This is a genomic window from Pseudomonas sp. FEMGT703P (assembly GCF_002786345.1).
GTDB classification, from domain to species: Bacteria; Pseudomonadota; Gammaproteobacteria; order Pseudomonadales; family Pseudomonadaceae; genus Aquipseudomonas; species Aquipseudomonas peli.
In genome coordinates this window covers 335,700-393,370 of record NZ_PGCM01000010.1, presented here as the reverse complement: position 1 = coordinate 393,370, position 57,671 = coordinate 335,700, and the positions used below count along the sequence as shown (strand labels likewise).

The 57,671-nt window shown below is 59.5% G+C and carries 49 protein-coding genes and 4 pseudogenes (2 of these 53 cut by a window edge); 26 read left to right on the top strand and 27 right to left on the bottom strand.

Going from position 1 to position 57,671, the window contains the following annotated elements; genetic code table 11:
* Positions 1-32: the 5' end (the start) of a DUF2157 domain-containing protein gene (locus CUR33_RS15395; RefSeq protein ID WP_289240215.1), read on the bottom strand. Its footprint begins 1,042 nt before the window's first position; only the first 32 of its 1,074 coding nucleotides appear in the window; the start codon lies at positions 30-32; the stop codon falls past the left edge of the window.
* Positions 33-155: 123 nt separating this feature from the next.
* Entirely contained in the window at positions 156-1,709 is a 1,554-nt protein-coding gene (locus CUR33_RS15390; RefSeq protein ID WP_090253525.1) for a sigma-54-dependent transcriptional regulator, read from the bottom strand.
* A gap of 257 nt (positions 1,710-1,966) precedes the next feature.
* Between CUR33_RS15390 and phhA the strand changes: the two genes are divergently transcribed.
* The 6 genes from phhA to ggpS all read left to right on the top strand — a co-directional run bounded on the left by phhA (position 1,967) and on the right by ggpS (position 9,713).
* The gene (gene phhA, locus CUR33_RS15385; RefSeq protein WP_289240214.1) at positions 1,967-2,752 is read left to right on the top strand and encodes a phenylalanine 4-monooxygenase; all 786 of its coding nucleotides are present in this window, start codon (positions 1,967-1,969) and stop codon (positions 2,750-2,752) included.
* Between the two features lie 60 nt (positions 2,753-2,812).
* Positions 2,813-3,166 (top strand): 4a-hydroxytetrahydrobiopterin dehydratase, encoded by a 354-nt coding sequence (locus CUR33_RS15380; RefSeq protein ID WP_090253520.1) that lies wholly within the window; start codon positions 2,813-2,815, stop codon positions 3,164-3,166.
* Positions 3,163-4,359: an amino acid aminotransferase gene (locus tag CUR33_RS15375; RefSeq protein ID WP_289240213.1), complete on the top strand. Its 1,197-nt coding sequence runs from the start codon at positions 3,163-3,165 to the stop codon at positions 4,357-4,359. The genes CUR33_RS15380 and CUR33_RS15375 overlap by 4 nt, the downstream gene beginning before the upstream one ends.
* Positions 4,360-4,456: 97 nt before the next feature.
* Complete coding sequence (locus tag CUR33_RS15370; RefSeq protein WP_289240212.1) at positions 4,457-5,845, top strand: DUF2254 domain-containing protein; 1,389 nt, start codon at positions 4,457-4,459, stop codon at positions 5,843-5,845.
* A 217-nt stretch (positions 5,846-6,062) separates the two neighbouring features.
* Positions 6,063-7,349, top strand: a complete 1,287-nt coding sequence (locus CUR33_RS15365; protein WP_160087100.1) for an MFS transporter — start codon at positions 6,063-6,065, stop codon at positions 7,347-7,349.
* Positions 7,350-7,445: 96 nt separating this feature from the next.
* Entirely contained in the window at positions 7,446-9,713 is a 2,268-nt protein-coding gene (gene ggpS / locus CUR33_RS15360) for a glucosylglycerol-phosphate synthase (protein WP_170048868.1), read from the top strand.
* A 52-nt stretch (positions 9,714-9,765) separates the two neighbouring features.
* Here ggpS and CUR33_RS15355 read toward each other — a convergent pair whose 3' ends face one another.
* From CUR33_RS15355 to arfB, 3 genes are all read right to left on the bottom strand, one after another.
* Positions 9,766-10,185 (bottom strand): VOC family protein, encoded by a 420-nt coding sequence (locus CUR33_RS15355; protein ID WP_289240211.1) that lies wholly within the window; start codon positions 10,183-10,185, stop codon positions 9,766-9,768.
* Between the two features lie 165 nt (positions 10,186-10,350).
* Positions 10,351-11,265 carry a LysR family transcriptional regulator gene (locus CUR33_RS15350; RefSeq protein WP_289240210.1) on the bottom strand — a complete coding sequence of 305 codons (915 nt, stop codon included), beginning with the start codon at positions 11,263-11,265 and terminating at the stop codon, positions 10,351-10,353.
* Positions 11,266-11,368: 103 nt separating this feature from the next.
* Positions 11,369-11,782 (bottom strand): alternative ribosome rescue aminoacyl-tRNA hydrolase ArfB, encoded by a 414-nt coding sequence (arfB, locus tag CUR33_RS15345; protein ID WP_289240209.1) that lies wholly within the window; start codon positions 11,780-11,782, stop codon positions 11,369-11,371.
* A 487-nt stretch (positions 11,783-12,269) separates the two neighbouring features.
* Between arfB and CUR33_RS15340 the strand changes: the two genes are divergently transcribed.
* The 11 genes and pseudogenes from CUR33_RS15340 to CUR33_RS20775 all read left to right on the top strand — a co-directional run bounded on the left by CUR33_RS15340 (position 12,270) and on the right by CUR33_RS20775 (position 25,617).
* Positions 12,270-13,304 carry an extracellular solute-binding protein gene (locus CUR33_RS15340; protein WP_289240208.1) on the top strand — a complete coding sequence of 345 codons (1,035 nt, stop codon included), beginning with the start codon at positions 12,270-12,272 and terminating at the stop codon, positions 13,302-13,304.
* A complete protein-coding gene (locus tag CUR33_RS15335; RefSeq protein WP_289240207.1) occupies positions 13,301-14,977 on the top strand; it encodes a diguanylate cyclase domain-containing protein in 1,677 nt (558 codons plus the stop codon). Before CUR33_RS15340 ends, CUR33_RS15335 begins: the two co-directional genes overlap by 4 nt.
* 280 nt (positions 14,978-15,257) lie before the next feature.
* Complete coding sequence (ccoG, locus tag CUR33_RS15330; protein ID WP_289240206.1) at positions 15,258-16,673, top strand: cytochrome c oxidase accessory protein CcoG; 1,416 nt, start codon at positions 15,258-15,260, stop codon at positions 16,671-16,673.
* A gap of 64 nt (positions 16,674-16,737) precedes the next feature.
* Positions 16,738-18,147: a GntR family transcriptional regulator MpaR gene (gene mapR, locus CUR33_RS15325; protein ID WP_289240376.1), complete on the top strand. Its 1,410-nt coding sequence runs from the start codon at positions 16,738-16,740 to the stop codon at positions 18,145-18,147.
* A 366-nt stretch (positions 18,148-18,513) separates the two neighbouring features.
* Positions 18,514-19,029: pseudogene (locus tag CUR33_RS20790) on the top strand (MCP four helix bundle domain-containing protein); the annotation flags it as partial.
* Positions 19,030-19,269: 240 nt separating this feature from the next.
* Positions 19,270-20,151, top strand: a complete 882-nt coding sequence (locus tag CUR33_RS20785; RefSeq protein WP_448703177.1) for a methyl-accepting chemotaxis protein — start codon at positions 19,270-19,272, stop codon at positions 20,149-20,151.
* A gap of 167 nt (positions 20,152-20,318) precedes the next feature.
* Positions 20,319-20,834 carry a hypothetical protein gene (locus CUR33_RS15315; protein WP_160087118.1) on the top strand — a complete coding sequence of 172 codons (516 nt, stop codon included), beginning with the start codon at positions 20,319-20,321 and terminating at the stop codon, positions 20,832-20,834.
* Between the two features lie 5 nt (positions 20,835-20,839).
* Positions 20,840-22,759: a putative bifunctional diguanylate cyclase/phosphodiesterase gene (locus tag CUR33_RS15310; RefSeq protein ID WP_289240204.1), complete on the top strand. Its 1,920-nt coding sequence runs from the start codon at positions 20,840-20,842 to the stop codon at positions 22,757-22,759.
* Positions 22,760-22,839: 80 nt separating this feature from the next.
* A complete protein-coding gene (locus CUR33_RS15305) occupies positions 22,840-23,919 on the top strand; it encodes a metal-dependent hydrolase (RefSeq protein ID WP_289240203.1) in 1,080 nt (359 codons plus the stop codon).
* 90 nt (positions 23,920-24,009) lie between these two features.
* Positions 24,010-24,762: pseudogene (locus CUR33_RS20780) on the top strand (HAMP domain-containing protein); the annotation flags it as partial.
* Positions 24,754-25,617, top strand: coding sequence for a methyl-accepting chemotaxis protein (locus tag CUR33_RS20775; protein WP_420875469.1), 864 nt, complete (start codon positions 24,754-24,756; stop codon positions 25,615-25,617). The pseudogene CUR33_RS20780 and the gene CUR33_RS20775, both read left to right, overlap by 9 nt.
* Positions 25,618-25,695: 78 nt before the next feature.
* Here the strand turns inward: CUR33_RS20775 and CUR33_RS20770 are convergent, their stop codons facing one another.
* The 12 genes and pseudogenes from CUR33_RS20770 to CUR33_RS15245 form a co-directional block, all read right to left on the bottom strand.
* Positions 25,696-26,409, bottom strand: coding sequence for a methyl-accepting chemotaxis protein (locus CUR33_RS20770; protein ID WP_448703176.1), 714 nt, complete (start codon positions 26,407-26,409; stop codon positions 25,696-25,698).
* A gap of 144 nt (positions 26,410-26,553) precedes the next feature.
* Positions 26,554-27,597, bottom strand: a pseudogene (locus CUR33_RS20765) (methyl-accepting chemotaxis protein); the annotation flags it as partial.
* A gap of 427 nt (positions 27,598-28,024) precedes the next feature.
* Positions 28,025-29,483, bottom strand: a pseudogene (locus CUR33_RS15290) (sodium-dependent transporter).
* A gap of 123 nt (positions 29,484-29,606) precedes the next feature.
* Positions 29,607-30,266: a maleylacetoacetate isomerase gene (gene maiA / locus CUR33_RS15285; protein WP_289240201.1), complete on the bottom strand. Its 660-nt coding sequence runs from the start codon at positions 30,264-30,266 to the stop codon at positions 29,607-29,609.
* Positions 30,256-31,239, bottom strand: coding sequence for a fumarylacetoacetate hydrolase family protein (locus tag CUR33_RS15280; protein WP_289240200.1), 984 nt, complete (start codon positions 31,237-31,239; stop codon positions 30,256-30,258). The genes maiA and CUR33_RS15280 overlap by 11 nt, the downstream gene beginning before the upstream one ends.
* The gene (locus tag CUR33_RS15275; protein WP_289240199.1) at positions 31,239-32,378 is read right to left on the bottom strand and encodes a homogentisate 1,2-dioxygenase; all 1,140 of its coding nucleotides are present in this window, start codon (positions 32,376-32,378) and stop codon (positions 31,239-31,241) included. Before CUR33_RS15275 ends, CUR33_RS15280 begins: the two co-directional genes overlap by 1 nt.
* A 54-nt stretch (positions 32,379-32,432) precedes the next feature.
* A complete protein-coding gene (hppD, locus tag CUR33_RS15270) occupies positions 32,433-33,515 on the bottom strand; it encodes a 4-hydroxyphenylpyruvate dioxygenase (protein WP_289240198.1) in 1,083 nt (360 codons plus the stop codon).
* Between the two features lie 343 nt (positions 33,516-33,858).
* The gene (locus CUR33_RS15265; RefSeq protein ID WP_289240197.1) at positions 33,859-35,637 is read right to left on the bottom strand and encodes an ABC transporter ATP-binding protein; all 1,779 of its coding nucleotides are present in this window, start codon (positions 35,635-35,637) and stop codon (positions 33,859-33,861) included.
* Entirely contained in the window at positions 35,630-36,262 is a 633-nt protein-coding gene (locus tag CUR33_RS15260; RefSeq protein WP_289240196.1) for a DsbA family protein, read from the bottom strand. The genes CUR33_RS15265 and CUR33_RS15260 overlap by 8 nt, the downstream gene beginning before the upstream one ends.
* A gap of 2 nt (positions 36,263-36,264) precedes the next feature.
* Positions 36,265-37,203 (bottom strand): oxygen-dependent tRNA uridine(34) hydroxylase TrhO, encoded by a 939-nt coding sequence (trhO, locus tag CUR33_RS15255; RefSeq protein WP_289240195.1) that lies wholly within the window; start codon positions 37,201-37,203, stop codon positions 36,265-36,267.
* 242 nt (positions 37,204-37,445) lie between these two features.
* Complete coding sequence (locus CUR33_RS15250) at positions 37,446-37,739, bottom strand: BolA family protein (protein WP_090253472.1); 294 nt, start codon at positions 37,737-37,739, stop codon at positions 37,446-37,448.
* A gap of 12 nt (positions 37,740-37,751) precedes the next feature.
* Positions 37,752-38,252, bottom strand: a complete 501-nt coding sequence (locus CUR33_RS15245; protein ID WP_090253470.1) for a DUF2059 domain-containing protein — start codon at positions 38,250-38,252, stop codon at positions 37,752-37,754.
* A gap of 265 nt (positions 38,253-38,517) precedes the next feature.
* Between CUR33_RS15245 and CUR33_RS15240 the strand changes: the two genes are divergently transcribed.
* The 3 genes from CUR33_RS15240 (at position 38,518) to CUR33_RS15230 (ending at position 41,655) form a co-directional block, all read left to right on the top strand.
* Positions 38,518-39,528, top strand: a complete 1,011-nt coding sequence (locus tag CUR33_RS15240) for a DUF2804 domain-containing protein (RefSeq protein ID WP_289240194.1) — start codon at positions 38,518-38,520, stop codon at positions 39,526-39,528.
* Between the two features lie 119 nt (positions 39,529-39,647).
* Positions 39,648-41,042, top strand: coding sequence for a class II fumarate hydratase (locus CUR33_RS15235; protein WP_289240193.1), 1,395 nt, complete (start codon positions 39,648-39,650; stop codon positions 41,040-41,042).
* Positions 41,035-41,655, top strand: coding sequence for an NAD(P)H-dependent oxidoreductase (locus CUR33_RS15230; RefSeq protein ID WP_170048847.1), 621 nt, complete (start codon positions 41,035-41,037; stop codon positions 41,653-41,655). Before CUR33_RS15235 ends, CUR33_RS15230 begins: the two co-directional genes overlap by 8 nt.
* Positions 41,656-41,667: 12 nt before the next feature.
* Here the strand turns inward: CUR33_RS15230 and CUR33_RS15225 are convergent, their stop codons facing one another.
* On the bottom strand, positions 41,668-42,627 hold the full coding sequence (locus CUR33_RS15225) for a DMT family transporter (RefSeq protein WP_289240192.1): 960 nt from the start codon (positions 42,625-42,627) through the stop codon (positions 41,668-41,670).
* A 127-nt stretch (positions 42,628-42,754) separates the two neighbouring features.
* Between CUR33_RS15225 and CUR33_RS15220 the strand changes: the two genes are divergently transcribed.
* Positions 42,755-42,907, top strand: a complete 153-nt coding sequence (locus CUR33_RS15220) for a hypothetical protein (protein ID WP_289240191.1) — start codon at positions 42,755-42,757, stop codon at positions 42,905-42,907.
* Positions 42,908-42,916: 9 nt separating this feature from the next.
* Positions 42,917-43,126 carry a DUF6316 family protein gene (locus CUR33_RS15215; protein WP_090253457.1) on the top strand — a complete coding sequence of 70 codons (210 nt, stop codon included), beginning with the start codon at positions 42,917-42,919 and terminating at the stop codon, positions 43,124-43,126.
* 62 nt (positions 43,127-43,188) lie between these two features.
* On the opposite strand, the gene CUR33_RS15210 is transcribed toward CUR33_RS15215, so the two are convergent.
* From CUR33_RS15210 to CUR33_RS15200, 3 genes are all read right to left on the bottom strand, one after another.
* A complete protein-coding gene (locus CUR33_RS15210) occupies positions 43,189-44,373 on the bottom strand; it encodes a thiolase family protein (protein WP_289240190.1) in 1,185 nt (394 codons plus the stop codon).
* 113 nt (positions 44,374-44,486) lie between these two features.
* Positions 44,487-45,974: a polyphosphate:AMP phosphotransferase gene (pap, locus tag CUR33_RS15205; protein ID WP_090253452.1), complete on the bottom strand. Its 1,488-nt coding sequence runs from the start codon at positions 45,972-45,974 to the stop codon at positions 44,487-44,489.
* A 75-nt stretch (positions 45,975-46,049) separates the two neighbouring features.
* The gene (locus CUR33_RS15200; protein ID WP_090253450.1) at positions 46,050-46,358 is read right to left on the bottom strand and encodes a hypothetical protein; all 309 of its coding nucleotides are present in this window, start codon (positions 46,356-46,358) and stop codon (positions 46,050-46,052) included.
* Between the two features lie 544 nt (positions 46,359-46,902).
* On the opposite strand from CUR33_RS15200, the gene CUR33_RS15195 reads away from it, so the two are divergent.
* Positions 46,903-47,847 (top strand): triacylglycerol lipase, encoded by a 945-nt coding sequence (locus CUR33_RS15195; protein ID WP_090253448.1) that lies wholly within the window; start codon positions 46,903-46,905, stop codon positions 47,845-47,847.
* Between the two features lie 81 nt (positions 47,848-47,928).
* Positions 47,929-48,951: a lipase secretion chaperone gene (locus CUR33_RS15190; RefSeq protein ID WP_289240189.1), complete on the top strand. Its 1,023-nt coding sequence runs from the start codon at positions 47,929-47,931 to the stop codon at positions 48,949-48,951.
* A 51-nt stretch (positions 48,952-49,002) separates the two neighbouring features.
* Here CUR33_RS15190 and CUR33_RS15185 read toward each other — a convergent pair whose 3' ends face one another.
* Positions 49,003-49,437 carry a DoxX family protein gene (locus tag CUR33_RS15185; protein ID WP_090253443.1) on the bottom strand — a complete coding sequence of 145 codons (435 nt, stop codon included), beginning with the start codon at positions 49,435-49,437 and terminating at the stop codon, positions 49,003-49,005.
* Positions 49,438-49,563: 126 nt separating this feature from the next.
* A complete protein-coding gene (locus CUR33_RS15180) occupies positions 49,564-50,949 on the bottom strand; it encodes an MltF family protein (protein ID WP_289240188.1) in 1,386 nt (461 codons plus the stop codon).
* Between the two features lie 235 nt (positions 50,950-51,184).
* On the opposite strand from CUR33_RS15180, the gene CUR33_RS15175 reads away from it, so the two are divergent.
* Together CUR33_RS15175 and CUR33_RS15170 are read left to right on the top strand one after the other, a co-directional pair.
* Positions 51,185-52,003 (top strand): TatD family hydrolase, encoded by an 819-nt coding sequence (locus CUR33_RS15175; protein WP_289240187.1) that lies wholly within the window; start codon positions 51,185-51,187, stop codon positions 52,001-52,003.
* A 115-nt stretch (positions 52,004-52,118) separates the two neighbouring features.
* Positions 52,119-53,585, top strand: a complete 1,467-nt coding sequence (locus CUR33_RS15170) for a methyl-accepting chemotaxis protein (RefSeq protein WP_289240186.1) — start codon at positions 52,119-52,121, stop codon at positions 53,583-53,585.
* A gap of 54 nt (positions 53,586-53,639) precedes the next feature.
* Here the strand turns inward: CUR33_RS15170 and CUR33_RS15165 are convergent, their stop codons facing one another.
* The 4 genes from CUR33_RS15165 to CUR33_RS15150 all read right to left on the bottom strand — a co-directional run.
* Positions 53,640-54,437, bottom strand: a complete 798-nt coding sequence (locus CUR33_RS15165; RefSeq protein ID WP_090253431.1) for an acyl-CoA thioesterase — start codon at positions 54,435-54,437, stop codon at positions 53,640-53,642.
* A gap of 107 nt (positions 54,438-54,544) precedes the next feature.
* The gene (locus CUR33_RS15160) at positions 54,545-55,318 is read right to left on the bottom strand and encodes a CHAD domain-containing protein (protein WP_289240185.1); all 774 of its coding nucleotides are present in this window, start codon (positions 55,316-55,318) and stop codon (positions 54,545-54,547) included.
* A gap of 74 nt (positions 55,319-55,392) precedes the next feature.
* On the bottom strand, positions 55,393-57,387 hold the full coding sequence (locus CUR33_RS15155) for a transglutaminase TgpA family protein (RefSeq protein ID WP_289240184.1): 1,995 nt from the start codon (positions 57,385-57,387) through the stop codon (positions 55,393-55,395).
* Positions 57,384-57,671: the final stretch of a DUF58 domain-containing protein gene (locus CUR33_RS15150; RefSeq protein ID WP_289240183.1), read on the bottom strand. It continues 669 nt past the right edge of the window; 288 of the gene's 957 nt are visible here — the last part of the coding sequence; the start codon falls outside the window, past its right edge; the stop codon is at positions 57,384-57,386. Before CUR33_RS15150 ends, CUR33_RS15155 begins: the two co-directional genes overlap by 4 nt.

Here is a 57,671-nt window from a genome sequence, read left to right as displayed (position 1 = left end):
TGCTGGGCATCACTGCGGTTTATATTCGGCATGGCAATCCTTGCGGCGGGTCCATCAGGTCATAGTCTGATCAGCACACTCTAGCGCTAAATTTTAGGCGATGGGCTGACCCGCAGAAGGTTCGTAACTGCGAACAGCTCTTGCAGCTAAAGGCCCTACTCCTTACCCAACCCGTGCTGACGCAGCTTGTTGGCAATCGTGGTGTGTGACACGCCAAGACGCTTACCTAACTGACGGCTGCTGGGATGGTCATGGAACAGACGCTCCAGCACGGCTTTCTCAAAGCGCCCGAGAATCTCGTCCAGCCCACCTTCCACCGAGAACTCGCCCAGCGGCTGCGGCGCGCCGTAGTCCGGCAGGCGGATATGCTCGCCCTTGACCACCCCGCCGTCACACAGTGAAACGGCTTGAAACAGCACGTTCTCCAGTTGGCGCACGTTGCCCGGCCAGTGGTAATGGCTGAGTTTGTCCAGCACTTGCGGTGCGAGTTTGGGCAGCGGGCAACCGATCTGCCGACTGGCCTGATCGAGAAAGTGCTCCACCAGCGGCGGCAGGCCATCCAGGCATTCGCGCAGCGGCGGAATATGCAGGCTGAGCACGTTGAGGCGATGGTAAAGATCTTTGCGAAACTCAGCTTTCGCGCATAACTCGGACAGATCGACCTGGGTGGCGCAAATCACCCGCACATCTAGGTACACCTCTTCATCACTGCCCACCCGGCGGAAGCAGCCATCCTGCAGAAAGCGCAGCAGCTTGGCCTGTAGGCGCGGGCTCATCTCGCCGACACCATCGAGAAACAGCGTGCCGCCAGCGGTCAGCTCGAGCAGGCCGAGTTTGCCTTCAGGCCGCGCGCCTTCGAAAGCTCCGGGGCCGTAGCCGAACAGCTCGGTTTCGGCCATGGATTCCGGCAGACCGGCGCAGTTCAGCGCCATAAACGGCGACTGCCCACGCGGGCTGGCCAGGTGGCAGGCGCGAGCCAGTAGCTCTTTGCCGGTGCCGGTTTCGCCCTCGATCAGCAACGGCGCATCTAGCGGTGCCATCCGCCGCGCTTCGCGCACTACAGCGGCCATTACCTTGGAGCTCTGAAAGATCGAATCGAAGCCACGCAGTTCCTGCTTGCGCACGTTGTAGATGCGCTCGCCCACTCGATCCGCGCGGTGCAGGGTCAACACCGCGCCGGCCATGGCATCACTCTCCTCATGCTCGGTTTGCAGCGGTGCGATATCGGCGAGAAACACATCGCCCTTCACTTTCACCCGCAGCCCATTGATCCGCGACTTATTGGCGCGCACCAGTTCGGGCAGGTCGAAATCCTCGGCGTAGCGTGACAACGGAATACCCGGCACTTCATCCACCCGCACGCCCAAGAGCTGCGCGGCGCTGCGATTGGCAGCGACAATTGAGCCGCCCATATCAATCGACAACACCGGGAAATCCAGCGCACCGAGCAAGGCATTCAACTCCAGATGCCGGCGCTCGCTGGGCATTAGACCCACACGCTTAACGCCGAACACCCCGGAAATCGCCTCGAATTTTGGCCGCAGCGATTGGAACTGCAGGTTGATCAGGTTCGGGCAATGCAAGTAGATGGCGTTGCCCTGCTCACCACCGACTTCGCCACGGGCGACGTTGATGCCGTATTCGACCAGCAGGTTGAGGATGTCGCGCAGGATGCCAATTCGGTTCTGGCAGTGGACTTTGATACGCATGGCAGGGCTCTTATGGGTCTTGTTATGACCGTAAACGACGAACAATCGACGTTGCCGGCGGATTATCCGTCAAGAATATGTGACAGATTAGCGCAGCAGCAAGACGATAGTTCGCCGCACCGCCGCTCACGTAACCAATTCTTTACGCAATAACTGCCCTTTTCTCCCTTATCAGACCCAACCCAGGGCTGCATAACCGCACGAGCTGGCGTATTCCTGAGTCCAATACAACAACAAAGCCCCAGCAGGAGGCAGTGATGAAGAGCACGCAATACCTGGCGCGTGAACCGGATGACAGCGGCTTTATCCATTACCCGGAGGCCGAGCATCAGGTGTGGAACACCCTTATCACCCGCCAGATCAAGGTGATCGAAGGCCGCGCCTGCCAGGAATACCTGGACGGAATCGAGCAGCTCGGCCTGCCCTATGAGCGCATTCCGCAGCTCGGCGAGATTAACCAGGTGCTGCAAGCCAGCACCGGCTGGCGCGTGGCGCGGGTGCCGGCGCTGATTCCCTTTCAGACCTTCTTCGAGCTGCTGGCCAGCAAGCAATTCCCGGTAGCGACTTTTATCCGCACGCCGGAAGAGCTGGACTACCTGCAGGAGCCGGACATCTTCCACGAGATTTTTGGCCACTGCCCGCTGCTGACCAACCCCTGGTTCGCCGAATTCACCCACACCTACGGCAAGCTCGGCCTAGCCGCCAGCAAGGAAGAGCGCGTGTACCTGGCGCGGCTGTACTGGCTGACCATCGAGTTCGGCCTGGTTGATACCAGCCAGGGCCAGCGCATCTACGGCGGCGGCATTCTTTCTTCGCCAAAAGAAACCCTCTACTGCCTGTCCGATGCACCGCAGCACCTGGCCTTCGACCCAATCGAGGCAATGCGCACGCCCTATCGCATCGACATCCTGCAACCGTTGTACTTTGTTCTTCCGGAACTTAAGCGTCTGTTCGAACTGGCCCATGAAGACGTCATGGCCATGGTGCAGCAAGCCATGCGCCTTGGCTTACATGCACCGAAGTTTCCGCCGAAAGCGGCATAACCTTTGTAGGATGGCCCCACACCCATCCTACGGCTCACTTTTGACCCTCGGAGAATCCCCATGTCCCTTGCCCAAGCCCAATGCGAAGCCTGCCGCGCCGATGCGCCAAAAGTCAGCGATGACGAGTTGGCCGAACTGATCCGCGAGATTCCGGACTGGAACATCGAAGTTCGTGACGATCATATGGAGCTGGAACGGGTCTACCTGTTCAAGAATTTCCGCCACGCCCTGGCCTTTACCAACGCCGTCGGTGCCATCGCCGAGGAAGTCGGCCATCACCCGGCCCTGCTCACCGAATGGGGCAAGGTCACCGTGACCTGGTGGAGCCATGAAATGCGCGGCCTGCACCGGAACGACTTCATCATGGCCGCACGCACCGATGTGCTGGCTGCAGGTGCCGAGGGCCGCAAGTGAGCCATTTCCACAGCATTGTGCGAGTGCCGGGCGATCCGATTCTCGGCCTTATGGACGCCTACCGCGCTGACCGTAACCCGGCCAAGCTCGACCTCGGCGTGGGCGTGTACAAGGACGCCCAGGGCCTGACGCCGATTCCCCGCGCGGTAAAGCTCGCGGAACAGCGGCTGGTGGAAAGCGAAACAACTAAGAGCTACATCGGCGGCCATGGCGAACCACTGTTTGGCAGCCTGCTTAGCCAGCTGGTACTGGGCGCAGACAGCCCGCTGCTGGCTGAACGCGCTGGCGCCACCCAAACGCCTGGCGGCACCGGTGCGCTGCGCCTGTGCGCGGACTTTATCGCCCACTGCCTACCGGGCCGTGGCATCTGGCTGAGTGACCCGACCTGGCCAATCCACGAGAGCATCTTTGCTGCCGCCGGCCTACGCGTTGGGCATTACCCCTATGTCGGCGCGGACAACCAGCTGAATGTCGAGGCGATGATCGCCGCCCTCGCCCACGTGCCCAAAGGCGATGTGGTGCTGCTGCACGCCTGCTGCCACAACCCCACCGGCTTCGACCTCACCCCGCGTGACTGGAAGCGCGTGCTGGAGGTGTTAAAAGCCCGCGAGCTGCTGCCGCTGATCGACTTCGCCTACCAGGGTTTTGGCGATGGCCTGGAACAGGACGCCTTTGCCGTGCGCCTGTTTGCCGCCGAGTTGCCCGAACTGCTGATCACCAGTTCCTGCTCGAAGAATTTCGGCCTGTACCGCGAACGCACCGGCGCACTGATCGTCTGCGCCGAGACTGCAACCAAGCTGCAGGATGTACGCAGCCAGCTGGCGTTTATCGCCCGCAACCTGTGGTCTACGCCGCCGGCCCACGGCGCGGCGGTGGTTGCCAGCATCCTGGCTGACACTGAACTGCACAGCCTCTGGGTCAGTGAACTGGACGCCATGCGCCAACGTGTTGCCAGCCTGCGCGCCGGTCTGGTTGAAGCCCTGCAACCGTATGGCCTGAATGAGCGCTTTGCGCATATCGCGGCGCAGCGCGGGATGTTCTCCTACACGGGCCTGAGCCCAACCCAGGTGCAACGCCTGCGTGATGAGTTCAGCGTGTATATGGTCGGCTCAGGCCGGGCCAATATGGCCGGGCTCGATGCTGAGCGACTGGATCAGTTGGCCAGCGCCATTTCGCGCGTCTGCAGCGACTGACGCGCGCCTGAGCCCCGCACAGCCGCCGGGGCTCGGGTAGCAGCATGTGCCGACAAGCTTGCTATAGTCGCCGCACGCCCATCGCACCGAGACGCCCGTGCCTCGCTTGTTGAATTTCGCCTTCCGACTGTACCAGCGCATCTTGCACAGCCTGGCCCTCTATCCAACGCTGATCGCATTGGGTTTCTTCGTTTTGTGCCTGCTCAGCATGAGCATCGAATACCAGCCCTGGATGATGTCGCTCAAAGGCGAGTTTGATGTCGGCCTGGTGCGCAATGCCGACAATGCCCGTTTGATTCTCGGCACGCTGGTCGGCGGCATCCTCTCGCTGATGGTGTTCAGCTTCTCCATGGTTATGGTGGTGCTCAACAATGCCGCCGCCGCGCTGTCACCGCGCGTAGTGCCTGGCCTGATCAGCGATAAAAGCCATCAGAAGACCCTCGGTTTCTACCTCGGCACCATCCTTTTCTCGCTGCTGCTGATCACCACGATTGAACTGGACAACTCAACCCAGGTACCCAGCCTCGGTGTACTGATGGCACTGGCGATGGGCATCGCCTGCCTGGGCCTGTTTGTGCACTTTATCCACTCGATTTCCCGCTCGATTCAGGTGGAGTACATCCTCAACAACCTGTACCACACCACCCTGGCTAAACTCGCCGCGCGCGAGGCCAAGCTGGCCGCTATCGACAACCTGCCCAATTGGCCAGAGGAGCAAAACTGGCAGGAGGTCTGCGCGCAACGCAGCGGTTATTTCAAAGAACTGAACGTCAACACGATCAACACCATTCTGTGCGAGCACGACCTGCGCATGACCGTGATGATCCACCGCGGCTTCTTCGTGATGAGTGGCCGGCCGCTGTTCAAGCTTGACCGCCAGGTCGATTCGGCAATCACTGACGCGCTACTCGACTGCTTCGATTTCTTTCTCGAGGAATACGCGCACTCCCACTACCTGTTTGGCTGCACGCAGATGTCGGAAATCGCCGTTAAGGCGCTCAGCCCCGGCATCAACGACCCCGGCACGGCGATTACCGCCATCGACCTGCTCAGCGTGCTATTCAGCAAGCGCCTGGCGTTGCCGGACCTGGATGTCACCCTGGCGGACGATGGCCCGCCACGCCTGCTGCATTACGAACTCTCGCTGGATGAGTTGCTGCAACGGGTATTCGGCCCCATTCGCCACTACGGCTGCGCCGATGTGAGTGTGCTGATCGGGTTGCTGCAGGCCTTCAAGAACCTGCTCTACCAGCCGCTGCGCGCAACGCAGAAAACCGATCTGCTGCGGCATGTGCGCAGCGTGCAGGAAACCGCCGATCAGCACCTGTGCAACAGCCGCGATCGCCAAGCGATCAACCAGCTGCTCGAACGCATCAATCAGACCAGTTCAGCCCTGGAGCCGATTGCCCTGCTTGGCATACCGGGCAGCAAGGGTGCGGAAGACAACACCCAGCAACCCTCGACCAGCTCGCGGGAAGCCTTGTAAACGTGCCGAAAAAGTAAAGTGATGACTGCGGTCTGTATGGGTGCAGCACAGTGCTTCAGCGCCCTCGGCGCACGCAGAGGCAATGCCTGGAAAAATCAAAATACCGTTCATCTATAAAATTAACCGTTTAAAAACAACAGCTTAATTCGTTACCTGGCTAAGCACTGGCACCCTTCATGCTTGCACTCAGCGGCATAGTTCCCTAGGGTAGGTCGCCATGTGGTCCCTGATTGCCCCTATCAGCTCGTTGCTCGGTGGGGTTGCATTACTCCTCCTCGGCAATGGTCTGCTCAACACCCTACTGACCCTGCGTGGTGTCGCCGAAGGCTACTCCACCTCGATGCTCGGCCTGATTATGTCCGGGTATTTTGTCGGTTTTCTCCTTGGCACCTGGCTGGCGATTCCGCTGGTCCGCCGCGTTGGGCATATCCGTGCGTTTGCCTTTTGCGCCGCCCTCGCCGCCATCACCGCCCTGCTGCATGTGCTGATCGTCGACCCGTGGGTCTGGCTGGGCCTGCGCGTGCTTTACGGCCTGGCGCTGGTCAGCCTGTATATGGTGATTGAGAGCTGGCTTAACGCGCAGGTGCCCAACGACAAACGTGGCCAGGTGTTTGCCGTGTACATGGCGGTCAACCTCGGCGCGCTGGCCGCCGCGCAGCAGCTGCTCAACCTGGCCTCGCCCAGCGACTTCGTGCTGTTCGCGCTTGCCGCCATGCTGATCAGCGCGGCCTTGATGCCCATCACCCTGACTCGGCAGATCCAACCCAGCGTGCCGGACACCCTGCACACCAACCTGCGGCAGATCGCCGGTATCGCCCCATTGGCGCTGGCCGCTGCGGGCTTATCCGGCCTGGCCCTCGGCGCCTTCTGGGGCATGGCGCCGGTGTACGCCAGCCTGAACGGCTTCGATGCCACCGGTGTGGGTTTGCTGATGAGCAGCACGATACTTGGCGGCGCCTTGCTGCAATGGCCGATTGGCATCTACTCGGATAAACACGACCGCCGCCTGGTGCTGTTCTGGGTGGTCGCGCTGGCCGTAGTGGTTGCCGTACTGATGAGCCTGTTACCGGCCGGTCGCCTGCTGCTCGGGCTGATGTTTATCTGGGGCGGCTTGGCCTTTGCCATCTACCCGATTGCCGTGGCGCAGCTGATCGACCAATTGCACAGCGATGAAATCCTCGCCGGCTCCAGCAGCCTACTGATGGTCAACGGCATCGGTTCGGTGTGCGGCCCGCTGCTCGCCGGCCTGCTGATGCAGCACCTCGGCGCCCAGGCGCTGCCGCTGTATTTCGCCGCCACGCTCGGCCTGCTGGCGGCTTACACGCTGTACCGCCTGCGTCATGTCAGCGACCTGGTCAGCGCACCGGCCGGGCACTTTATGCCCATGCTGCGCACCAGCCACACGGTGCTTGAGCTGATGCCCGATGCACCGCCCACAGACGACCCAGACCCAACTGACTCACATGAGGACCCGCCCAACCCGGCGCCGCAGACGCCTGGGTAAACCAAGAGACGAACGCCCCGTGGCGCAATCGTCCATAGCTCGTCGGCTTTTGTCGGCGCGTCACTGCACCCACTTAACTGGACAGGAAGACAGCGCATGTTACTTGCCACCGATCTCGATGGAACCTTTCTCGGCGGCGATCCCAAGGATCGCTTAAGCCTTTACCAAACCATCGCCGCCCACCCGGAAATCCGCCTGGCCTACGTCACCGGCCGCAGCCTGGAATCGGTGCTGCCACTGCTGGCAGACCCGACCCTGCCGCAACCGGATTTCATCATCTCCGACGTTGGCGCCAGCCTCGTGCACGGCGACACCTTGCAGCCAATCCAGCCGCTGCAAAGCGCGGTGGACGCCCTCTGGCCCGGCGACAGCCAGGTTGCCAGCGCCATCGAACGCTTTGCTCTGGAGCGCCAGGACGTACCGCAGGTGCGCCGCTGCTCCTACTTCTGCGGCCCGGAGCAAGCAGCCAACCCGGAACTGCTTGAAGTTGCAGAAAGTCTGGGCTGCGACTTGCTCTACTCAGCCGAGCGATACCTGGATTTTCTGCCCAAGGGCGTCAACAAGGGCAGCAGCCTGCAGGCGCTGATCGACTGGTTGGAACTGGACAACGACCAGGTGCTAACGGCTGGCGACACCCTGAATGATCTGAGCATGCTCAGCGGCCAGTTCAAGGGCGTCTGCGTCGGCGCATCCGAGCCGGGCTTGTTGCAGGCCACGCGGCAGTATTCGCGGGTATTCCACGCTGAGCGCGCCGGTTGCGGCGGCATTCTTGAAGCCTTTGTGCACTTTGGCTTTCTCGGCAAACAGGGCATCGCCGCCGAAGGCAAGCAAGTTGCCGAACCCGGCAAGGCCGATCTGGTGATGGTCTACCACCGCCTGCCCTATGAAGAATTCCGTGGCGCCGATGGCAAGCTGCAGCGCCGCCGTCCGACGTCACCCAACGGCATTATTCCTACCCTGCTGAGCTTCTTCGGCGATGGTCGCGCTGGCTCCTGGGTGGCCTGGGCCGAGCATGACGAAAACAGCGGGGAAACCTTCGACAGCCACACCACGGTGGATGCCGAGCGTTACCCAAAGCTGACCGCCGCGCGGGTGGCGCTGAGCAAGGGAGAGGTCGACATTTTCTACAAGCGCTTCTCCAAGGAAGCCTTCTGGCCGACCCTGCACACCTTCTGGGAGCGTGCGCAGTTCCGTGAAGACGATTGGCAGGTGTTCCTCAAGGTCAACCGCGCTTTTGCCGAGCGCACCGCCCTGGAAGCAGCCGAAGGCGCCACCGTCTGGCTGCACGATTACAACCTGTGGATGGTCCCCGGTTACCTACGTGAGCTGCGCCCGGACCTGCGCATCGCCTTCTTCCACCACACCTACTTTCCCTCGGCGGATGTGTTCAACGTGCTGCCCTGGCGCCGGCAGATCATCGGCAGCCTGCTGCAATGCGACTACATCGGCTTCCATATCCCGCGCCAAGTGGAAAACTTCGTCGATGCCGCGCGCGGCGTGATGCCGCTGCAAACCGTCAGCCGGCAGAACTGCGCACCACGCTTTATCACCTATGGCTGCGCCGTGGGCCTGGAGCGCATGACCACTGCCGTGGACACCGGCAACCGCGTGGTCAAACTCGGTGCCCATCCGGTGGGCCTGGATATCGAGCGAGTGCGCAGCGCCCTGGCCGCACCGAAGATCAGGGAAATGATGGAACGTCTGCGTAGCGAACTTGCCGGGATCAAACTGATTCTCTCGGTGGAGCGCCTCGACTACACCAAAGGCATTCTGGAAAAGCTCAACGCCTATGAGCGCCTGCTGGAAGAAAACCCCGAGCTACTGGGCAAGGTCACCCTGGTGACCGTGTGCGTGCCGGCGGCCAAGGAAATGACCATCTATGACGAGCTGCAAGGGCAGATCGAACAGGCCGTGGGCCGTATCAACGGCCGCTTCGCCCGCATCGGCTGGACGCCGCTGCAGTTCTTCTTCCGCAGCCTGCCTTTCGAGGAAGTCAGCGCCTGGTACGCCATGGCTGACGTGATGTGGATTACCCCACTGCGCGACGGCCTCAACCTGGTGGCCAAGGAATTTGTCGCCGCTCAAGGCCTGCTGGATGGGCGTGGCGTGCTGGTGCTCTCGGAATTTGCCGGCGCCGCCGCCGAGCTCAAAGGCGCTCTGCTGACCAACCCGCACGACCCCATGGATATGACGCAAACCTGTTACGTGGCGCTAAACATGCCCAAGGCCGAAGCCCAGGCACGTCTGCGTGAGCTATTCGATATCGTCAACTACAACGATATCCGTCGCTGGGGTGATGAGTTCCTCGCCGCCGTCAGCGACCCGCAGGAGCAACTGGACCGCGCCCTCGGGCTGGTCGGCTAGGTGGCAACGGGGCAGCTGCATCGTTCAGCTGCGCAGAGCCAAGCCTGCATACCTAACCCATCTGGGCATCAATATCGCAGTTAATCATCCAGCCGACGCCAAAGCGGTCGGTGAACATGGCAAAGCGCGTGGCCCAGAAGGTCGCCTGCAACTCCATCTGCACCGAACCGCCCGCTGACAGCGCTTTATACAGGCGCTCGGCCTCCGGTACGTTTTCCACCTGCAGGGAAACCGAAGCGCCCTTGATGCCCTCGTACGGCATACCGAGGAAGGTGTCGGACGCCATCAGCAGCTGATCGCCCACCGTCAGGCAAACGTGCATCACACGGTCATGAAACTGCTCCGGCACATTGCCTGCTTCCGGGCTTTCGCCCATGCGCATCAGCTCCAGACTGCCGCCCAGGCATTCGGCGTAATAGTTAAAGGCCGCTTCGCACTGGCCATCGAAGGTCAAGTAGGTATGGATCTTCATCTGCACTCTCCTTAGAACTCGCGTACTTGATTGATAACCTGCCACTGCGGCTTTTTCCGGGCATGTAATGGCAGACCGCAAACCCAAGGCTAGGTTCTGTACGTGAGTCGAACGGCGAAATGGCCAATCGACAGGCGTGCAAAAAGTACTGAAGTTAACCCCCGCTCACAGCTGACGCGGGTGAGGCAGCGAACGCTCTGCCAGCTGACTGCTCAGATAATCGAGAAAGCAGGTGATGCGCGAGGTCAGCGCAGTATTGCGGTAATACACCGCATGAATCGGTTGACGCACCTCGACGGTGTCGCGGGCCATCAGCTGTACCAAGGCACCGTTGGCCCGGTCAGCGCCGGTCATAAAGTCTGCCAGGCAGACGATTCCAGCACCGCTCAAGGCCAGCTGGCGCAAGGTCTCGCCGCTGGACGCGCTCAGACTCGGAGTAATGCTGTAGGCATCGCCCAGCGCATGGCGCAGCGGCCACTGGTTAAGGCTGTCGGGCTGGGTAAAGCCGAGCAGGCTATGCCCGCTCAGATCTTCAACACTTTTCGGCGTGCCCTGTGCCTTGAGGTAAGCCGGGCTGGCGAGAATACGCAGGCGATTACTGCCAAGTGGCCGCGCATGCAAGGTGGAGTCGCGTAATGGACCGATACGTATTGCCACGTCGGTGCGCTGCTCCAGCAGATCGATAATCTGGTCGCTGCTGTGCAGCTCCAGCTGAATCTCCGGGTACAGCGCCCGAAAACCCGCCACCAGCGGCACCACTGCATGCAGCATGAATGGCGCGGCGGCATTTACCCGCAAGCGCCCTGCTGGCGTTTGCCGGCGCACCTTCATCTGCTCTTCGGCGCTTTCCACGGCATCAAGTATTTTGCGCGCCTGTACCAAGAAGGCCTGGCCCTCCTCGGTCAGTTCCAGACGCCGCGTGGTGCGGCGCAACAGGGTGACATCGAGCTTTTCTTCCAGCCGACTCAGCGCACGGCTGACACCGGAAGCCGTCTGCGTCAGTTGTTCGGCAGCGGCACTGATCGAGCCGCTGTCCACCACGCTGACAAAGGCCAGCAATTCATCGAGGGTCGTTTTCATTCATGCATATTAGTCAAATATTCACGCCTGAAAACACTGCCTTTACTCACGAAAATAAGCTGAAAACGGCTGTCTTACCACGCAGCCGACTGTAAGCAGATTATTAGAAGTCGACCTTGCCACGCCCGGCCTTGATCGTACCGCGGATGCTCTTGCCTTCCAGGCGGCGTTTTTTCGAACCCAGGGTCGGTTTGGTCGGACGGCGGGCTTTCTCAGTTTTAGCGGCGCTGCGAATCAGCTCGGCCAGGCGCTCCAGCGCGTCGGCGCGGTTCTGCTCTTGGGTGCGGTACTGCTGGGCTTTGATAACCACCACACCTTCGGCGGTGATGCGCCCGTCGCGCAACGCCAGCAGCCGCTCCTTATGGAACGGTGGCAAGCTGGATGCCTGGATATCGAAACGCAGATGGATCGCGCTGGACACCTTATTGACGTTCTGCCCACCGGCGCCCTGGGCACGAATGGCGGTCAACTCGACCTCATCGTCGGGCAGGTGAACGCTGTTGGAAATGATCAGCATGGCGTGCAAGTTCAGAAACCAGGGTGCACAGGATAACTCGCAGCACTGCCTGTCGACACAATGGCGCTCAGCGTAATGCGCGCGACGGCGAAGCAAGAAAGCAGTTCAATCGCCTTGGTGGCATGTCACGGGCCCAATTAGGTTGTCGCCGGCCAAACAAAACTCGGGCCCCACACCTAAACAGCGGCACATCCCCCACGAAAATACGCATCAGATGGTTTAGCGAACGGTTTACGGGGCTCTCGACCATCGTTTATTTGCGCGCCCAGCATCGCCGTTAACGGCCACACATCACGCCTGTCGCAAGCACGCGCCATTGGCACAGAGCGTTGCAAACGCAAGAGAAGGAAATACGAAGTAAACGCATTAGCTGTACACAGCCAGGCGATTGATATGACTCGGAAAACCATTCCCGTTAAACAAGCAAAAGGCGCTACTGCACTAGGCTATGAGTGACCTAGACTGTGGAAAAACAGAGGCCATTGCTATGCCACTCCGCTCGCTCCTGACCTTGGTCCTGTTAACCCTGTTTTGCTCATCATTACACGCCAAGCCGCTGCTACGCGTGCTGGCCTGGCCCGGCTATGCCGATGCGGACTTAGTCGACGCCTTTGCCGAACGCTATGACGCTGACGTGGAAGTCACCCTTGTCGGCAACGATGATGAGTTGCGCCTGAAATTGAGTAAGGACGGCGGCCAACATTACGATGTGATTGCGGCCAACACCTCAGAAATCAACTATTTCGTGCAGCAGCAACTACTGCAGCCTCTGCGCTTGTCGAATTTGACCCAGCGTAGCCGCCAGCTTCAACAGTTCCGTCAACTCAATGACATCCCAGGCTTGATGCACGATGGGCAGGCGTATGGCGTTCCATATGCCTATGGCGAGATGGGGTTGATCTATAACCGCAAAATGATGAGCCGCCCACCGACCTCCATCAACAGCCTGTGGGACCCACGCTGGCAGGGCCAAGTGCTGGCCTATGACGGCAGCAGTCATAACTTCTCCCTGGCTAGGCAAACCTTGGCTAAACCGCCCTTCGCCATCCCCAGCGAAGACATGCCCGCCACCGTTGACAAGCTGATTGCGCTGCGGCGCAACGTGTTGAGCTTCTACAGCCTGCCAGAAGAGTCCGTCAGCCTGTTCATGCAAAACTCCATTGCCTTGATGTACGCCAACTACGGTCGCCAGCAACTCAAGTTACTCCAAGATGCGGGCGCTGATGTGGATTACGTGATCCCTCAGGAAGGTGCTCTCGCCTGGCTCGATTGCTGGGCCATTACCCGCACCACACCCAACCGTGACCTGGCTGAACAATGGATCAACTACACCCTGGAACCGCAAGTCAGCGGTGCTCTGACCGAGCGCCATGGCCTGGAAAACACACTGCGTACCCTGCAAGCCTCAAGTACTCCTCTGCGCCTGATTTGGCTAGAGCCGGTGGAAAACGCCGAACTGCGCGCCAAGCTCTGGAAATCCATACTCGCCGGTGATCGTCCGGGAAATGTGGTGCTGCCTTGAAATTACGCCTGGGCAATAAACTCACCGTACTGCTTTGCATGTTCGGCTTGCTGCTGGGCGGTATTGCCAGTTACTACTCGCTCAGTAGCAGCAAGCAAATATTGATTGCGGCTGCCAAACGCGACCTGCTGCTGGCTAACCAAGTGCTGGGACGCAACCTGCAGATCAGTCTGGAAAATTTTGCCAGAGACCTAAAGGTACTGAGCGACCAATCGCAACCGGTTGAAGTGCTGCAAGACATGCCGAATAACAGCAAGGAGGTAGAGGAATTAGCCAGGCTGTTCACCTCAATGCTGGATGCTCACCCCGAGTACCAACGGATTCGCCTGATCGAAGCCAAAAACTATGGCTTAGAACGCATCAATGTTGATCGTCAGGGCATCGTTGCCAGCACGGCGTTACAAGAAAAGGGCCACATTCCCTATGTATTCAAAACGCTGAAACTGTCGCCCGGCCAGCAGTTCTTCTCTGAGATAGCCCCTTCGCGCCTGGATCCCGACAAAGCCTTAACGCTGCACATCGCCAGCCCCATTTGGACAAACGAACCCCGTGCAGTGGGGGTGATCGTTCTGAGCATCGACGTTAAAACGCTGTTCAGCCGGCTAAAGCGCGAGCTACCGGACTACTACCAGTTTTTTTTAGCCAACAGCCAGGGCGAATTACTCCTCAATCCAGAGCGTGAGCAATCCCAAGATCAAGGCTCTATTGCAATGCTGCAAGCGCAGCTGCCGGAGATTCTTACGCTGCTGAGCGGTAAAAGCAGCAGCATGCTTGGCATTCTGCCCGCTAAACGCGAACAGCCCTCACGACTGGCGGCATTCACGACCATCAGCATCGAAGCCGAAAGTAATCATTTACTCCTCGGTCTAGCGGTTCCCGAAAAACATATTCTGCAAGCATCCCAAGCACTCGATCAGCGCCTGATTCAGATCATCGCCGCGCTCGGCCTTATCACCCTGATACTGTCCTTGTGGCTTGCACGACAAATGATTCGCCCGTTGAACCAAATCGGCCTGGCGATAGCCCACTTCAGCCAAGACCTCAGCCTGCAGCCCCTGCCAACCGAGCGGGGGGACGAGCTCGGCAAGCTGGCCCGGGATATCCGTGCCATGCAGGAGAAAATCCTTGCCCAGATCATCCAGCTCAACACCAACCAGCAAGAGCTGCAGCGCATGGCGCATATCGACCCATTGACCGGGCTACCCAATCGCCGCCTGTTTTTCGATCGTTTAGAACATGCAATCAGCAACGCAGAGCGCAGCGGGAAATTATTGGGCTTGCTCTATGTCGACCTTGATCACTTCAAGGAGATCAACGACACCCATGGCCACGCCGCGGGTGACGAGGTGTTGAGTAACGTGGCACACCTGCTGGTCTCAGTAACCCGCAGCGGAGATACCGTGGCCCGCCTGGGCGGTGACGAGTTCGTCATCCTGTTTGACGAGGTGGAAAGCCGCGCGACCCTGCTGGGAATAGCTCAAAAACTCCTGTCCTTGCTGCAAAACCGTCTGTTAATTGATGGTAAAGACCTTCAGGTAAGGGCCAGTCTCGGTATCAGCCTGTACCCGCACGACGGCAGCGATGCGCAAACGCTGCTGCAAAACGCCGACCGCGCCATGTACAGCTCCAAGCGCAGTGGGCGCAATACAATCACCAGCAGCCACATCACATAAGTACCCCGTGCAGTTGCGGCTGTTGAATATGCCTACCTGCTACTCACGCGCGACCTGACTCGTGCTGCCGACACTGAGTTGCCCCATGGTTGTGGCATTTGGGGCATCAGCCATTGCCCTGTGAATGTGCTGCGGTCATCACTCACACCGCGCAGAACTGCCAGTGCCGACGGTGCCACCGCACATCTGATCCGCTTTTTATTTGAAAACCTGAGTCTGTTACTCAAACAGACGTGCTCGCATTATGCCCCTCGCCTGATAAAGCCCGACGAGGCCCGCAATGAGCGAACGCATACCCGCGCAGATCATCGAAACCATCGACCCGCGCCAACCTATCCGCCTGACGCCGTCACAAGCGGGTGGACCGATTCATACCCGCAGTTTCAGCGGCCGTTTTCGTAACCTGCGCCTGTACGGAGCAGGTTTGCTGTTTCTGATTTTCTTCGGCACCGCATGGCTTGACTGGGATGGCCGGCAGGCGGTGCTGTGGAACTTGGCCGAGCACCGCTACTACATTTTTGGCGCAACCTTCTGGCCGCAAGACTTCATATTGCTCTCGGCATTACTGATCATCGCCGCCTTCGGTTTGTTCGCCATCACGGTAGTGGCTGGGCGCGTATGGTGTGGCTACACCTGCCCGCAAAGTGTGTGGACCTGGGTGTTCATGTGGGCGGAGAAGATCACCGAGGGCGAACGCCACCAAAGGATCAAGCTGGATGCGGCCCCCTGGTCGCTGAACAAGTTGGCGCGGCGCAGTGCCAAGCACGCCATCTGGCTGGCGGTTAGCCTGCTCACGGCCCTGACCTTTATTGGCTACTTCACGCCAATCCGTGAGCTCACCCGCGATCTGCTGAGTTTTCAACTGGAGAGCGGCACGCTGGTCTGGGTGCTGTTTTTTATGACGGCTACATACCTGAACGCCGGATGGCTACGTGAGAAAGTCTGCGTGCACATGTGCCCCTACTCACGCTTTCAAAGTGCCATGTTTGACGACGACACTCTGCTGGTGGCCTACGACGCCACGCGTGGTGAAAGCCGTGGCCCACGTAAGAAGGAAAGCGATCACAAAGCTGAAGGACTGGGTGATTGCATAGACTGTTATATGTGCGTGCAAGTGTGCCCCACCGGTATCGACATCCGTGATGGCCTGCAGATCGACTGCATCAGCTGCGGAGCATGCATCGATGCCTGCGATTCCATCATGGACAAAATGGGCTATGCCCGTGGCCTGGTTGGCTACCACTCAGAACGCGAACTGCAGGGTGGCAAAACCCACTGGCTTCGGCCACGGCTGATTGGCTACGGCATCGCGTTGGTGTTAATGATCGGGGCCTTCATCTGGGCATTGCATGACCGCTCGATGCTGTCCATTGATGCAGCCAAAGACCGCAGCATGTTCCGTGAGAACCAATTGGGGCAGATCGAGAACACCTACCTGCTCAAGGTGATCAACAAGACCCAGCAACCACAGCGCTATGCGCTGTCACTGGCCAACAGCCCTGATCTGCGCCTCCAGGCACCTGCACAACTGCAGCTCAACCCTGGGGAAATCCTCGACGTACCGGTGACCGTGATCCAGGAAAACCAGCAGGCCACATCCAGCACCCTACCCGTGCAGTTCGTGATCCAGAACCTTACCAATGCCCGTGAGCAGGCACAGACGCAGAGCATCTTTCTCTCACCCAGTGGGCGCTGAAAGTCGCATGGTCAAGCAACTCCCCGTAGAGTGCGCGAATCTGCAACGCGCGCCTACGGACACGATGAAACGCTACGAGATATTTGCCGACCAGATTGCCGAACTGATCCGCAGCGGCATGCTCGCGCCTGGCGAAAAAGTGCCCTCGGTGCGCCACGCCAGCCGCACCTATGGGGTCAGCCCATCCACGGTGTTCCAGGCCTATTACCTGCTGGAAGACCGTGGCCTGATCCAGGCGCGCGCCCGCTCCGGTTACTTCGTGCGCGAGCTGGCGCGGCATTCCCTGGCCGAACCGGAAACCAGCCAGCAGCCGACCCAGACCACCGAGGTGGATGTCAGCGAGTTGGTGTTCTCAGTCCTCGCTTCGCTTAAAGACCCAGGCACCGTACCGTTCGGCTCGGCCTTCCCCAGCCCACAGCTATTTCCCCTGCCACGCCTGGCCCGTTCAATGGCCCAGAGCGTGCGCGACATGCAGCCACAGGCGGTGATTGCCGACATGACCGAGGGCAACCCCAGCCTGCGCCGGCAAATTGCCCTGCGTTATATGGTCAGCGGCGTGATGCTGCCATTGGAAGAACTGGTGATCACCAGTGGCGCCATGGAAGCACTCAATCTGTGCCTGCAAACCGTCACCCAACCCGGTGATCTGGTGGCCATCGAGGCGCCCGCCTTTTACGCCACGCTGCAGGTGCTGGAGCGTTTGAAGCTCAAGGCCGTGGAAATCCCGGTCAACCCACGTGAAGGCATCGACCTGGACGTGCTCAGCGAGCGCCTGGCCAGCCTGCCAATCAAAGCCTGCTGGTTTATGAGCAGCCTGCAGAACCCGCTGGGCGCGAGCATGAGCGATGACAAAAAGCGCGCCCTTTATGAGGTGCTCCATCGCCATCAAGTACCGCTTATAGAAGATGACGTGTACGCCGAACTGTACTTCGGCAGCCAACCGCCTAAACCCGTCAAGAGCTTCGACCGCGACGGCCTGGTGATGCACTGCGGCTCGTTCTCCAAATGCCTGGCCCCGGGTTATCGGGTTGGCTGGGTGGCCGGCGGACGTTATGCCGAGCAGATCAGCCGGCTCAAGCTGATGACAACTATTTCGCCTTCCGTACCAGCCCAGGCCGCCCTGGCCGATTACCTGCAGCACGGCGGCTACGATCGCCACCTGCGCAAACTGCGCCATGCTCTGGAAGCGCAACAGGCGTCAATGCTCGCCTCCGCCGCACGCCATTTCCCCGCCACGACCAAGGTCTCTCGCCCCAGCGGGGGCTATTTCCTCTGGTTCGAGTTTCCTGAGCAGGTTGATGCACTGCGCCTGTTCCAACTGGCCCTGGCCCAGGGCATCAGTCTGGCACCAGGGCCGATCTTCTCGGCCACCCGGCGCTTCGGCAACTGCGCCCGCCTGAATTACGGCCATCCTTGGGATGTGCAGAGCGAACAGGCGATGGCTGTGCTGGGGCGCATACTCGCCTCGTTCTGATCAAGGCTACGCAGGCCGTATACAGCGGCCTGCTCATGATCAATCGGCATAAGGCTATTACAGCCTCACGCTCAGCCTGTACAACTTTCGTATAACCCGACAGATGATCTGCCTGCTGAGCCTGGCAGATCAATTCGCCCTTCATGAACCGCAATAAACCGCATATTTACGGGCATTACGGCCATTTCAAGGACTCCTGTGCAGCGCCGTTACCGGCCATCGATCACTATGGCTACAACCCAAAACAAAATTGTACAAAGCAATTATTCTGTATAGGATTTGCACAAGAGAGTACTCACCACCTGCCGAGCCTCCCCTTAACGCAGTAAGCAGTCGCCGCCCCAAGGGGCAAGAGGAGTCGATTTCATGCAATCACAATTGAGTATTGCGCAACGCCTGAGCCTTGGATTTGGCTTGATTCTGTCACTGATGATCCTAATTACCCTCATCGGTGTAATACGCGTTGGCTTTATCGACGAGACCCTGACCGCAGTCAGTGAAGGGGCCTCGCTCAAGCAGCGTTATGCCATCAACTTTCGTGGCAGCGTGCATGATCGCGCCATCGCCATCCGCGATGCCGTGTTGGTGGATAACGATGTGGCGCTGAACCGCCAACTGAGCGAAATTCAACGCCTTAAAGACTTTTATCAAGAGTCGGCGCGATCCATGGACAGCTTGCTGCGCGAACAAGCGCCAACAGCTACCGAACAGCGTCTTCTGAGCGATATTCAGACTATTGAGCGCAGCACCCTGGCCTTGACCGAGCAATTGGTCAGCCTGCGCAGTCAAGGCGATACGGACGCAGCTAGAACTCTGCTGATGGAGCAAGCCTCCCCGGCTTATCGCGAATGGCTCAAACGCATCAATGCTTATATCGACCATCAGGAACAAGAAATTGGTCAGGATATTGGTGCGGTGCGTGAGGCCGCCGGCGGCTTTCGCCTGCTGATTCTGCTGGTTACCGCTGCGGCCGTACTGCTGAGCATTGGCGTGTCACTGATCATCATCAACAAGTTGAAATCCACGCTGGGCGCCGAACCCTACAAAGTCGCCGAGATTATTCAGCGTCTGGCCAATGGCGAACTCAATCAACGCATCCAGACCCACTATCCGGACAGCGTTATGGGCGCCCTGCAGGACATGGTCAAACACCTGGCTGATACCATTACTCAGGTACGCGGAGCCGCCAGCGAATTGACTCTGGCCTCAGACCAACTGCTGACCACATCCGACAGCAACAATAAACAGATCCGCCTGCAATCCAGCGAGGCTGAGCAGATGGCCACCGCCATCAACCAGATGGCCGCCACCGTCAATGAAGTGGCCAACTATGCCGCCAGTGCAGCCTCCGCCACCCGCAACGCAGACAGCGAAGTCGCAACCGGCAATCAAGTTGTTGGCGCTACCGCCAGCGCCATCCAGAACCTGGCGCGCACCCTGGAAAGCGCCGCCGAAAGCGTGCAGCAGGTGTCCACGGACAGCGAGAGCATTGAGAAAATCATCGAGGTGATTACCTCCATTGCCGAGCAAACCAACCTGCTCGCCCTTAACGCCGCCATTGAGGCCGCACGAGCGGGTGAACATGGTCGTGGCTTTGCCGTGGTGGCCGACGAAGTACGCTCCCTCGCTACCCGTACCCAGGATTCCACCCGGGAAATTCGCGGCATGATCGGCAAGCTGCAGGAAGGTGCAGGCAAAGCCGCCGAAGTGATGCGCAACAGCCGTCAACTGGCCCAACAAACCGTCGAACAGACCGGTCAGGCCGAGACTGCGCTGAACAAGATTCGCCGCGAAGTCACCGCCATCAACGAAATGAACGCGCAGATAGCCAGCGCCTCGGAAGAGCAAAGTTCGGTGGCTGAAGAGGTCAACCAGAACATCAACCGCATCCACAGCGCCACCCTGGAAACCTCCTCCGGCTCCGAACAAGTGGCAGCTTCCAGCCGTGAACTGGCCACCCTGGCCAATCGCCTAACGGACAAAGTCAGCTTCTTTAAGTTATGACTGTAGCCAAGGAGAGCTCTGGCGCAGAGGCCATAGATTCCAATGCGCGGGGCGATTTGCACTATTGATTTCGGCAGAGTAATGGCACAGTGATATCATCCACTATGTTCTACAATCCTACAGCGCGACAGTATCAGTAGTGCCTGCCTCTTCTACGGAGTCACCTTATGACCTTCTCCGCTCGCCGCCTGTTTTCAACACTTGTTTTACTGACTATCAGTTCAGCGCCTTGGGCGGAGACTTCCTGGCAGGAGCAACCGTCAGGGCCGCTGATACTCACTATCAGCGGCGAACTGGACTGCTGCCCCAGTGGCACTGCCTATTTTGACCTGCAACGCCTGGATGCTCTGCCGCAGAGCGTTGTCAGCACCATGACCCCCTGGACTGAAACCACCGACAGCTATTCAGGTGTCAGACTGAGTGAATTGCTCACAGCCCTGGGCGCCAAAGGCAATAAGATAAGTGCAACAGCACTCAATGATTACAGCACTGAGTTCAGCAGTGATGCCTCGCTAGAGTACCCGGTCATTTTGGCAACCCGCCGCAATCAGCAATTGATGCGTGTACGCGACAAAGGGCCCATCTGGATCATGTACCCGCTGAACGACTATCCGCAGTTACGCAAAGAAGAACACCACCACGCCATGGTCTGGCAGCTCAAATCTCTGCAGATCAGTGAGTAATTCAGATGCGGCGTCTGCGTTATGTCTTTTTGTTGTTGGTGACACTGGGCTTTGCCATTGGTATCGCGGCATCACTTATCAGCAGCCAGCGCAGTGCAGAATTGACCTCCAGCCGTATCCAGCTATCCGCATGGTCGTTAGCCCAGCTTGAGCATGAATTTCTAAAGTTTCACTCCAGCCTGCGGCTATTTCAGGCAGATAAGCTGCTGGCAGAACAGCTGCAGCTTGACTACGACTTGCTTTGGAACCGTTTGGAAGTTTTCCTCAATGGTGAAGAAAACCGTGCGATTCGCGAGCGCTTTGATGCCGCCGCGCTGGCAAGAAGCCTACTGAACCAGCTGAAACAGGATGAAGCTCTGCTGTTTGCGCCCCAACTGCAGCCAAGCGAGCAAGTCGAGCAATTGATTACGACTTACAGCCAGTATCAACAGCCCATTCGACGACTGATTGTGCGCAATTTCACGGGCCCAGAGGCGGCCAGTATCGTCGATGAAGCTCATGCCCAGCGCTTTCTGACTCAAGGCCTTCTGCTCGGTTTACTGTTTTGCGGCGGAGCCCTGCTGTCGCTGCTGTTCTTTGAAAGCCGTCGCAACAACTTTCTTGCGCGCAACGACGCCCTGACTCAGCTACCCAACCGCCAAAGCCTATTAGCACTACAAACCGGCAGTGTGAGTCCCACTGCATACAGCGCTGTTGCCGTAATCGAGATGAACAACTTTCGCACGGTCAACGAAACCATCAGCCATGAGGCAGGCGATCGCCTACTGGAAAGAATTGGCCAGACCTTGAACCAGTTAAAACCCGAAGGCAGCTTTATTGCGCGCGTTGGCGGTGATGAGTTCCTTATGACGTTTAGTGAACGCTTCCCTGCTGACTTGGTCATTGAAACCCTTAAAGCGCTGACAAAAGCCCTGAGCTTTGACTTCCAGAGTGATAAGCAGCTTTTTCAGGTCAACGCCCGCATTGGCGTCGTATTCAACAGCGACAATACCCACAGCATCGAAAAGCTTTACTACTGCGCAACGCTTGCTACACGCGAAATGCGCCTGAGCCACACCCGTGGGCTCAAGGTATTCGATGAAGAAATTAACAACCGTTATCTGCGCAGTCAGCAGCTGCTGAGCGATCTACGCCGCGCCATAAATGGCACGTTCCCCGGCCTGGCGCTGCATTACCAGCCGATTCTCGGGCTCAAGCAAGATGTCATGGGCGTTGAGGTGTTGCTGCGCTGGAACCATCCAAGCATGGGTTACATCTCGCCGCTGGAAGTCGTGGAACTGGCCGAGAATAATCAGCTTGGCTTACCGTTTGGCCGCTGGTTGCTGCAACGACTGAAGCAGGATCTTTATAAACTGCCGGACGAGATGCGCGAGCATCTGTACTTTTCTATCAACGTATCGCCTTCCCAGTTCACCCCACGCTTACCTAACAGCCTGGCCAAATGGCTAGCAGATGCGCCCATAAGCGCAGATCAGTTGCTGCTGGAAATGACCGAGTCGATTTCTGTGGCCAATTTCAATGAGTGCCAAGGCATTCTGCAGCAGATAAATGCACTAGGCGTTGATATTGCACTGGATGATTTCGGCACCGGTTACTCCTCGCTCTCCTACCTCAGCAGCTTAAAAGTGCAGCGCATAAAAATTGATAAATCCTTTATCCAGGGCATCAGCCAAGATCTGCAAATGCAGAGGGTTGTGCGCAGCATTATCGAGCTGTGTCACGGTTTCAATTTCAGCGTCATCTGTGAGGGCATTGAAGAAAGTGCTGATGACCAGCAGATTCGCTCGCTTGGCAGCGACTATGCCCAAGGCTACTTCTACGGCAGGCCGATGGCTTTGCCTGGCTTGATCGCCTGGTATAGCGAAAACCGCCCGCAGCTACTCTTCAGCGCCCAAGAAGTGCATGATCATCACGTGCGCCACTGAAACCTTTGCTTGAAAATTAGCCGCTGCCAAAACCTGGACGTTCGGCTAATTTAGCCGCCTGTTTAATTCAGAGATCAGTCATGGACTCGATAACCCAGGCGGTACTGGGCGCCACTATTCAGGGCGCACTGCTCGGTCGTTGGCAGGGACGCAAGGCGCTGCTTTATGGCGCCATGCTCGGCACATTGCCAGATCTGGATGTAGTCATCGATTATGGCGACGCCGTGGCTGACATGACCTATCACCGGGGATTCAGCCATTCGCTGTTTGTCCTCACCGGTCTCGCGCTGTTCCTGACGTGGATCACACGACGCTTTCGCAACCACCCTGGTTATTCCTCCCAACGTCTGTTCGTGACGGTATGGCTGGTGCTGATTACCCACCCATTGCTCGACAGCTTTACCAGTTACGGCACCCAGTTGCTTTGGCCGCTAACCCCGGTGCCAACTGCATGGTCGAGCATCTTTATTATCGACCCGCTCTACACCGTGCCACTGTGCATCGCCGTGGCGCTCGGGCTGCTTTATGGCTTACGCGACACCACTGGGCAGAAGACGGCCACCAAGGCGCCCGCACTGGCCTTGCTGGTTTCTTCGCTTTACCTGGGTTTTACCGTCGCGGGTAAGTACATGGCCGAGCAACGCGTGGAAGCCGAACTTGCGCGTCAGGGCATCGAAGCTCAGCAAATCTTCAGCACCACCACGCCGTTTAACAGCCTGCTGTGGCGGGTGATCGTTCTGGATGGCGACGATTACCACGAGGCGCTGGTCAGCTGGTTTGACGATACGCCACCGATGCTCGAGCGCATCCCTCGGGGGACGCACCTGACAGCGGCACTAGCAGATTCGCCAGCGCATGCTCGGCTGGCCTGGTTTACCGATGGTGTACTGCGCTATGACCAGCTCGGCAATCACTTGGTCGTGACCGATATCCGCCTGGGCATGACCGGTTTCCACCCCTTCCGCTTCGACTTCGCCACCCTGGAAAACGGCCAATGGCGCGTACATGACAACATCCAGCGCCTGCCGGTAGAACGCGGCGATGTATCGCGCCTGCAGCTGCTCTGGGCGCGCATCTGGCAGCCTGAGGTACAAGTACCGCTGCTGGTCTGGGCTGATGAGTTACGTAAAGTGCCGCTGGCCAGCAGCGACTTGCCATAACCGAGCCTGCCGGCCTGCATAGGCCGGCCCTACAGAGATGCTGCGCATGGTCTAGGCTGAACTCCAACCTCTATCCGTTGGAGTCTAGCCATGAATATCCGGCAGAAAATGATCGCCTGTGGTGCTATCAGCGTGCTCGCAGCCACCCTGCTGGGTAGCATTGGTTTCTGGGGGCAAACCCGCCTGGCCAGTGCCCTCAACGAGAATCAGCTGAGCGTCAGCGCCCTGCGCAACCACTTGGAAGGCGACATGATGCATGACGCCCTGCGCGCCGATGTACTCGCAGCCTTCTATATCGACCCCGCCGACAGCGCGGCGGTCACCCAAGTACGCGATGACCTGCGCGAGCACAGCGAATGGTTTACCCGTACCCTGAATGACAACGCCAAACTGCCGCTCAGTGCGGATATTCGCCAGGCCATCAGCCAATCGCAGCCGGCCCTGGCCAGCTACATTCAGCAGGCCGAGGGCATCGTCAATCTGGCTCTGACTGACCCACAGGCCGCACGGCAACAGATGGCGGCCTTCGATGCCAGCTTTGGCGACCTGGAAGAAAAGAACGAAGCCCTCAGCGGCCTGATCGAAACGCACTCGGCAAAAACCCGTAGTGACGGCGAGGCCGCCGTGCAACAGGCAGCCTGGTTGCTGATTGGCGGCATTCTGATGGTCTGCTGCCTGCTGTGCCTGCTCACCACCCAGTTGATGAAAGCCGTTTTGCGCCCACTGGAGAAAATCATCGGAGTGGCGCGCAATATTGCTCAAGGCAACCTGCGTAGCACCATCACCATCGACAGTAACGATGAAGCCGGACAGCTGCAGCAAGCACTGGCGGATATGCAAACCAACCTTCGGCAAATGATTGATGACATTCGGCAGGAAGGTGAGCAGTTGCAGCAAACAGCGCGCAACCTCAACGGTGCCTCGCAGAGCATCGTGCACAGCACCACAGAAGAATCACAAAGCGCCAGCAGCATGGCTGGCGCGATGGAACAGATGATGCAAAACATCGAACAAATTGCCGGCCATGCACGCAATGCTCAGGAAATTTCTTCGCACTCTGAACACCTCGCCAGTAACGGCGGCCAGGTCATCATGGGCGTGGTCGATGGTATGAGCCGGATCGCCGAAGCCGTCAATGAATCCAGCGCCACCATCACCGCGCTGGGCGAATCATCGGAAGAAATTCACTCGATCATCCAGGTGATCAAAAGCATTGCCGAGCAGACCAACCTGCTCGCACTCAACGCGGCCATTGAGGCTGCTCGCGCGGGTGAAGCAGGTCGTGGCTTTGCCGTGGTAGCCGATGAAGTACGTAACCTCGCCGCACGTACCGCGCAATCGACCCAGGAAATCACCGGGATGATCGAACGCATCCGCAGCAGCACCGAACAGGCAGTGAACAGCATGCAGACGGGTGTCACTCGGGTCAGTGATGGCGTGGCGCTGGCTCGTCAAGCCGGTGAGTCGATCAACGAAATCCGTGGCGGCGCGCACCGTGCAGCTGAAGTGGTGGAAGAAATATCGCAAACCATCAACGAGCAGAGCCGTGCCAGCAGTGAAGTGGCACAGCAAGTCGAACATATCGCGCAGATGTCGCAACAAAACAGCCGCACCGTCAATGAGTTGGCCAATGCGGCGCAAAGTCTCGACCGCGTTGCGCGCAGCATGCAGAACGCAGTACTGCAATTTCAGACCTGAGCCACGCACTGAGCCGGTTACTCAATACCCTTGATCAGCCCACCGAGCCCAACCGCTCGGTGGTTTTTTGCAGGTCAATTAGCTGCGGAACTGCGCCACGAGCCCCTGCAACTCAACGCCCAAGCGCGCCAGTTCGGCACTGGATGTTGCTGTTTGCTGACTGGCACTGGCGCTTTGTTCGCCGATATCGCGCACCCGCGTCACGCTTTCACTGATGGTTTCCGCCACCGCGCTCTGCTCTTCCGCGGCCGCAGCAATTTGCTGGTTCATCTGCTCAATGGTGCTCACCGCCTGAGTGATGCGGCCCAGTGCAGCGCCAGCTTCGCCGGCCAGAGTGACAGTGCGCTGGGTCAGATTACGGCTGCTGTCCATCTTGTCCACGGCGCCCTTGGCCAGGCGCTGCAAGCTGGCGATCAGCCCTTCAATTTCTTCGGTAGAGTCCTGCGCGCGCTTAGCCAGGGCGCGGACCTCATCGGCTACCACAGCAAAGCCACGCCCCTGCTCGCCAGCCCGTGCGGCTTCGATCGCCGCATTCAATGCGAGCAGATTGGTCTGCTCAGCTACGTTGCGAATCACCTCCAGCACACCGCCAATTCGAGCGCTTTCCTGATTCAGCGCGGCAATCGCTTCGGCAGATTCTTCAACTTCGCTGGCCAAGCTGCTGATCTGGCTGACAGCTTGTAGCACCACCTGGTTGCCCTGTTGCGCTTCCTGATCGGCGGCGCGGGCGGCCAGAGAAGCCTGTTCGGCGTTCTGCGCCACTTCCTGCACGGTTGCAGCCATTTCATGCATAGCGGTGGCGGTCTGTTCGGTTTCCATCTTCTGGTTCTGCACACCAACGCTGGTTTGCTCGGTAATCGCCGACAGCTGCTCGGCGGCAGCAGCAATCTGGCTGACGCCACCGCCAATGCGCCCAACCAGGGTACGCAGGCTCATGCTCATCACTTGCATGGCGGCCATCAGCTGACCCGGTTCGTCACGCCGATCCTGCGGCAGGTCGTGGGTCAAGTCGCCAGCGGCGATGCGCTGTGCAAACACCACGGTCTGCTGTAGGGGAGCAACAATCAGGCGGGAAATAATCAGCGCCGCCAGCATGCCGATAATCACCGCAGCAATGCCCATCGCGCCGAGCAACAGCATGGCCTGGCGGCTGTCCGCGGCCATGGCCTGCTCTTGCTGAACCTTGGCTTCATCCACCAATGCCAGCACCGCCTGGGCACGTTCAACCATAGCGACTTCGCTCTGCTGGCTCTGCCCGCGTACCTGTTGGTAATTAGTGAATGCCTGCTGATACAGGGTCAACGCCTTCAAAGCCGTTTCGATGGCGCCTTTCTGATCGTCATCCAGCCAAACCATCAAGCTGCGTGCGACGGTTTGCAGGTCGTCATTGATATAGGTCCACTCTTCCAGGGCTTCGGCCGAGCCATCGATGATGTACTGGCTCTCATGGCCGCGCAGGTCGAGCATGCGTTTGCTCAGGCCCGAGGCGGTTTCCGCAAGAGTCAGCGGGTCGCTGCCGCGCAGCTTGTCACCTTCCAGGCGCAGCTCACGCACGGCGTCATACATATCCAGCTCGATCACATCAAACTGGTCACGTGCCTCACCCGCCGCTTCACGCATCTGCGTGCGCGCCGCGCGGGCATTATTCTGCTGCTCGACAAAGCTGTCGAACTGGCGGCGATAGTCGTCGATGGCCTGCTGCATGCTTTGCAGACGCGCCTGATCGGCACTGGATGCGGCGGCCAACTGCTGGGCGACTGCAGAACTGACACGATCCAGCTGCTCATGCACCTGCGCTGCAGCCTCGCTGCTTTGCCGCAGAGCAAAATCACGCTCGGCGCGGCGCGCCTGCAACACCTGCGCATCGATTGCCGATAAACCACTGGTACTGGCATGCCCATCCAACACGGCTTGCACGGCCAGAAAGCCACTGCCGGTAACGGCAACTGTGAGCAACAGCACCAGGCCGAAGCCACACATAAGCTTTTTTCCGACAGACAGATCGGCGAACAGACGCGCGGCAGAAGAGGACATAGCAACAACTCCGTTTTTATTATCGAGCGCAGCAAGGCGGCGTGATGGCGGCCTAGGCAAGCTCATGAACAACTGATGGCAGTTTAGCCCCGCTTTATTGCAACCCTTGCGCCAGAGGCCTGAGCCGGGCTTAGGTATCAGCGCCAAGGCCCGAGCCAGAGCCGTTGACCGTTGTTCAGCGAGATAAAGCCAAAGGTCGAAAGCTGCGGATAACCCGGTTTATCGGCATGTTTCCGCTGATGCCTTACCGAGAGTGGCGATTTATCGCCAAAAAGCCCGCGCCAAGGTTATGGCGAACCAATCTGTAAGTAAGAAAAAGGGCGCACGGCTTTTGCCCGTGCGCCCTTATCTATTGCGGCTCAGCTTGGCGTGATTAACGCCCGGCAAGCGCCGGTACGACTCGTGGTCGCAGCACTTCACCGAGCACCGCGAGCAAGCCAATGGCGCCAGCAATCCAGTACCACTGGGCAATCGGGTCAAACATCAACCAGCCCAGAGCGTGGAGGAACACCACCATGATCAGCACCGGGCTGACGTAGCGCACCATAAACAACCAGAGGGCATAGCCCAGCGGCGGCAGGTTCAGCTCATCACGCATGATTTCATCGCGCAGGGCAACCGGCCAGCAGCACCATAAAGATCCCGCCCAGCGGCATCATCCAGCGCGAAGTCAGGTAATCCAGCCAGTCGAAGAAGTTCTTGCCCAGCGGCGTCCAGCCGGCCAGCAGGTTGAACGAGAGCATCGCCAGCAGGCTGATCACCAGCAGCACCGCACCGGAAGCGGCAGCGGCCTTGATCCGGCTGACGCCGTGTTTCTCGTTGAGATAGGCAACCAGTGCCTCGATCATCGAGATGGCCGAGGTCAGCGCCGCCACCGATACCATGGCGAAGAACAACACACCGAAGACAGTGCCGAACGGCATCTGCTGGAAGGCCAGCGGCAGGCTCATAAAGATCAGGCCAGGCCCCGCGCTCGGGCTCATGCCGTTGGCGAAGATGATCGGGAAGATCGCCAGCCCCGCCAGCAGCGCCACGCAGGTGTCGCAGACCACCACCATAAAGGTGGTACGGGTAATCGACTGGCCGTCAGGAATATAGGAGCCGTAGGTGAGAATCGCCCCAGAAGCCAAGCTCAGGGTAAAAAAGGCATGGCCCAGAGCCGCCAGCAACGCTTCGCCGGTAATTTTCGAGGCATCGAAGGTGAACAGGAAATCGAAGCCGGCCTTGAAGCTGCCACTGGTGAAGGCATAGCCGACCAGTACGATCAGCATTACAGCCAGACCAGGCATCATCCAGCGGAAAGCTTTCTCGACACCAGCCTGCACGCCTTTGCCGACAATCCACAGGGTCAGCAGCGCCACCAACACGCTCCAGCCACCGAGTTGCCATGGGTTGGCGTTATGCGCTTCGAATACCCCGCCCAACTGCTCGACACTGGTGGCAGCCAAGGAGCCGTCGAGCATCTTCCACGTATAGGCAAAGGCCCAACCGGCCACTACCACGTAGAAACACAGGATCATAAAACCGGCCAGCATGGCCATGCCGCCGACGGCCTTCCACAGCGGGTTACCGCCGTTTTCCTTGACCACCCGACCAATCGCATCAATGGGGCTGCCACGGCCGCGTCGGCCAATGGCGATCTCGGTCATCATCACTGGAATACCGATGGCCAGGATGCAGGCCAGGTACATCAGTACAAACGCACCACCGCCGTATTCGCCAGTGATGTAGGGGAATTTCCAGATATTGCCCAGGCCCACAGCGGAGCCGGTTGCAGCAAGAATAAAGCCCCAGCGCGAGAGCCAGAGGTTCTTCGGTTTTTCACGGGTCATGCGTCACCTGTTTGTTTTTATCTGTGACGAAATAGAACCCGCAGCGCTTGTGGCGCGGCGGAGTGGCAAGGCTTTTATGGAGCCGGGTTCGCCTGACCCTAGCGGCGGCGAAGCCGGCTGGGATCACTGGGCGTCGGGTTGCACCTCCGGCGCCGCCTGTTTAAAGGCATCCAGAGATTCACAACGCGCCGCCATGGCGAGGATGCGCGGGTACGCATCAAGGTCACAGTTAAAACGGCGCGCATTATACAGCTGTGGAACCATACAGGCTTCCAGATATCCGGGCCGTTCGCCGAGTGACAGGCGATCATTGAATACCGCCATCCCAGCCTCGACCGCAGCCAGGCCCTTGTGCAGCCAATGGCGATACCAAACGTCCTTGGCCGGCTCGCCCACCCCAAGCTCGCCGGTCAGGTACTGCAGCACCCGCAGGTTGTTCAGCGGATGCAGGTCGCAGGCAATATGCAGGGCAAGGGCACGCACCTGGGCACGCTGCGCCGGATCGCTGGGCAGCAGCGCCGGCGTCGGAAACACCTCATCGAGGTATTCGAGAATCGCCAGCGACTGGGCGATGCGTACCCCGCCGTTACCCTTGTCCACCAGCAACGGCAGCAGCTCCTGCGGATTTAGCGCCTGGTACTCGGCCGAGTGTTGCTGGCCACCGTCCTTGACCAAGTGCACCGGCACTTGCTGGTAGGCCAAACCCTTGAGGTTCAGTGCGATACGTACCCGGTAGGCTGCGCTGGAACGCCAGTAGCCGTAGAGCGTCAACTCAGTGTTCATAGCGCTCCACCGCCTGATCGATCGCGCCAAAAAGGCTATGGCCGGCGGCGTCGAACATCTCGATGCGCACCCGGTCACCGAACTTGAGGAACGGGGTTTTCGCCTCGCCACTCTCGATGATTTCCAGCATGCGCTTCTCTGCCAGGCAGGAAGAACCCGCGCTGCGGTCGTAGTTCGACACGGTACCGGAACCGATGATGGTGCCGCAGCATAACGGCCGGGTCTTGGCGGCGTGAGCGACCAGGGTCGGGAAGTTGAAGGTCATGTCAACGCCGGCATCCGGCTGACCGAACAGCGCGCCATTGATATGCGAGACCAGCGGGCGATGCACCTTGCCGTCGCGCCAGGTGTCGCCCAGCTCGTCCGGGGTAATCGCCACCGGCGAGAAACTAGAAGACGGTTTGCTCTGGTAGAAACCGAAGCCCTTGGCCAACTCACCGGGAATCAGGTTACGCAGCGATACATCGTTGACCAACATCAGCAGCTGGATATGTGAAGCGGCCTCGGCAGCGGTCGCGCCCATCGGCACGTCATCGGTGATCACCGCAATTTCGGCTTCCAGGTCGATGCCCCAAGCCTCGTCCGCCATCTGGATTGGGCTGTGCGGTGGGATAAAGCAGTCGGCGCCACCCTGGTACATCAGCGGGTCATGCCAGAAGCTTTCCGGAATTTCGGCGCCACGGGCCTTGCGCACCAGCTCCACGTGATTGACGTAGGCGCTGCCGTCGGCCCAGTGATAGGCACGCGGCAAGGGGCTGTGGCAGGCCGCCTGATCGAAGGCAAATGCGCCCGCTTCCAGGCCATCATTCAAACGCTGATACACCGCTTCCAGCTTGGGCTTGGCCGCTGTCCAGTTATCCAGCGCGGCTTGCAGGGTAACGGCAATCGATGGGACTTCGGTGGCTCGGCTGAGGTCGCGCGATACCACGACGAGTACACCGTCGCGGCCTTGGTTCAGTGATGCGAGTTTCATCAGGATTCCTTGCCCGGCGCACGCCAGGAATTCACATATTCGGGAACATCCACTCCGGCGGCGGCTTCGCCGACTTCCAGGGCGCGGCGGGTATCGATCATCACCGCCACTTCATCGATAAAGGTCGCCGGATCGGTCTGCGCCTTTTTCAGCGCCTTGGGATGCGGGCCGTGGGGGAAGCCGCACGGGTGCAGGGTGACCATGCCCTGCTCGATATTGTCGCGGCTAAAGAAGTTGCCTCGGTGGTAGAACAGCACTTCGTCGTAGTCGTCGTTGTTGTGATAGAACGGCACCTTCAGCGCGCCGGGGTCGCTCTCGACTGGGCGTGGGGTAAAGGTGCAGATCACAAAACCATTCGCCACAAAGGTGGTGTGCGCCGAGGGCGGCAAGTGATAACGGTGGCTCATCAGCGGGCGAATATCGCGCCAGTTGAGACGCACCACGGTGTTGTCGCCATGCCAGCCGACCACATCCAGCGGGTTGTAGGGATAGGTCACGGTGCTGATCTGGCCACGGCGCTTGATGCGAATCTGCCAGGTGTTTTCATCCTGCTGGGCCTTGAAGGCCTCATCAATGCGCGGATGATCGAGCACCGCCGGATCGAAGATCGCCTGCGGGCCGAGCAGGCCCTTGTCCGGTAGCTGATAGGCACCGTCGGTGCTTTCGATCAGCAGCATAAAGGTCGGCTCACTGGCCTCGATACGCCAGGCGGTGCCGCGTGGAATCAGCAAGTAATCGCCGTCGCGGTAGGTCAAATGACCGAAGTCGCAGTAGAAGTGCCCTGCTCCCTCATGAATAAACAGCAGGTCATCGCCATCGGCGTTGCGCACCAGATGGCGCATGGCGCCGTGGGTTTTCCATACGCGCAGCTTCACATCGCTGTTATGCAGGGTCAGCGGCGCTGCCAGCGGGCAATCACGCTCGCTGGAAATATCATTGAAGTTGAACGCATGGGGGCGCAGCGGCCCCTGCCAGTCGATCCAGCCAGTGGGCGGATGCTTGTGGTGCAGGTGCGCCGTGGGGCCGAAGAAGCCTTCGCGGCCCATCTCGCGCTCGTAGGTACCTTCGGGAAAGTCGCAGTGCGCCTGACGCGAGCACTCGCCTTCACGCAGGGGAAAACTGATCCAGTTACGGCTCATAACAGAACTCCATCGTGGATAAACCCGGCCCCGGTTGCGGGGCCGAACCCGCTATCAGTCCGCGGAAATCACGCCGCGCTTGATCTGGTCTTCCTCGATGGACTCGAACAGCGCCTTGAAGTTGCCCTCGCCAAAGCCCTGGTTACCCTTACGCTGGATGATCTCGAAGAAGATCGGGCCAATCACAGTATTGGTGAAAATCTGCAGCAGGATGCCGTCATCGCCCGGCGCGCCGTCGATCAGGATGCTCAGTTCGCGCAGTACATCCGTCGGCTCGCCATGCCCGGCCACGCGGGTGTCGACCTTGTCGTAGTAAGTACCGGGGGTGACCATAAAATCCACGCCATTGGCGCGCAGCTTGCGCACGGTGGCGTAAATGTCCTCGCTGCTCAGGGCGATATGCTGGATACCCTCGCCTTGGTATTCGCGGATAAATTCCTCAATCTGCGACTTGTCGTCGGCCGACTCGTTGATCGGGATGCGGATCTTGCCGCACGGCGCGGTCATGGCGCGTGACAGCAGGCCGGTGAGCTTGCCTTCGATGTCGAAATAGCGGATCTCACGGAAGTTGGCGATGCGCTCGTAGAAGCCTGACCACACGTCCATCTGCCCGCGTTTGACGTTGTGGGTCAGGTGATCCAGCTCTTTCAGCCCAACCGAATTGTCGTTCGGCGTGCGGCCTTCGATGTACTCGAAATCGACGTCGTAGATGGTCTTGTCGCCATAGCGGTCCACCAGATACAACAAGGAGCCGCCGATGCCCTCTACGCAGGGAATATTTAGCTCGCCGAAGTTGGCGTGGCTACCCACCAGCTTGGCACCCTGGGACTCTACATAAGCGGCGGCCTGAGCGGCGTTCTGCACGCGGAAAGCCATGGCGCAGGCACTCGGGCCGTGCTTCAGACCGAACTCGCGCACATGCCCGGTGGGGCTGCCGTTAAGCACAAAGTTGATGTCGTTCTGCTGGAACAACCAGACCTCTTTCGAGCGGTGCTTGGCGGTTTCGGTAAAGCCCATGGCAGTGAACAGCTCACGCAGCTGCTGGATGCCTTCCGGGGTCGGCGCAGTGTATTCAACGAACTCGAAGCCGTCGGTACCGATAGGGTTGTGCTGTTCGATCTTGTTCACGGCGTTCATTGCGCCTCCTCGTTGTTGTTTTGATCAGCCGCTGCGTCAGCGGGATTGACCTCATAACAACCGAGCGCAGGCCCGCTAACAAGCAGGCCCAGAGCGCCCCGCCCCAGGCTTGGCCAAGGCTTTCGGCAAGTTTTTAATACAGCTAGAGAAACAGCGGGAATGCTGACCGAAAGCACCCAACATGCGTAACGATAAATTTACAAAGCGGTCGATTTAGCTGCCAGGTGCAAGGCCGCAGTGGTTCAGGCCCGATTGAAACCCACAACCAATCGCGGGCATGGCCCGCTCCTACGCGGGTAGGAGCAGGCCATGCCCGCGAAATAACGGTGCGTTTAATGCTTTTTTAGTGCTGCAGATGGCCGTAGAGCTTGGCGTAGAGCCCACCTTCGGCAATCAACTCTTGGTGGCCGCCGTCTTCGGCGATGCTGCCACCGTCGAATACCAACACCCGATCAGCCTGTTTAACCGCACTCAGGCGGTGAGCGATGATCAGCGTGGTGCGGCCATGCAGAAACTGATTGAGCGCCTGGTGCAGGGCGTATTCGGTGGCGGCATCCAGGGCCGATGTGGCCTCATCCAAAATCACCACTTTCGGCTCGGCCAGCACCATACGGGCAATGGCCAGGCGCTGACGCTGGCCACCGGAGAGGCGCACGCCGGAACGGCCGACGATGCTGTCCAGACCTTGCGGCAAGCCGTGAATGGTGTCGGCCAGCTGAGCAATTTCCAGCGCACGCCAGCAAGCGTCATCGCCACGTTCCCGGCCCATACACAGGTTGGCGCGCACCGTGTCGTTGAACAGCGCCGGATGCTGCAGCACCACCGCCACATGCTCACGCACGCCGTCCAGACCGATCTCTTCCTGGCTGCTGCCACCAAACCGGATAGTCCCGGCCTGCGGCGTATACAGCCCCAGCAGCAACTGCACCAGGGTGCTCTTGCCGCCGCCGCTGGCGCCGACGATAGCGACCTTCTCGCCTGGGGCGATGCTCAAATTAAGCTGGTTAAGCACCGGTTCGTCGTTATAGGCAAAGGTCAGCCCACTGACTTCGATGCCCACGGTGTCGCGGCCTTTGAACGGATCGACGCGGCCGGGGTATTGCGGCTCGTCCTTGCGCGCCAGCAGCTCGTTGATCCGCGTTAGCGCGCCACCGGCGGCGTAGAAGGCATATTGCAGGCTAAGCAGCTGCTCGACCGGGCCGATCATAAACCACAGGTAACTGAACACCGCGAGCATCTGGCCGATCGACAGATCAGAGAACAGCACGGTGAGCATGGCCGCCGCGCGGAATACATCGATACCAAACTGGAACAGCAGACCGCTGGCGCGATTCGAGGCATCGGTCTTCCACTGCGAGGCCACGGCGTAGTCGCGCACTTCCTTGGCACGACCACCGAGGCGACCGAGGAAGAAGCCCTGGCGGTTGCCGGCACGGATTTCCTGAATCGCTTCGAGGGTTTCGGTCAGCGCCTGGGTAAAGCGCGAAGTGCTGTCGTTCTCCAGCTTCTTCAGGTGTTTGACCCGCTTACCCAGTTGCACCGTGGCGTAGATCACCAGCGGATTGAACAACAGGATCAGCAGCGCCAGCTGCCAGTGCATCCAGATCAGGATCGCCGAGGTGCCGGCCAGGGTTAGCATGGCCACTAGAAAACGGCTGAGGGTTTCGCCGACAAACTTATCCAGGGTATCGAGGTCGGTAACTAGGTGCGTGGTCACGGTGCCGCCGCCGAGGCTTTCATATTCGCCAAGGGAAATCCGCTTGAGCCGTTCGATCAGGCGAATGCGGATGCGGTAGACGATGTCTTTCGACAAGCGGGCAAACAACCGCGCCTGCAGCACGTTGAAGATCAGCGCACCGCCGCGCAGAAACAGGGTCAGCACCAGCATCAGGCCGATATAGCCTGCGGCGGTTTCCCAGTTCGCCGGCAGGAAGTTGTCCATCACCTTGAGCGCGGCGTCACCGTCGTTGAGCAGCACTTCGTCGACCAACAGCGGCAGCAACAGCGGGATCGGCACGCTACATAGAGTGGCCAGCACGGCAACCAGGTTGGCCCAGATCAACGCCTTCTTGTGCTGCAGGGCCAGCCGACGAACTTCCACCCAACTCAAATGATCAGGCATGGGCAACCCGCTCCAGCCAGCGCGTCAGCAAGGGCTGCAACACGTCCAGGGGTTGGTAGCCGTTGGTCAGCAGCGCCAGTTGGCCGTTGCGTTCAGCGAGCAGCGTGGGAAAGCCGGCAATGCCCAGATCCTGAGTCCAGCTGAAGTCAGCGGCGGTGGCGGCGCGCTGTGCAGCGCTGTCGAAGGCTTCGGCAAACACGATGCGCGGAATCCCGGTGCGCTCGGCCAACTCCACCAACACACTGGCGCGGGTGACATCCACGCCTTCGGTGTAGAACGCCCGCTGAATCAGTCGGGCCAGCGGCCAGACCAGCTCGGGCGCCAGGTTGCGTGCTGTCACCAGAGCGCGGCAGGCCGGTTCAGTGTCATAGACCAACCCCTCAGGCAAACCGGCATTGAAGTTGAATAGCTGCCCGGTGCTGGCATTGACCGCCTGCCAATAGCCCAGGTATCGCACACGGGCGGCGGCATCAATAGCCACACCATCACGGCGCAACCCGCCCATCACTAACTCCAGCCCAACACCGGCCGCAGCCGCTTGCTCCGCGAGGGACTCCAGCACTGGGGCAAAACCCCAGCACCATGAACACATCGGGTCCATCACATAGAGCAGGCGTGCGTGCATGCTTAAGCCTCGCGATTTTGTCGGGGGTTGTAGCCCAGTGGGTGCGGCTGATTGCGCTCTTTAGCCAATTCAATCTGCCGTTGACGCTCGCGGGCGCCAGCGCGGGTTTTCTCCGGCAGCGAGTCCCAGCAATGCGGGCAACTGACGCCTGGGGTGTAGAACTCGGACTGACGATCTTCCACCGACACCGGGGTGCGGCAGGCATGACATTGGTCGTAATCGCCTTCGCTCAGGTCGTGACGCACAGTAACCCGGTTATCGAAAACAAAGCAGTCACCCTGCCACTTGGTTTCTTCCTGCGGCACTTCTTCGAGGTACTTGAGGATGCCGCCCTTGAGGTGATAGACCTCGGCATAGCCCTCGCCGAGCATATAGCTGGAGGCCTTCTCGCAGCGGATGCCTCCGGTGCAGAACATCGCGACCTTCTTGTGTTTGGCCGGGTCAAAGTGCGCCTTGATGTAGTCGGGAAACTCGCGGAACGACTTGGTTTTCGGGTCTACCGCGCCCTCGAAGGTGCCAATCGACACTTCGTAATCGTTGCGCGTATCGATCAGCAGCACTTCGGGGTCTGAGATCAGCGCGTTCCAGTCCTTGGGCTCAACGTAGGTGCCGACCTTCTGGTTCGGGTCAACGCCGGGCACGCCCAGGGTGACGATTTCCTTCTTCAGCTTGACCTTGGTGCGATAGAACGGCTGCTCGTCGCAGTAGGATTCCTTGTGGTCGATATCAGCCAGGCGCGGGTCCAGGTCAAACCAGGCCATCAGGCCATCGATACCGGCGCGCGAACCGGAGACGGTGCCATTGATGCCCTCTTCAGCCAGCAGCAAGGTGCCCTTTATCGCGTTATCCAGCATGCATTGCAGCAGCGGCTCACGCAGGTCATGGAAGTCAGGCAGGGAAACGAATTTATACAGCGCAGCGACAACGATCTTGTCAGTCATAAGCAAATCCTTCAGTAGTCGCCCACGTAAAGGGCGGACCGGGATACAAACGTGACCAGCAGCGGCTTTGCCAGGCTGGAGGACCACAAAAAATTGCCGGGAGCAATTTTTGACGTCGCTCCGCGACGGCCCCCCAGGAGTGGCCGCCATGGAAGGCGGGTCACAAACAAAACCGCCGGCGCTAGGCCGGCGGGGTGCGCAGTTTACTGTCCTTGAGGGGAACCGTGTAGAGGCGAATTGCCTCAGTGGCCGCCCTTGCAGGTCGGCGAAGCCGGAGCCACGCCCTGCTGTGTCCACTCATCGGGTGTATAGGTATGCAGCGCCAGGGCATGGATCTGCCCCATCAGTTCACCTACGGCGGCGTAGACTTTCTGATGGCGTTTAACCGCATTCAGGCCAGCAAACTGCTCGCTGACGATCACCGCCTTGTAATGGGTTTCCAGCCCCCGGCTGTGCATATGGCTTTCATCCAGCACATCGAGCTGCTGGGGCTGCAGGCTTGCCAGAGCGGCCTGCAACAAATCGATCTTCGGCATAGGGACTGTCACTCAGGGCTTCTTTGGAGTCAGCTTGGTAGTCATTTCTGCCAACAGCTGATTGACCTTAGGCACGGCGGCTTCCAGCTTGCCCTGGGTCAGCTGCGCCGACTGTGCGGTCAGCGTTGGCATCTTCTCGAGGACTTTCTTGCCCAGCGGCGACTCGTAGAAACGGATCAGGTCCTTCATTTCCTGCTCGTTGAAGTTGCTGGTGTAGAGCTTGACCATATCCGGCTTGAGCTTGTCCCAACCCACGGCCTGTTCCAGAGCCGCATTGGCCTGAGCCTGGTAGGTTTCCAGCACAGCCTTCTCGCTCTGCGGCGCATTACTTTCGGCAAAACGCTGGGCAAACATCTGCTGCACCTGGGCATACACCGGAACAGCCAGCTTGTCAGCGCGAGCCAGCAGCAGGAAGCGCTCAGCGTCAGCCGCGTGGCTTTTGGCATCGGCGAGCACCTGAGCACTACCGCACGTCAGTATTAGGGCAGCGCAAAAGGCAGGTAAACGTGACATGTACTACTCCTGAGAAAGGGCATGAGTGCTGTTGGACTCAATTGCCAGCATTTTGTGCCCAAGCGCGGGTCACACTCAAGCCAGTCAGAGCATCGATTGATTCACGCTACAACTGTGCACTGGCGCACTGACTGGTTAAAGGCCAAAATGCCAGCACTTGCCGAGCAGGTCCGCGCCTGTGCATGCTCGACGAGATAAGCCATCTTCTGCTTCAGCGCGCCTTTGAGCCCACAAGGTAGGCGCCAGCACACACATGGACGTGTCGATGAACAGTTTCACTCACCCAGAGCCTTTTGCCGCCATCGCACTATGCGACAGCCGCGGCCTGCTCAACCCGCAGGCCATCGGCTGGTCGCCAAGGCCCATGATCGATTGCGCCATACCCGGGCACTTCGGTCGGCGCAAACGCTGGAACCATTGGTGCATCACCACCCCGCAGTGGATGCTCTCCTTCACCCAGGCCGACCTTGACTACCTGGGTTACGCCGCCGCCTACTTCCTTGATCTGCAAAGCGGCCAAGCCGTCGCCTACAGCCAGTACCGCCTGTTCGGCCGTGGCTGTGACCTGCCAGACCAACCGCAGGCAAGCCACGAATTCAACCACCCACGCCTACAACTGCGCGTGGCTGAACACACCGGACGCACCCGTATCACCATCAATGCACCGGATATTGGCGGGCAACCACTGCAAGTCGCCCTGGACATTCAGCGCCCTGGCCACTTGGATTCGGTCAACCTAGTCGCCCCGCTTGGCCCACATAGCTTTCACGCCACCAGTCGTCAGCTAGGCCTGCCCTGCAGTGGCAGCGTGCAACTGGGCAAACAGCATTACAGCTGTGTAAATGGGCAAAGCTTTGCCTCGCTGGATTTCGGCCGTGGCGTCTGGCCGCTCAATAGTCACTGGACCCGCGCCGCTTTTGCCGCGCCGGGTGGCATCGCCGGCAACTTCGGCTCTGGCTGGACGGACCATAGTGGCCTGTCGGAAAACACCCTGTGGTTTGGTGGCGAGTTGCAGCATCTGGATATCCCCATTGCCATCACTCAGGCGCCGCACAACCCCCTGGCGCCCTGGCAACTGCGCAGCCCGGATAATGCCGTACAGCTGACCTTCACCCCACGCCAGCGTCACCAGGCCTACCGCCGTCTCGGGCCGTTTTATGCAGATACGCAGCAGTGGTTCGGACATTTCGAGGGGGTTTTACGCGGTCCGGAAGGTGAACGAGTGCCAGTCAACAACGCCCTTGGCTGGCTCGGTGAAACCCGCGCCCGCTGGTAATCGGCCATTGCGGTTGAACCTCTCCTGCTGCATCGCAACCTAAGCTGAAATACACCCGGGCGGGCATCCACCCGCCGGGCAAGTTGCTTGCTGCACGCTCAACCCTCAGGAGAATCGCCATGAGCCGCACTGAAACCGACAGCCTCGGCCCCATCGACGTGCCGGATGAAGCCTACTGGGGCGCACAGACTCAGCGCTCGCTGATCAACTTCGCCATCGGCCAGGAGCGCATGCCCTTGCCAGTGGTGCATGCCCTGGCGCTGATCAAGAAAGCTGCGGCGCGGGTTAATCAGCGTATCGGTGAATTGCCCGCAGATCTGGCCCGGCTGATTGAGCAGGCCGCCAATGAAGTCTTAGCCGGCCAGCATGATGAGCAATTTCCCCTGGTGGTCTGGCAGACCGGCAGCGGTACGCAGAGCAATATGAACGTTAATGAAGTGATCGCTGGGCGCTCCAATGAACTGGCCGGCAACGGCCGTGGTGGCAAAACACCGGTGCACCCCAACGACCACGTCAACCGCGCGCAAAGCTCGAACGACAGCTTCCCAACCGCTATGCATATCGCCGCTGTGCAAGCGGTGCAGCAGCAACTTCTGCCCGCACTGCGCGAACTGCGTGATGGCTTGCAGGAGCAGGCTGAACGGCATGCTCGGCTGGTCAAGACCGGTCGCACACACATGATGGACGCCACACCGATGACCTTCGGACAGGAGCTATCGGCCTTTGTCGCGCAGCTGGGTTATGCCGAACGCGCCATCCAGGCTGCGCTGCCAGCCGTCTGCGAACTGGCCCAAGGCGGCACGGCCGTCGGCACCGGACTGAATTCACCGCAGGGCTTTGCCGATGCTATGGCTGCCGAACTGGCCGCCTTAAGTGGCATACCACTGGTCAGTGCGCCGAACAAGTTTGCCGCCCTCTCCGGCCATGAACCTTTGGTGGCGCTATCCGGTGCCTTGAAAACCCTTGCAGTGGCCCTTATGAAACTGGCTAACGATCTGCGTTTACTGGGCTCCGGCCCGCGCGCAGGGTTGGCCGAGGTACGTTTGCCCGCCAATGAGCCGGGCAGCTCGATCATGCCGGGCAAGGTCAACCCCACTCAATGCGAGGCGCTGTCAATGCTGGCCTGCCAGGTACTGGGTAACGACACCACGATTACCTTTGCCGCAAGCCAGGGCCATCTGCAACTCAATGTGTTCAAACCGGTGATCATTCACAACCTGCTGCAATCGATCCGCTTGCTGGCCGATGGCTGCCATAACTTCCAACAACACTGCGTCGCTGGCCTGCAACCGGACGCAGGGAAAATGGCCGAGCACCTGGAACGCGGTCTGATGCTGGTCACGGCGCTGAACCCGCATATCGGCTATGACAAAGCCGCACAAATCGCCAAACAGGCCTACCAGGATGGCACCACCTTGCGCGAAGCAGCACTGCAGTTGGGCTACCTGAGCAATGAACAATTCGACGCCTGGGTGCGTCCTGAAAACATGCTGGAGGCAGGTCAACATGAGTGAAGCGGCAAAGAGCGGCGCAACGCCACTGGAAGGTGATGGCAAACGCATCCTGATGATTCTCGGCACACCTAAGGGCAACAGCTTCTGCCATGCCCTCGGTGAAGCCTATGCCCAGGGCGCACGCAGCAAGGGCCACGTGGTGCGCCAGCTGAAGCTTGGCGAAATGAACTACGACCCGGTGCTGCGCGATGGCTACGAGCAAAGCCAGACCTTGGAACCGGACCTGCTGGAAGCGCAGCGGCAGATCCACTGGGCCGAGCATCTGGTCTTCGTCTATCCGGTCTGGTGGGGCGGCATTCCCGCGCTACTCAAAGGCTTTTTTGACCGCACCTTTCTACCCGGTTTCGCCTTCAAGTACCGCAACCGCTCGCAACTCTGGGACAAGCTGCTGACGGGGCGCACGGCTGACCTGCTGGTGACCATGGATACCCCGCCCTGGTACTTCCGCTGGATTTATGGGGCCCCCGGGCATCGGCAGATGACTCGCACCATCCTCGGTTTCAGCGGCATCAAAACTCGCCGCCTGGCCGAATTCGCGCCGGTGCGCCCGTCCAGCGAAGAGCAACGTCAGAGTTGGTTACGCCGGGCAGAAACGCTCGGCAGCCGGGCCTGAACGTTACTTAGGTCAGAGCGCAGCCAAACGCGCCTTGCGGGTGCGCCAACCCGCCAACAATGACGGCCCCATCGCCGTCAGCGCCGAGCCCAGCACCACCAGTACGGCGCCGCCATAGGCCAACCAATTGATCTGTTCGGGCTGCACATGATCAGGCCACCAACTGGCAGCAAGGGCCACCGACGCAAACGTCACCAACGGCGTAATCGCCAATGCGGCGCTGACCCGCGAAGCCTCCCAATGCGCCAATGCTTCGGCAAACGCGCCATAAGCCACCAGGGTGTTCAGGCAGCAAGCGAACAGCAGCCACCCCTGTAATGGGTTGAGCTCGAGTGCTTGCAGCGGGTGTGCCCAAGGCGTCAGCAATACAGCGCAGGCCAGGTAGATCACCATCATCACCTGCAGCGAATTCCACACCGTCAACAGTTGCTTTTGCGCCAAGCCGTAGAACGTCCAAACAAACGCCGCCAGCAATACAATCAATACACCGGTGGTGTAGGCCGTCAGCGAGGTCAGTAGCTCATCCAGACGCTGGTTGAAGAACAAAGCAAAACCGACCAGCAGTACCAACAAGCCAAGCCCTTGGCCAAAGCTGAATCGCTCGCGAAAGATAAAAATACTGCTGACAAGCAACAGAATCGGAGCTACCTGAATCACCAGCTGAGTCGTGCCAGGGCTAAGCAGGTTAAGCCCCGTCAAATACAGCACATAGTTGCCGGTCAGCCCGGCAATCGCCAGCAGCAGAAGCCCGCCACCTTTCTTGCCCAGCGGGCGAAACGCCGGTAAGCGCTGACTGGCAGCCAGATAGGCCAACAGGATAGAGCCGGAAACCAGCAGGCGATACCAGGTCACCGTGACCGGGTCCATCACCTGCAGCACTTCCTTGAGCTTGATCGGCAGCACGCCCCACAGCACGGCGGTCAGCAGCGCGAGAAACAGACCGTAGAGCCAACGACCGGAAGAAATGTGCATAAACGCCTCGCAACCAGCACCGCACCCTCTGCCCGATGTGGGTTAGAGCGGTAACGCCGCATTCTAGGTCGTCCCAGCAAACCGGCACAGTCACAGACAAGCACCGCAATTCACGGAAACTGTACTGATGGCTGCACCGCATCAAGCCAGCGCTCTGGCGTCAAAAAATATGAAAACCAGTGAAATCAAGCCGAATTTCGGCAAAACCGACCATTTGTCGTCAAAATCTGCAGCCATCCAAACGCCGTTTAAACTGACCTCAACAGCTCATTTTGCGTGAGGTTCATTTATGTTCGGCCAACGTCATATCGACCATAACCCCGGGACCCACTACCGCAGTGAGCGCGTCAGCGCGGTCAACGGGCAATACTTCTTTTCCACCCGCGAGGGTACGCTGGAAGGCCCGTACTTCAACCGAACGGATGCTGAACGGGAGATCGCTTTCTATATACGCCGGATGAAACAGGCCAACGAGATCATCGAAAGTCGCGCATTCTGAACACAAAAACCAGCCAATAAAAAACCGCGACATGTCGCGGTTTTTTATTGAGAGCAGGACGATCAGCGCACGGCTTCAAACAACCCGGTCGCGCCCATGCCGCCGCCCACACACATGGTGACGATGCCGTAACGCAGGTTACGCCGCTGCAGCTCACGCACCAGATGGCCGACCTGACGCGAACCCGTCATGCCGAACGGGTGGCCGATGGAAATCGAGCCGCCGTTGACGTTGTACTTGGCGTTGTCGATTTCCAGACGGTCACGGGCATACAGGCACTGCGAAGCAAACGCCTCGTTAAGCTCCCACAGGTCGATGTCGGCAATACTCAGGCCCTTGGCCTTGAGCAGCTTGGGCACCGAGAACACCGGGCCAATGCCCATCTCGTCCGGCTCACAACCGGCGGCAACAAAGCCACGGAAGAACGCCAGTGGTTTGAGACCCAGCTCGATGGCTTTTTCCAGGCTCATCACCAGGGTCATCGAAGCGCCATCGGAGAGCTGTGAGGCGTTGCCAGCGGTGACCGAACCGTCATCGGCAAACACCGGCTTAAGCGCGGCCAGACTTTCCAGAGTGGTGTCAGCACGGTTGCAGTCGTCGTGAGCGACGATGCCGTCGACGATGCTCTTCTCGCCGGTGGCTTTATCTTCGACTTGATACTTGACGTGCATCGGCACGATTTCATCGTCGAACAGGCCTTCGGCCTGCGCCCGCGCAGTGCGCTGCTGGCTCTGCAGAGCATAAGCGTCCTGGGCTTCGCGGCTGACGTTGTAACGACGGGCGACGATCTCGGCGGTCTGGCCCATCGGGTAATAGATGCCCGGCACGTCTTTTTGCAGCAGCGGGTTGAACAGGTTCTGCGTGTTCATGCTTTTCAGGGTCATGGTGATCGACTCAACGCCGCCCGCCACGATTACATCGCTGCAGCCCGACGCCACCTGGTTAGCTGCAATCGCAATGGCCTGCAGACCTGAAGAGCAGAAACGATTGAGGGTCATGCCCGCCACGTTGGTGCCCAGTCCGGACAACACCGCCACGTTACGGCCAATGTTCATGCCCTGAGCGCCTTCATTGGAGCCGGCACCAACGATGCAGTCATCCACCAGCGCTGGGTCGATACAGGTGCGCGCCAGCAATGCATTGACGCAATGAGCCGCCATGTCGTCTGGACGGGTCAGATTGAACTTGCCACGGAAGGACTTGGCCAAACCAGTCCGTACGCTGTCAACAATCACCACTTCACGCATGTCGCACCTCATTGTTATTGGGTTGAGTTGCCAACAAGAATAAAGCCGGACAATCTCGCTCAGCGATGATCATTCATCAGCCGTATGCGCGACCATCCTCTTGCCCATGTGCCTTAGTCTTTGCTGAACGCCGCTTCGAGCGCCTCGTTGATGGTGCGAAGCACCTTGATCCGGGCAAAGCGCTTGTCATTGGCTTCCACCAACGTCCACGGTGCGATTTCCGTGCTGGTGCGGTCGACCATATCGCCTACCGCATCGCGGTACAGCGGCCATTTCTCACGGTTGCGCCAGTCTTCTTCGGTGATCTTGAAGCGTTTAAAGGGGATCTGTTCGCGGGCTTTGAAGCGCTCCAACTGGGTCTGCTGATCAATCGACAACCAGAACTTCACCAGCACCACGCCGGCTTCGCTGAGCTGCTCCTCGAAATCATTGATCTCGCCATAGGCGCGTAACCAGTCGCCGGTGCTGCAGAAGCCCTCGACCCGCTCCACCAGCACCCGGCCATACCAGGAGCGATCAAATACGGTGAACTTACCGCGCGGTGGAATATGCCGCCAGAAACGCCACAGATAGGGCTGCGCGCGCTCTTCTTCGGTTGGCGCGGCAACTGGAACGATGCGGTACTGGCGGGGATCAAGCGCACCGATCACCCGGCGAATCGCGCCGCCCTTGCCGGCGGCATCATTACCTTCGAACACCGCGATCAGCGAATGGCGGCGCATGCGTTTGTCGCGCATCAGGCTGGACAAGCGTGCCTGTTCAACCACCAGTTGCTCGTTGTAGCTGTCCTTGTCCAGCGCCTGGGTCATGTCCAGGCTGTCGATCAGCCCACGTTCATCCAGGCTGGATGTCAGCGGCGCGGCATGAGGATGAGGTACTGGGCGCGCCTTGGCCTTCAACGCGGCTTGCAAGCCATCGAGCAGAATGCGTCCGACCGTCAGGCTGCGGTAATACTCGTCAGCCCCTTCGACCACATACCAGGGCGCATAATCGCGACTGGTGCGGCGCAGCACACGCTCGCCAACGCGTACAAACTTGTCGTAGGTTTTTGACTGTTGCCAGTCCAATGGACTGATACGCCAGCTGTGCAGCGGGTCATCCTGCAGCGCCTTGAGCCGCGCCTTCATCTGCTGTTTGGACAGGTGGAACCAGAACTTGAAGATCAGCGTGCCCTCATCGCAGAGCATGCGCTCCAGCCCAAGGGTGGTATCGATGGCCTGATCGAGCACAGCATTCTTGATCCGCCCATGCACCCGCCCCTGCAGCATCTGGCTGTACCAGTTGCCGAAGAAAATGCCGATACGTCCCTTGGGCGGCAGTTGCCGCCAGTAACGCCAGGCCGGCGGGCGCGCCAGCTCTTCATCAGTCTGCTGATCGAAGGTACTGACCTGAATCAGTCGCGCATCCATCCACTCATTGAGCAGCTTGACCGTCTCGCCCTTACCCGCACCTTCGATGCCGTTGATCAGAATAAGCACGGCAAAACGCCCTTGCTGCTGCAGCTCATACTGCGCTTCCAGCAGTGCTTCGCGCAGCGCAGGGGCCTCGGCCTCAAAGGTTTCTTTATCAATGCTGCGGCCGATCTCGGCGGATTCGAACATAGCCCACTCCCTGACAATATCGTTTGAGCCTAGCGGATCGGCGGTGGCTTTGGCCAAAGCTATTGTGGGATTCACTCAGCGCCGGGTAATCAGCCCCTGCTTGGCTACGCGCGTCAACTGCCGCACGGTTTCATCCAGCTGCGCGGCCGTTGGCGCCTGGATCACCGCCATATCGAAATGATTGCTGGCAAAGCGCGCCAGGGATTCGCCGTCGTGAACAAAGTTGATCAGAAAGGTCCGCGGTCCCGGCCAACGCTTGGGCCAACCATCTAGGTAGCGCAGCAAGGTCGGCTGGTGGCTACCGCCAAGCAGGATTTTCGGATTGTGCAGGGTCAGCCCGGACGTGATCGGGGCCAGGCGAATAAGCGGTTGGGGACAGTGCATCGATATGTCTCCGCCTCATTGAGTCCGCTGGGCAGCGGTGAGAGGCGACACCGAACCAGCGCTTTAGCGGAATTTCAAAGCCTCCGAAGAGTGCTTCTCAGGGCACTGCAATCAGCAGTTAACCCGGCGCCCCGCAAGTAGCTGTTTAAATCGGCGCATGAGTCGGCATCCTAGAGAAGCCCGCGCAGCACTGTCAAGGTGTGCAACCACGCCCCGACCCAACCACCCCAACCTTTGGTTGGTGACCGCACTCATCAGCCTGCCAACCGGGCCTTTTGCCAACGGTGCGCAGACCGCAGCTCTGCCATATGGGGCCTGAATCCAGGCATACGTCGTTTCACCCCGTAACAAACCCGCAGTCGTGCCCCCATGCCGAAATGTGTTCACAGTCGATGCAGCACCCGTGGTAGACGGCTGCATGACTCTTTATGGGGGCTGGCATGGTTTCTGCCAATACCCTTGGGCTGATGTACGCGCCACGGGATGGGCGTTTTGGCTGCATGGATTGCCTTGAACTGCCCGATAAACCCTAGCGAGAGCACCAATGAACAACAATAAAACCCTGCTCGCCCTCTGCCTGGGCGCCGGCTTGCTGGCCTCTGGCAACACCCATGCTTTCTGGTTCGGCTCCTCCGGCTACACCCAGACCAAGTACCCGGTTGTACTGGCCCACGGTATGCTCGGCTTCGACAGTATCCTGGGCGTCGACTACTGGTACGGCATTCCTGCCGCGCTGCGGCGCGACGGTGCCAGCGTGTACATCACAGAAGTCAGCCAACTGAACACCTCGGAAGCACGCGGCGAAGAACTGCTGGATCAGGTGGAAGAGATTGTCGCCATCAGCGGCAAGCCCAAGGTCAATCTGATTGGCCATAGCCATGGCGGACCGACCATCCGCTACGTCGCTGCCGTCAAACCAAACCTGATTGCCTCCGCCACCAGCGTCGGTGCACCGCATAAAGGCTCGGCCACCGCCGACTTTATCCGCCAGGTACCGCCGGGTTCAGCTGGAGAAACCCTGCTATCGGGTATCGTCAATGGCCTCGGCACATTGATCAACTTCCTCTCTGGCAGTTCGAGCACCACCCCGCAGAACGCACTTGGATCGCTGGAATCTCTTAACAGCCAGGGTGCAGCGCGTTTCAACGCCAAGTTCCCACAGGGGATTCCAACCACCGCCTGCGGTGAAGGTGCTTACAGCGTCAATGGCGTGCGCTACTACTCCTGGAGTGGTACCAGCCCGGTGACCAATATCATCGACCCGAGCGACCTGCTGCTGGGCGCCACCGCGCTAACCTTCAATGGCGAAGCCAACGACGGCCTGGTTGGCCGCTGCAGCTCGCGCATGGGCAAGGTAATCCGCGATAACTACCGGATGAACCACCTCGATGAGGTCAACCAGACCCTCGGCCTGACCAGCCTGTTTGAAACGGACCCGGTCACGGTCTACCGCCAACATGCCAACCGCCTGAAAAACGACGGCCTGTAACGGCTTCACCAGGGGCTGCCGTGCAGCCTCTGGTGCTGTTGTCCGTTTCGCCGAACTCGCCTGTCCGCCTGAAGAGTGCCTGTGAAAAAATTTCTGCTGCTCTCCCCGCTTTTGTTCGCCGCCTGCCTGGCTCTCGCGCTGTACCTGCAGCCCGTGGATATTCCCGCGCAGCTCAATGACGATGCGCCACAGCCAATTCAACGCAGTGATACGCCATCGGCTACACCAAGCCAGATCGGCATGCAGACCCAAGTCGCGCCACTAAAAAAACTGCCCGCTTCATTCGGCGGCACCACAGTGGATGGCGTCTTTCGTCTGGACGCTAACGGCAACCTGCTGATCAGCGAAGACATCCGGCGCATCTTCGATTATTTCCTTGCCGCAGCCGGTGAAGAACCGCTGCGTACCAGCGTCGAGCGGCTGCGTGCCTATATCGCCGCAGAACTGCCGGCCAATGCCCGTGAGCAGGCCCTGGTTCTGCTCAACCAGTACCTCGACTATAAGCGCGAGTTGGTACTGCTCGAACGCGACCTGCCGCAGATGGCTAATCTGGATGCCCTGCGTCAGCGCGAGGCCGCCGTGCAGGCACTGCGCGCGCGGATTTTCGACAGTGAAACGCAGCAAGCATTCTTCGCCCGCGAAGAGGCCTACAACCAATTCACCCTGCAACGCCTGGCGATTCTGCAGAACAGCCAGCTGGACGATACCGGCAAAGCCGCCGCCGTCGATCAACTGCGCAACAATCTGCCTGCCGAGATGCAGGACACCGTGCTGCCGCAACTGCAGAACGAGCTGCGCCAGCAAACCGCGCGACTGCAGGCGGCCGGCGCCAAACCGGAACAGATCCGCCAGCTGCGTCAGCAACTGGTCGGCGCCGAAGCCACCCAGCGCCTCGAAGTGCTCGATCAGCAGCGGCAAACCTGGAAAAAACGCATTGCCCAGTACAGCACTGAAAAAGCCGCCATCGAAAACAACCCAGGCATGAGCGCCAGCGACAAACGCGCCGCCATTGCCCAGCTGGCCGCAGAGAACTTCGATGAGCGTGAACAGCTGCGCCTGGAAGCTGCCGAACAGCTGGCGACGCAGAACAAACCCCAACCCTGAAACGCAAAAAGCCCACCGAAGTGGGCTTTTTACTGGCTGCTGCCGTGTCGATTAACCAGCGATGCGCTTGTCCAGGGACAGTTTGCCAGCGCCTTCAATCAGGATTGCTACGCTGATCGCCAAGAGTGCCAGGGCAAACTCATAACCGTTGTTGCTCATGAAGAAACCATTGGCCAGGTGCACAGTGGCAATCGCCACCACCATGGTCACTGCCAGTACCGCTGCAGCTGGGCGCGCCAGCAGACCGATAATCAAGGCAATGCCACCAAAGAACTCGGCGCTACCGGCCATCAGTGCCAACAAGTAGCCTGGCGCCAGACCGATGCTTTCCATCCACTGCCCTACGCCTTCCAGGCCGTAACCGCCAAACCAGCCAAACAGCTTCTGCGCACCGTGGGCGGCAAAGGTAATGCCGGCGATGATGCGCAGCACGGTAAGGCCATAGCCAGCTTGAGTTGCAACAACAGATTTAATCAGAGCGTTCATGTGCAGCAATCCTTGTAGTGAGGGGTTGATGGAACAAAGATTAAACCAATTAACCAATATTTAAAGCGCATAAAATCGCTTTAAAATATCGAATAAATTAATAAATCAACATTCTCAACCTGCGCGCTAGGGTTCAAGCAGATAGCGCTCACGGTCATAAGCAAGGTAGTACTTATTCACGCTATTCACATAGCTGACCACGCCCATGCCCATCTGCTCCATCGCCACCCGTTCGACCTGGAAGAACCACTGGTTAGGATTTAGGCCACGCCGACGCGCTTCAGCCCGCAAGCTCTGCACCCGTTGCGGGCCCAGGTTGTAGCCCGCCAGGATAAAGGCCATGCGCTCACGCTCGTTGAGCTGTGGGCTGTTGAAGTAGTTGCGACGAATCATCGCCAGGTACTTGGCGCTGGCCTGCACGTTGTTATCCAGCACGCCTATATTGCTCACGCCAACACTGCGTGCCGCCGCCGGGGTGATCTGCATCAGACCGGTGGCACCGCCCGCACCTCGGGCGGCGGGGTTAAGGGTCGATTCCTTAAAGGCCACGGCAGCCAGCGCCAACCAATCGAAATCATGCTGGGTCGCATAGCGTTGTAGCACCGGACGGACCTTTTCCAGGCGCTGACGCTCGGTACGGCCCAGCGGATAATGCACTTTGTACAGCCGCCGATAGACGCGCTGGAACGCGGCATCTAAATCCGCGGGATCACGGTAGCCCTTGAGGAAGCGGTCGATACTGGCGCCAAGCATGGGGGTGTCGCGACGCACATACCAGCGCATGTCACCGTCGCTGGCCAATGGCAGGTGGCGGTCCAGGCGCAACTTAGGCATCACCTTGGCCCAACGTTCAGCAATCGGTTGCTCGACTGCGGTGACACTGAAGATTCCAGCCTGGACCATTTCCAACACGTCCTCGACCGCCAAGCTCGGGTCAACCCACTCGACGACAATCGGTGAGCGTTTGCTGTCGATCAGCCGCTGATTGAGCGCCCGTACCGCCTCACCCGCCACACTGCCTGCAGGCAATGCCAAACTGCGTCCAGACAGCTGTTCGAGGTTCTGATAACGCCGGTTACCCTGTTTGGCAACGATGATCACTGGCACGTTGCTGCGGATCGCCGCACTGGCGCTGAGGTTACTGCCGCGCGGCATATTCAATAGTTCGCCAGGCGCGACCAGATCGCCTTCGCCCCGCTGCAGGGCGGCCAGCAATTGGTCCTTGGCGCGCGGAATGATCTTCAGCTTGAGTGTGCGGCCATCCCGCGAGTTGCGATTGAGGTACTGCTCGAAGGCGCGCATACGTTGATATTCAACACCAATGCTCTGGCCTTTGACTTCACCCGAGCTGTTGCGGCTCTGGTTGACCAGCACGCGCAACTCGCCGCTGCTGCGAATACTCGCCAGGTCGCGAACCGCCTTAGGCTGCTCGACTTCCAGCGGGCCAGCCACGCGCGCTACCGCCGTGCAAGACAGCAGCAATAGGCAGCAGATGAGCAGCACTCGCGACATCAAGGCTCCAGGGCAGAATCGGCCGAAAGATCAGCACCGCCACCCGGTTAAACAGGCTGCAGACAAGTCAACTGACCCCTCGCGCGGGGCGCGGAGGTTCGCACAGCCCGCACTCAGACGCCAGCCGACAATCACATACAACATCACGTATAAGCTTTAAGTTGCTGTATTTATTAGCTTTTAATCTATTAAAAAAGCTCTGCTATGCTGCCCAATCAATTCAGCAGGTAGCACCATGCAACTCATCGACATCGGCGTCAATCTGACTCACCCAAGCTTTGCTGAACAACGCGAAGCACTCCTCGCTCGCGCCTATGCGGCGGGCGTCCAGCAAATGCTGTTAACCGGCACCAGTCTGACGGAAAGCCAACACGCCCTAGAGCTGTGCCGACAGTTGGATGACAGCGCCGAACATTTGTTCAGCACTGCCGGTATTCACCCCCACGACGCTAGCAGCTGGAACAGCGACAGCCATGCGCAGCTCAAGGCTTTACTGGAAGATCCCAGAGTGCGCGCGGTGGGCGAATGCGGGCTGGACTTCAATCGCGATTTTTCACCACGGCCACAACAGGAACAGGTGTTGGAGCAGCAGTTAGCCCTGGCGGTAGAACTGCAACTGCCGGTATTCCTGCATGAACGCGATGCCGACGAGCGCCTGCTGGCGATCCTGCGGCACTTCCGCGACCAGCTGCCGGCGGCCGTGGTGCATTGTTTCACCGGGGAGAAGCGCGCGCTGTTCAACTTCCTGGATATGGACCTGCACATCGGCATCACCGGTTGGATCTGCGACGAGCGCCGCGGCAGTAACCTGCATCCGCTGGTCAAGGAAATCCCCCGCGGCCGCCTGATGCTGGAAAGTGATGCGCCGTTCCTGCTGCCACGCAGCCTGCGCCCGAAGCCGAAGAACGGTCGTAACGAGCCGGCCTTTCTGGTTGAGGTGTTGCGTGAAGTGGCGTTGCACCGCGGTGAAACCGAACAGGTTTTGGCGGCCCATACCAGCGCTACAGCCCGGGCCTTCTTCAACCTGCCCACCCCAAAGGGTACGACCGACTGAACCCTGAGTAGCGCAGTGAGTGCTAGCTTGTTGATAAGGATCAATAGCGCCGCAGTGTCGTTGACCGACACTACTGGCACTTTGCCAAGCCTTCACCTCACACAGAGACACCTGCATGGGCCATTGGATCAGCGACCTTTCCCTGAAGTACAAATTCTGGGCCGTAAATGCCGTGGCCTTCTTTACCACGCTGCTGTTGGTGCTCTATGCGCTGCAGCTGGAGCAGCAGGTGCACCACACCGCCGCCAAGCAGGCCGCACAGCAGCAGGCCCGACTATTAAGCCAATGGCCGCAGGATCAGGCCCTGCCAAGCGCGAGCAACCTGCTGAGCGTTGCGGCCGGCCAGACTCCACGCCTGCCGGACAATCAGGGCAGCGCCCTGGCCAACGCCCGCGGCTGGGTCGATTTGAATGGCAGTGAGGGTCTGATTGGTGCCGAAGTCATCGTCCGTGAAGACGGTCAGCGCCTGGCCATCACCGCCTCGGCGCCAAGCCTGCCCGACGTGTTTTTCGACCGTGCACCGAGCTATGCCCTGGTCGTTGCGCTCTTGATGCTGCTGTTGCTGGCGGCCTCGCAGTTGCTGATTCGCTTTCTGCTCAGCCACCTCAACACCCTCAAGGATGTGATGCTGCAGGTGGAAAAAAGCGGCGACCTCAGCGCCCGTGTGCCACTCGACAGCAAAGATGAAGTGGGCCAGATGGCCAGTGCCTTTAATGCCATGCAGGCGGGCTACCAGCGTGTTGTTGGCATCGTTGCCCAGTCAGCAGCGCAGCTGGATGAAGGTGCCGAACGCTTGGCCGGTAATATGCGCGATGTACGCCAGGGCATGCTCGAACAGCAAAGCGAAACGGAGCAAGCGGCTACGGCAATCAATCAGATGTCCGCCACCGTGCATCACATTGCCGAACACACCGCCGATACCCGTGACCAGTCCAAGAATGCCGAACACCTGGCGCACAGCGGCCAGCAGGCAGTCAACCGCGTGAGTCTGTCGATTTCCGGGCTGTCCAGCGGCGTGCAGCAAACCGCGCAGATGATCGAAAAGCTGGCCGCCGACAGCCAGAAGATCGGTGGCGTGGTCAGTGAAATCCATGGCATTGCCGAACAGACCAACCTGCTCGCCTTGAACGCTGCCATTGAAGCCGCCCGTGCCGGTGAAATGGGGCGCGGCTTTGCCGTGGTAGCAGATGAAGTGCGCAACCTGGCTAGACGGGTGCAGGACTCCACCGATGTGATCACCCAAATGATCAATACCCTGCAAAGCGGCACCCGTGATGCCGTGGACTTTATGCAGGACAGTTCGATCAAAGCCGATGAATGCGTCAAACAGGCCGGTGAAGCCGGCCAGGCGCTGGTGGCCATCACCGAGTCGGTGGCGCATATGCGTGAAAGCAATACGCAGATTGCCGTGGCGGCGGAACAGCAGAGCCAAGTGGCTGAAGAAATGAACCGCGCGGTGATCCGCATCCGCGACGTGACCGAACAAACCGTCAGCCAAACGGGGGAATCGGCGCTAACCAGTGCCAACCTGGCCAATTTGGCCGGTTCACTGAACACTGCCATTCGTCAGCTCAAGCTGTGAAGAGCGGGCAATTCAGCCGTTGCAGCACTCCACTGCAACGGCCTTAGTCAGCGCTTAACCGAAAACCGCCACCGTCTGCCGGCTGATGGCCAGCAACTCCCCTTTGGCGCTCCACATTGCTGCGGCCACATGGCCGTAGCCATCGCGGGCATGCTCGATATGCGCCCGGTACAGACACCAGTCCTGCGTCGTCAGCGCCGTCATTGGCTGCACAAACTCAATCGTCCAGGTCAACGTACTACCGGGCGCTGGCGCACTCAGGTGTGGCAAAACCGCAGGCGGCCACGCATCCACCAAGGCCAGCAGGTGAGCCTCAGTGACCACCTCGACCGCTTCCTGATCACGTAGACGCACCCAGCCGCCCATGTCCCGCGACGGATTATTGGTGAAAGGCAAACCACCAAACGCCCAGCGCATGGCCAGAAAACGGGTGAACTCAGGGGTTACAGTGGGGATATACGGCATTTCCTGGCAGGCTTCCACGGCCTTGGCCTCCGGTGCCGGCTCTGCCGACACGGCAATACGCGAGTCGCGCCCAGCACCGAAGCTACCCTGGACGATAGTCACCACTTGCCCATCTTGGATTGCCCGCCCCAATACCTGGCTGACGGCCTTGCCTTCACGCAGCACTTCCACCTCAAAGCACACGGGTACGTCAGGCGCCGCAGGGCCAACAAAGGTAATCGCCAGAGAGCGTGGCGGGCGCCCGCTTGGCACCTGAGCACGCATGGCCTCATAGGCCAGCGCCGCCACCAAACCGCCGAAACTGGCACGGCCTTGTCCCCATGCAGCAGGAATCCGCACCGCTTGAGGGTTGTCACGCACCGCCTGGAGTAATTCGGAAAAGCCCATAAGCACCTCGAACACTGAAGATGCAGGTGATCTTAGGGCAAAGACGCCAGCGAATGACACGACATTTCGGCCAAACACGCCGAAGGTTTAACGACTTTTCTGCCAACTCAGTCGTCAGCGCGCGCAAAACCTGTGGCCAGTGCCTGCAAGGCCAGATCAGCTTGCTGCTCGGCGTCGAGCATCGCCGCCCGCCAAACCGCTACGCACGGTTGCAAATCTGCTTCGGCTTCGGCGCACTGCAACCATTGCCAGTGGTCATGCCAATCACCCAGCGCTGATTGCGCCTGTTTAAGCTGCAGGCGCAGACGACCGGAAAAACCGGCCAGCTGCGGATAGGCCTCGGCGGCATAACGCAGACGCTTGACCAGCAAGCGCAGGCGATGGCGGTCATGTGCAGGATCAAGCAGTGCCTGCTTCAGGCGCTTGCGATCCTTGCGCAAGCGTTGCTTGATCAACTTGTCCAAACCACGCAGCTGTCCGTTGCTAGCCGCCTGACGCCATTGCCACGGCCAGTCATCCAAAGCAGTAAGCAGATGGGCCAACGGCGCGCAGTCCAACAGCTGCAGGTAGCCCTGCTGTAACAGTGGTAGCCGAGATTTCGCGGCGCTATCGAGCCCTTGCTGTTGCAGATAGTCCTGCAGCACTTCAAGGTCGCGCAGCGGACCGGTCAAGCGGCCCAGCTCTGCCGCCCGCAGCTGCAACGCCTCACAGGCGGCGACCGAAGATAACGGCCGCAGCAAGCTGCGCAACTGGCGCAAGGCAATACGCAGATCGTGCAGGGCCTCGCCATCGGTGGTCACCCGCAGCCGTTCACGACAGGCAAACAAGCGCATCTGAATACGCAGTACGTGTCGTGGCACCTCATCAATCAAGCCCTGCATTGCCTCACTCCTGTGAAATCACTACCCAGACTATGCGCTTATTGATTAGCCACAAGTGGCCAATGGTCGCGGTACTAAGGTTCCAGGCGAGTAAGCCGCCAAGGCAGCGCGCGCCTGAGGGCCTTCAGGTGCAGGCGCAACTGCAGGGTAGAGGGTTCTTGCCCGGCATAACGCTGCGCCTCGAAGGCCGCCGCAAAATCGTTAATCGCTTGCGCCTGAGCTGGCATCAGTTGGGATGCCCGCATGGCATAGTCGCGCGGACCTTCGCCGGGTTTACGCGGCACGCCATGGCGCGCCAACAAACCCTCAAAACGACGGAATAGCCGCTGCTGCACATCACGTTCACGCTGCCATGGCTTGAACAGCCAAAGTGATAGCAAACCAAGCAGCAGCGCCCCACCACCTACCAGGCCGATCACCAGCGACTGGGCATCCACCCGCCCCAGCCAACGCTGAAGAAACTCCAGCTGCTGCTGACTCTGGTAGCCCAACACCCAGCGTTGCCAGCCGTAATTGATATTGTCCCAGGCCAGGCGCAACTCATTCAGCCAACTGAGGTTGCGATAGCGCAACGGCGAAAAAGGCGAGTCTTCGAGAAAACTCTGCTCATCTACCAGGGCCTCTTCCAGGCCCATGTCGATCCGCTCGGGCGCCACCTGGAAGGTCGGATCGACACTGACCCAACCCCGTCCTTCCTGCCAGTACTCAACCCAGGCATGGGCATCAAACTGGCGCACCTGCACATAGTTACCCGCCGGGTTGTATTCGCCGCCCTGATAACCCGCCACTACTCGCGCCGGGATGCCCGCAGCGCGCAGCACGTAGGTCATTGCTCCGGCGTAATGCGCACAGAAGCCACTACGGGTTTCAAACAGGAAATCATCAATATTATTCACCCCTAACGTTGGCGGAGTCAGGGTGTAAGCAAAGGGCTCGCGGTTGAAGTGGCTAAGCAGTGCCTGCACCAACAATTCGGGCTGCGCATGCTCGCGCTTGAGCTGCTCAGCCCAAGCGCGGCTGCGTGGCTCGCCTTGATCCGGTAACTGCAGGGCGCGGCGCAGGGCTTCCTGAGACGGCTTAGGCTCGCGTAGCGCCTGCGGCCAGGAGGTGGCCTGATAGATCAGTGAGCGATCCACCGGCTGCCGACGCTGCAGACGGAAATCGCTCATCTGCCGGGTCTGCTCCAAAGTGGTTTCCGCCACATCCAAGGCAAATAGCCAGCGCTGTGTACTCGGCTGCATCACGATGCTGTAACTCAGCGCCTCACCACGTTTCTGCCACTGCGCGCCAGGGCCAAACTCGGCGTAATTGGATTGCGACCAACGCCGCCCGTCGAAACTATCCAGAGTCAGCGCACGCCAGTACAACTCACTGCGCGGCGGGGTTTCACCGTTGAAACTGGCGCGAAACGCCAGCGCCGCGGAGCGACTTAGATCGGCGATATCCGCCGGGGCCATGCTGTCCGAAAGCCCGGTAGTGGCCTTGTCATTCGGCACCGGCAATGACCACAGAGGGCCCATGCGCGGGAAGAACACAAACAGCAGCAGCATCACCGGCAGCGCCTGCAGCAGCAGTCCCCCGGCCAAGCGTGCGGTCGGCCAGGGCTGGGTGGCCAGACTGCTCTGCTGCAAACCAATCAGCGCAGCGAGCAAGGCGGTAACCGGCAACAAGCTGTAGAACGCCATCAGCATGCTGTCATCGAACAGGTAGGCGGTGACCACAACAAAGAAGCCGAGAAAAATCAGCACCAATGCATCACGCCGCGTGCGCATCTCCAGCAGCTTGAGCACGAACGCCGCAATCAGCAGCACCACCCCGGCATCCAGCCCAATCAGGCTGCCGCGGGAAAGAAACACCCCGAGCGCTGCGGCCAGCATCAAACCGCCCTTGGCCCAGGCATTCGGGTAACGCGCACGCATGCGGAAAATTTGAATACGCCAGGCCGCACTGCCCAGCCACAGACCAATAATCCACAACGGTAAATGCGTCAGATGCGGAAGGATCACCAGCACCTGTGCCACCAGCAGCCAGGTCAGGCTGATCCGAGGAATCGTCGTAACTCGACTCATGGCGCACGCCCGAATAGCGCCAGAGCGCGCAAGCAGGCATCCCGGTGCAACTCGCCACTATCGGCGCCCAGCACCTGGCCTGGCAGGCTCAGGGCAAAGGGTTGCTGACGCTCGGACAGCTGCAGCACCCAATGGCAAAGCAGCGACAGACGGGTTTCAACATCACCGGCTAATGCATCGAAATCCAGGTGCAGGTCACGCCCGGTGATCGAGGCAAAATCCTTGACCAGCAAACCCTGGCCACGGGAATAGGCTTTCCAGTGCAAGCGACGCTTGGAGTCGCC

Coding starts and splice junctions, on each gene's coding strand:
- CUR33_RS15230 (WP_170048847.1), top strand. CDS start 41,035: ATGAGTGAAGCGGCAAAGAGCGGCGCAACGCCACTGGAAGGTGATGGC.
- CUR33_RS15390 (WP_090253525.1), bottom strand. CDS start 1,709: ATGCGTATCAAAGTCCACTGCCAGAACCGAATTGGCATCCTGCGCGAC.
- CUR33_RS15170 (WP_289240186.1), top strand. CDS start 52,119: ATGGGCCATTGGATCAGCGACCTTTCCCTGAAGTACAAATTCTGGGCC.
- CUR33_RS15260 (WP_289240196.1), bottom strand. CDS start 36,262: ATGCACGCACGCCTGCTCTATGTGATGGACCCGATGTGTTCATGGTGC.
- CUR33_RS15310 (WP_289240204.1), top strand. CDS start 20,840: ATGCGGCGTCTGCGTTATGTCTTTTTGTTGTTGGTGACACTGGGCTTT.
- CUR33_RS15225 (WP_289240192.1), bottom strand. CDS start 42,627: ATGCACATTTCTTCCGGTCGTTGGCTCTACGGTCTGTTTCTCGCGCTG.
- CUR33_RS15305 (WP_289240203.1), top strand. CDS start 22,840: ATGGACTCGATAACCCAGGCGGTACTGGGCGCCACTATTCAGGGCGCA.
- ggpS (WP_170048868.1), top strand. CDS start 7,446: ATGTTACTTGCCACCGATCTCGATGGAACCTTTCTCGGCGGCGATCCC.
- CUR33_RS15250 (WP_090253472.1), bottom strand. CDS start 37,739: ATGCCGAAGATCGATTTGTTGCAGGCCGCTCTGGCAAGCCTGCAGCCC.
- CUR33_RS15160 (WP_289240185.1), bottom strand. CDS start 55,318: ATGCAGGGCTTGATTGATGAGGTGCCACGACACGTACTGCGTATTCAG.
- ccoG (WP_289240206.1), top strand. CDS start 15,258: ATGAGCGAACGCATACCCGCGCAGATCATCGAAACCATCGACCCGCGC.
- CUR33_RS20770 (WP_448703176.1), bottom strand. CDS start 26,409: ATGCATGAAATGGCTGCAACCGTGCAGGAAGTGGCGCAGAACGCCGAA.
- CUR33_RS15165 (WP_090253431.1), bottom strand. CDS start 54,437: ATGGGCTTTTCCGAATTACTCCAGGCGGTGCGTGACAACCCTCAAGCG.
- CUR33_RS15180 (WP_289240188.1), bottom strand. CDS start 50,949: ATGTCGCGAGTGCTGCTCATCTGCTGCCTATTGCTGCTGTCTTGCACG.
- CUR33_RS15340 (WP_289240208.1), top strand. CDS start 12,270: ATGCCACTCCGCTCGCTCCTGACCTTGGTCCTGTTAACCCTGTTTTGC.
- CUR33_RS15235 (WP_289240193.1), top strand. CDS start 39,648: ATGAGCCGCACTGAAACCGACAGCCTCGGCCCCATCGACGTGCCGGAT.
- CUR33_RS15315 (WP_160087118.1), top strand. CDS start 20,319: ATGACCTTCTCCGCTCGCCGCCTGTTTTCAACACTTGTTTTACTGACT.
- mapR (WP_289240376.1), top strand. CDS start 16,738: ATGAAACGCTACGAGATATTTGCCGACCAGATTGCCGAACTGATCCGC.
- CUR33_RS15195 (WP_090253448.1), top strand. CDS start 46,903: ATGAACAACAATAAAACCCTGCTCGCCCTCTGCCTGGGCGCCGGCTTG.
- arfB (WP_289240209.1), bottom strand. CDS start 11,782: ATGCTGATCATTTCCAACAGCGTTCACCTGCCCGACGATGAGGTCGAG.
- CUR33_RS15220 (WP_289240191.1), top strand. CDS start 42,755: ATGGCTGCACCGCATCAAGCCAGCGCTCTGGCGTCAAAAAATATGAAA.
- CUR33_RS20785 (WP_448703177.1), top strand. CDS start 19,270: ATGGGCGCCCTGCAGGACATGGTCAAACACCTGGCTGATACCATTACT.
- CUR33_RS15380 (WP_090253520.1), top strand. CDS start 2,813: ATGTCCCTTGCCCAAGCCCAATGCGAAGCCTGCCGCGCCGATGCGCCA.
- trhO (WP_289240195.1), bottom strand. CDS start 37,203: ATGACTGACAAGATCGTTGTCGCTGCGCTGTATAAATTCGTTTCCCTG.
- phhA (WP_289240214.1), top strand. CDS start 1,967: ATGAAGAGCACGCAATACCTGGCGCGTGAACCGGATGACAGCGGCTTT.
- CUR33_RS15155 (WP_289240184.1), bottom strand. CDS start 57,387: ATGAGTCGAGTTACGACGATTCCTCGGATCAGCCTGACCTGGCTGCTG.
- CUR33_RS15200 (WP_090253450.1), bottom strand. CDS start 46,358: ATGCACTGTCCCCAACCGCTTATTCGCCTGGCCCCGATCACGTCCGGG.
- CUR33_RS20775 (WP_420875469.1), top strand. CDS start 24,754: ATGCAAACCAACCTTCGGCAAATGATTGATGACATTCGGCAGGAAGGT.
- CUR33_RS15365 (WP_160087100.1), top strand. CDS start 6,063: ATGTGGTCCCTGATTGCCCCTATCAGCTCGTTGCTCGGTGGGGTTGCA.
- CUR33_RS15210 (WP_289240190.1), bottom strand. CDS start 44,373: ATGCGTGAAGTGGTGATTGTTGACAGCGTACGGACTGGTTTGGCCAAG.
- CUR33_RS15245 (WP_090253470.1), bottom strand. CDS start 38,252: ATGTCACGTTTACCTGCCTTTTGCGCTGCCCTAATACTGACGTGCGGT.
- CUR33_RS15350 (WP_289240210.1), bottom strand. CDS start 11,265: ATGAAAACGACCCTCGATGAATTGCTGGCCTTTGTCAGCGTGGTGGAC.
- CUR33_RS15280 (WP_289240200.1), bottom strand. CDS start 31,239: ATGAAACTCGCATCACTGAACCAAGGCCGCGACGGTGTACTCGTCGTG.
- CUR33_RS15265 (WP_289240197.1), bottom strand. CDS start 35,637: ATGCCTGATCATTTGAGTTGGGTGGAAGTTCGTCGGCTGGCCCTGCAG.
- hppD (WP_289240198.1), bottom strand. CDS start 33,515: ATGAACGCCGTGAACAAGATCGAACAGCACAACCCTATCGGTACCGAC.
- CUR33_RS15355 (WP_289240211.1), bottom strand. CDS start 10,185: ATGAAGATCCATACCTACTTGACCTTCGATGGCCAGTGCGAAGCGGCC.
- CUR33_RS15175 (WP_289240187.1), top strand. CDS start 51,185: ATGCAACTCATCGACATCGGCGTCAATCTGACTCACCCAAGCTTTGCT.
- CUR33_RS15240 (WP_289240194.1), top strand. CDS start 38,518: ATGAACAGTTTCACTCACCCAGAGCCTTTTGCCGCCATCGCACTATGC.
- maiA (WP_289240201.1), bottom strand. CDS start 30,266: ATGAACACTGAGTTGACGCTCTACGGCTACTGGCGTTCCAGCGCAGCC.
- CUR33_RS15215 (WP_090253457.1), top strand. CDS start 42,917: ATGTTCGGCCAACGTCATATCGACCATAACCCCGGGACCCACTACCGC.
- CUR33_RS15275 (WP_289240199.1), bottom strand. CDS start 32,378: ATGAGCCGTAACTGGATCAGTTTTCCCCTGCGTGAAGGCGAGTGCTCG.
- CUR33_RS15185 (WP_090253443.1), bottom strand. CDS start 49,437: ATGAACGCTCTGATTAAATCTGTTGTTGCAACTCAAGCTGGCTATGGC.
- pap (WP_090253452.1), bottom strand. CDS start 45,974: ATGTTCGAATCCGCCGAGATCGGCCGCAGCATTGATAAAGAAACCTTT.